This is a genomic window from Pseudomonas sp. JV245A, from assembly GCF_032424515.1.
Taxonomy (GTDB): Bacteria; Pseudomonadota; Gammaproteobacteria; order Pseudomonadales; family Pseudomonadaceae; genus Aquipseudomonas; species Aquipseudomonas protegens.
Genome location: NZ_VYKE01000039.1, coordinates 1 through 44946 on the forward strand (window position 1 = coordinate 1; position 44946 = coordinate 44946).

Annotated in this window: 40 protein-coding genes; 22 read left to right on the forward strand and 18 right to left on the reverse strand. The window is 64.2% G+C overall.

The window, feature by feature from the left end; all coding sequences use genetic code 11:
* Positions 1-168 precede the first annotated feature (168 nt).
* The 9 genes from F6S12_RS13500 to F6S12_RS13540 all read left to right on the forward strand — a co-directional run bounded on the left by F6S12_RS13500 (position 169) and on the right by F6S12_RS13540 (position 10593).
* Entirely contained in the window at positions 169-1152 is a 984-nt protein-coding gene (locus tag F6S12_RS13500) for a phosphate ABC transporter substrate-binding protein PstS (protein ID WP_011064285.1), read from the forward strand.
* Between the two features lie 474 nt (positions 1153-1626).
* Positions 1627-3660: an ABC transporter permease subunit gene (locus F6S12_RS13505; protein WP_176876769.1), complete on the forward strand. Its 2034-nt coding sequence runs from the start codon at positions 1627-1629 to the stop codon at positions 3658-3660.
* Positions 3661-3675: 15 nt separating this feature from the next.
* Positions 3676-5346: a phosphate ABC transporter permease PstA gene (gene pstA / locus F6S12_RS13510; RefSeq protein WP_011064283.1), complete on the forward strand. Its 1671-nt coding sequence runs from the start codon at positions 3676-3678 to the stop codon at positions 5344-5346.
* A 249-nt stretch (positions 5347-5595) separates the two neighbouring features.
* Complete coding sequence (pstB, locus tag F6S12_RS13515) at positions 5596-6429, forward strand: phosphate ABC transporter ATP-binding protein PstB (protein WP_011064282.1); 834 nt, start codon at positions 5596-5598, stop codon at positions 6427-6429.
* A gap of 121 nt (positions 6430-6550) precedes the next feature.
* The gene (gene phoU / locus F6S12_RS13520; protein ID WP_011064281.1) at positions 6551-7312 is read left to right on the forward strand and encodes a phosphate signaling complex protein PhoU; all 762 of its coding nucleotides are present in this window, start codon (positions 6551-6553) and stop codon (positions 7310-7312) included.
* 166 nt (positions 7313-7478) lie between these two features.
* Positions 7479-8432, forward strand: coding sequence for a response regulator (locus F6S12_RS13525; protein ID WP_011064280.1), 954 nt, complete (start codon positions 7479-7481; stop codon positions 8430-8432).
* A gap of 560 nt (positions 8433-8992) precedes the next feature.
* Entirely contained in the window at positions 8993-9328 is a 336-nt protein-coding gene (locus F6S12_RS13530) for a type II toxin-antitoxin system RelE/ParE family toxin (protein WP_210671418.1), read from the forward strand.
* The gene (locus tag F6S12_RS13535) at positions 9321-9635 is read left to right on the forward strand and encodes a helix-turn-helix domain-containing protein (protein WP_019093930.1); all 315 of its coding nucleotides are present in this window, start codon (positions 9321-9323) and stop codon (positions 9633-9635) included. Before F6S12_RS13530 ends, F6S12_RS13535 begins: the two co-directional genes overlap by 8 nt.
* Before the next feature lie 61 nt (positions 9636-9696).
* Positions 9697-10593, forward strand: a complete 897-nt coding sequence (locus F6S12_RS13540; protein WP_015637495.1) for a peptidoglycan DD-metalloendopeptidase family protein — start codon at positions 9697-9699, stop codon at positions 10591-10593.
* Positions 10594-10630: 37 nt separating this feature from the next.
* Here F6S12_RS13540 and F6S12_RS13545 read toward each other — a convergent pair whose 3' ends face one another.
* The 3 genes from F6S12_RS13545 to phoB form a co-directional block, all read right to left on the reverse strand.
* Positions 10631-11971 carry a hemolysin family protein gene (locus F6S12_RS13545; protein WP_011064276.1) on the reverse strand — a complete coding sequence of 447 codons (1341 nt, stop codon included), beginning with the start codon at positions 11969-11971 and terminating at the stop codon, positions 10631-10633.
* A gap of 117 nt (positions 11972-12088) precedes the next feature.
* Entirely contained in the window at positions 12089-13381 is a 1293-nt protein-coding gene (gene phoR, locus F6S12_RS13550; protein ID WP_217438475.1) for a phosphate regulon sensor histidine kinase PhoR, read from the reverse strand.
* Positions 13382-13509: 128 nt separating this feature from the next.
* On the reverse strand, positions 13510-14199 hold the full coding sequence (gene phoB, locus F6S12_RS13555; RefSeq protein ID WP_003177195.1) for a phosphate regulon transcriptional regulator PhoB: 690 nt from the start codon (positions 14197-14199) through the stop codon (positions 13510-13512).
* Between the two features lie 151 nt (positions 14200-14350).
* Here phoB and F6S12_RS13560 point away from each other — a divergent pair, with 151 nt between their 5' ends.
* Positions 14351-14734, forward strand: a complete 384-nt coding sequence (locus tag F6S12_RS13560; RefSeq protein WP_011064274.1) for a hypothetical protein — start codon at positions 14351-14353, stop codon at positions 14732-14734.
* A 116-nt stretch (positions 14735-14850) separates the two neighbouring features.
* On the opposite strand, the gene ubiA is transcribed toward F6S12_RS13560, so the two are convergent.
* The gene (gene ubiA / locus F6S12_RS13565) at positions 14851-15741 is read right to left on the reverse strand and encodes a 4-hydroxybenzoate octaprenyltransferase (RefSeq protein WP_011064273.1); all 891 of its coding nucleotides are present in this window, start codon (positions 15739-15741) and stop codon (positions 14851-14853) included.
* The gene (locus tag F6S12_RS13570; protein WP_123431120.1) at positions 15741-16304 is read right to left on the reverse strand and encodes a chorismate--pyruvate lyase family protein; all 564 of its coding nucleotides are present in this window, start codon (positions 16302-16304) and stop codon (positions 15741-15743) included. The genes ubiA and F6S12_RS13570 overlap by 1 nt, the downstream gene beginning before the upstream one ends.
* Before the next feature lie 215 nt (positions 16305-16519).
* Between F6S12_RS13570 and F6S12_RS13575 the strand changes: the two genes are divergently transcribed.
* The 7 genes from F6S12_RS13575 to F6S12_RS13605 all read left to right on the forward strand — a co-directional run bounded on the left by F6S12_RS13575 (position 16520) and on the right by F6S12_RS13605 (position 20254).
* Positions 16520-16687, forward strand: a complete 168-nt coding sequence (locus F6S12_RS13575; protein WP_011064271.1) for a rubredoxin — start codon at positions 16520-16522, stop codon at positions 16685-16687.
* A 42-nt stretch (positions 16688-16729) separates the two neighbouring features.
* Entirely contained in the window at positions 16730-17878 is a 1149-nt protein-coding gene (locus F6S12_RS13580; protein WP_053154601.1) for an NAD(P)/FAD-dependent oxidoreductase, read from the forward strand.
* A gap of 189 nt (positions 17879-18067) precedes the next feature.
* The gene (locus tag F6S12_RS13585; protein ID WP_011064269.1) at positions 18068-18343 is read left to right on the forward strand and encodes an HU family DNA-binding protein; all 276 of its coding nucleotides are present in this window, start codon (positions 18068-18070) and stop codon (positions 18341-18343) included.
* A gap of 164 nt (positions 18344-18507) precedes the next feature.
* Positions 18508-19032: a hypothetical protein gene (locus F6S12_RS13590; protein WP_041752690.1), complete on the forward strand. Its 525-nt coding sequence runs from the start codon at positions 18508-18510 to the stop codon at positions 19030-19032.
* A complete protein-coding gene (locus F6S12_RS13595; RefSeq protein WP_123472611.1) occupies positions 19020-19391 on the forward strand; it encodes a hypothetical protein in 372 nt (123 codons plus the stop codon). The genes F6S12_RS13590 and F6S12_RS13595 overlap by 13 nt, the downstream gene beginning before the upstream one ends.
* A 111-nt stretch (positions 19392-19502) precedes the next feature.
* Complete coding sequence (locus F6S12_RS13600; RefSeq protein ID WP_011064267.1) at positions 19503-19937, forward strand: DcrB-related protein; 435 nt, start codon at positions 19503-19505, stop codon at positions 19935-19937.
* Between the two features lie 53 nt (positions 19938-19990).
* On the forward strand, positions 19991-20254 hold the full coding sequence (locus tag F6S12_RS13605) for a hypothetical protein (RefSeq protein WP_041120412.1): 264 nt from the start codon (positions 19991-19993) through the stop codon (positions 20252-20254).
* Positions 20255-20273: 19 nt separating this feature from the next.
* Here F6S12_RS13605 and F6S12_RS13610 read toward each other — a convergent pair whose 3' ends face one another.
* The 13 genes from F6S12_RS13610 to tssA all read right to left on the reverse strand — a co-directional run bounded on the left by F6S12_RS13610 (position 20274) and on the right by tssA (position 38269).
* The gene (locus tag F6S12_RS13610) at positions 20274-20645 is read right to left on the reverse strand and encodes a hypothetical protein (protein WP_210457867.1); all 372 of its coding nucleotides are present in this window, start codon (positions 20643-20645) and stop codon (positions 20274-20276) included.
* Between the two features lie 46 nt (positions 20646-20691).
* Positions 20692-21336, reverse strand: a complete 645-nt coding sequence (locus F6S12_RS13615; protein ID WP_315868979.1) for a hypothetical protein — start codon at positions 21334-21336, stop codon at positions 20692-20694.
* A gap of 4 nt (positions 21337-21340) precedes the next feature.
* Entirely contained in the window at positions 21341-25798 is a 4458-nt protein-coding gene (locus tag F6S12_RS13620; protein WP_315868980.1) for an RHS repeat-associated core domain-containing protein, read from the reverse strand.
* A 9-nt stretch (positions 25799-25807) separates the two neighbouring features.
* Positions 25808-26233, reverse strand: coding sequence for a DcrB-related protein (locus tag F6S12_RS13625; RefSeq protein WP_053154590.1), 426 nt, complete (start codon positions 26231-26233; stop codon positions 25808-25810).
* 18 nt (positions 26234-26251) lie between these two features.
* Complete coding sequence (locus F6S12_RS13630) at positions 26252-28189, reverse strand: type VI secretion system Vgr family protein (protein ID WP_123472613.1); 1938 nt, start codon at positions 28187-28189, stop codon at positions 26252-26254.
* Between the two features lie 130 nt (positions 28190-28319).
* Positions 28320-30995, reverse strand: coding sequence for a type VI secretion system ATPase TssH (tssH, locus tag F6S12_RS13635; protein ID WP_011064261.1), 2676 nt, complete (start codon positions 30993-30995; stop codon positions 28320-28322).
* Positions 30988-32040, reverse strand: coding sequence for a type VI secretion system baseplate subunit TssG (tssG, locus tag F6S12_RS13640; RefSeq protein WP_011064260.1), 1053 nt, complete (start codon positions 32038-32040; stop codon positions 30988-30990). Before tssG ends, tssH begins: the two co-directional genes overlap by 8 nt.
* Positions 32004-33863, reverse strand: a complete 1860-nt coding sequence (gene tssF / locus F6S12_RS13645) for a type VI secretion system baseplate subunit TssF (RefSeq protein ID WP_161466437.1) — start codon at positions 33861-33863, stop codon at positions 32004-32006. Before tssF ends, tssG begins: the two co-directional genes overlap by 37 nt.
* A complete protein-coding gene (gene tssE / locus F6S12_RS13650) occupies positions 33860-34375 on the reverse strand; it encodes a type VI secretion system baseplate subunit TssE (RefSeq protein WP_011064258.1) in 516 nt (171 codons plus the stop codon). The genes tssF and tssE overlap by 4 nt, the downstream gene beginning before the upstream one ends.
* 160 nt (positions 34376-34535) lie before the next feature.
* Entirely contained in the window at positions 34536-35024 is a 489-nt protein-coding gene (locus F6S12_RS13655; protein ID WP_011064257.1) for an Hcp family type VI secretion system effector, read from the reverse strand.
* A gap of 118 nt (positions 35025-35142) precedes the next feature.
* Positions 35143-36636 (reverse strand): type VI secretion system contractile sheath large subunit, encoded by a 1494-nt coding sequence (gene tssC / locus F6S12_RS13660; protein ID WP_011064256.1) that lies wholly within the window; start codon positions 36634-36636, stop codon positions 35143-35145.
* 16 nt (positions 36637-36652) lie between these two features.
* Complete coding sequence (gene tssB / locus F6S12_RS13665; RefSeq protein WP_011064255.1) at positions 36653-37168, reverse strand: type VI secretion system contractile sheath small subunit; 516 nt, start codon at positions 37166-37168, stop codon at positions 36653-36655.
* Between the two features lie 81 nt (positions 37169-37249).
* The gene (gene tssA / locus F6S12_RS13670; RefSeq protein WP_315868981.1) at positions 37250-38269 is read right to left on the reverse strand and encodes a type VI secretion system protein TssA; all 1020 of its coding nucleotides are present in this window, start codon (positions 38267-38269) and stop codon (positions 37250-37252) included.
* A gap of 392 nt (positions 38270-38661) precedes the next feature.
* Here tssA and tagH point away from each other — a divergent pair, with 392 nt between their 5' ends.
* The 5 genes from tagH to tssM all read left to right on the forward strand — a co-directional run.
* Entirely contained in the window at positions 38662-40134 is a 1473-nt protein-coding gene (tagH, locus tag F6S12_RS13675; protein WP_315868982.1) for a type VI secretion system-associated FHA domain protein TagH, read from the forward strand.
* A 64-nt stretch (positions 40135-40198) separates the two neighbouring features.
* Positions 40199-40705 (forward strand): type VI secretion system lipoprotein TssJ, encoded by a 507-nt coding sequence (gene tssJ / locus F6S12_RS13680; protein WP_011064252.1) that lies wholly within the window; start codon positions 40199-40201, stop codon positions 40703-40705.
* A 15-nt stretch (positions 40706-40720) separates the two neighbouring features.
* The gene (tssK, locus tag F6S12_RS13685) at positions 40721-42055 is read left to right on the forward strand and encodes a type VI secretion system baseplate subunit TssK (RefSeq protein ID WP_011064251.1); all 1335 of its coding nucleotides are present in this window, start codon (positions 40721-40723) and stop codon (positions 42053-42055) included.
* 6 nt (positions 42056-42061) lie between these two features.
* Positions 42062-43387 (forward strand): DotU family type VI secretion system protein, encoded by a 1326-nt coding sequence (locus F6S12_RS13690; RefSeq protein ID WP_011064250.1) that lies wholly within the window; start codon positions 42062-42064, stop codon positions 43385-43387.
* Positions 43384-44946: type VI secretion system membrane subunit TssM (tssM, locus tag F6S12_RS13695; RefSeq protein ID WP_315868983.1), on the forward strand; the 1563-nt coding region annotated here is incomplete at its 3' end. The genes F6S12_RS13690 and tssM, both read left to right, overlap by 4 nt.

Consider the following 44946-nt stretch of genomic DNA (forward strand, 5'->3'; position numbering starts at 1 on the left):
GCCTGCGGCAGCGGCTACAGAGGTTTTTATCGCCGAACAAAGAAAGGCCAGCTTCCGTTCAGGAATGCTGGCCTTTCATCTAATTGTCATATTCCGGACATAGAGTGTTCACACGGCCTACAGATACTTGGCCCCGACTTAACACACCCTATCTGCTAGGAGTAAGGCATGAAACTGAAGCGTTTGATGGCGGCAATGACCTTTGTCGCCGCTGGCGTTGCGACTGCCCACGCGGTTGCCGCTGTTGACCCTGCTATCCCGAGCTACACCAAGACCACTGGTGTGTCGGGCAACCTGTCCAGCGTCGGTTCCGATACCTTGGCGAACCTGATGACCCTGTGGGCCGAGAACTACAAAAAGGAATACCCGAACGTCAACATTCAGATTCAGGCCGCCGGCTCCGCCACCGCGCCACCCGCGCTGACCGAAGGCACCTCCAACCTGGGCCCAATGAGCCGCAAGATGAAGGACACCGAACTGGCGGCCTTCGAGCAGAAGTACGGCTACAAGCCAACCGCTATCCCGGTGGCCGTGGACGCCCTGGCGGTGTTCGTGCACAAGGACAACCCGATCCAGCACCTGACCATGGAACAGGTCGACGCGATCTTCTCCTCGACTCGTCTGTGCGGCGCCAAGGAAGAAGTGAAGACCTGGGGCGACCTGGGCGTGAAGGGCGACCTGGCCAACAAGCCGGTTCAGCTGTTCGGTCGCAACTCGGTATCCGGCACCTACGGCTACTTCAAGGAAGAAGCCCTGTGCAAAGGCGACTACAAGCCTAACGTCAACGAACAGCCTGGTTCGGCGTCGGTGGTGCAGTCCATCAGCTCCTCGCTGAACGGCATCGGCTACTCGGGCATCGGCTACAAGACCGCCAGCGTGAAGACCGTGGCCCTGGCCAAGAAAGGCAGCACCGACTTCATCGAAGACACCGAAGAAAACGCCCTGAACGGTAAGTACCCGCTGTCGCGCTTCCTCTACGTCTACGTCAACAAGGCCCCGAACAAGCCTCTGGCCCCGCTGGAAGCCGAGTTCGTGAAACTGGTCCTGTCCAAACAAGGCCAGGAAGTGGTCGTCAAAGACGGCTACATCCCACTGCCAGCCAAGGTGGCCGCCAAGGCACTGGCTGACCTGGGCCTGAAAGAAGGCGCATAAGCCGCCTCCGAAGGTCCGGGCTCCCCGGACCTTCTCGTTTTCGTAGGAGTTGGCCGGGCGGCGTAAGCGCCCGAAAGGGCGACCCAGGCTCAAGGCCGGTGCGCCGGCCAGCCGGCTCCTGCAACCTCATTTTTCTGTCCGCTGCCAGCCCTGCTATGCGGCGGATTTGTTGCGTCACTGCATTGTCATCTTTCTGTCATACAGGATCGCTAGGGTGTGCGCATGAATGATCTGGCCAACTCCACCATGACTACGACTTCTCCCCCCAAGCGCATTGACTTCAATACGCCTGAACTGCAACGCAAGCGCCGCATCCGCGCGCTCAAAGACCGCCTGACCCGCTGGTACGTCCTTGTCGGCGGCCTCGCGGTACTGGGTGCTATCACCCTGATCTTCTTCTTCCTCGCCTATGTCGTCGCGCCGCTGTTCCAGGGTGCCGAACTGACCGCCAAGGACCCTCTGACTCCCGCCTGGATGCAGGACGCCGGCAAGCCGCTGATGTTCTCCCTGGAAGAGCAGAACCAGGTTGGCATGCGTGTCTCCGACAAGGGCCAGGCGCTGTTCTTCGACATCGACAGTGGCGCCGAGCTGCGCAAGGTCGACCTGCCGATCCCGGCGGGCGCCAGCGTCACCTCCATCGGCAAGGACCAGCCTGGCAACCCGCTGGTGGTGGTCGGCCTGTCCAACGGCCAGGCCCTGGTGTTCCGTCATACCTACAAGGTCAGCTACCCGGACGGCAAGAAGACCATCTCGCCGGCCATCGAGTACCCCTACGGCGAGACCCCCATCACCCTGAACGAGCAGGGCGGTGCGCTGGAGCACGTCAACCTCAATGCCACCGATTCGTCGCTGATCGTTGCCGGTTCTACCGCTTCGCAGTTGCAAGTGCTGAAGCTGACCCGCGAAGAAAACATGATGACCGGCGAGGTCACCAGCGAGCAGAGCCGCATCGAGCTGCCGCAGATGACCGAGCCGGTCAAGGCCATGTACATCGACCCGCGCCAGCAGTGGCTGTACGTGATCAACGGGCGCGCTCAGGCCGACGTCTTCAGCCTGCGGGACAAGAGCCTCAACGGTCGCTACAAACTGCTGGAAGACGCCGATACCGAAGTCACCGCCAGCACCCAGCTGGTGGGCGGCATCTCGCTGATCATCGGGACCTCCAAGGGCGGCCTGGCCCAGTGGTTCATGGCCCGCGACCCGGACGGCGAGCTGCGCCTGAAGCAGATCCGCACCTTCCAGATGGGCACTGCGCCCATTGTTGAAATCACTGCCGAAGAGCGTCGCAAGGGCTTTGTTGCCCTGGACGCCGCCGGCAAGCTCGGGGTGTTCCACAGTACCGCCCACCGCACCCTGCTGGTGGACCAGGTGGTAGACGGCCAGGGCCTGTTCGGTCTGTCGCCACGGGCCAACCGGGTAATCGTCGAGGCCGGCGGCAAGCTGCAGCCCCTGGTGCTCGACAACCCGCACCCGGAAGTGTCGTGGAGCGCGCTGTGGAGCAAGGTCTGGTACGAGAACTACGACGAGCCTAAATACGTCTGGCAATCCACCGCGGCCAACACCGATTTCGAACCCAAGCTGAGCCTCTCGCCCCTGACCTTCGGCACCCTGAAGGCGGCGTTCTACGCCATGCTGCTGGCGGCGCCATTGGCGGTGGCGGCGGCGATCTACACCGCCTACTTCATGGCCCCGGGCATGCGCCGCAAGGTCAAGCCGGTGATCGAGCTGATGGAAGCGATGCCGACGGTGATCCTCGGCTTCTTCGCCGGCCTGTTCCTCGCGCCTTATGTCGAGGGCCACTTGCCGGGCATCTTCAGCCTGCTGCTCCTGCTGCCGATCGGCATCCTGGTGGCCGGTTTCGCCTGGAGCCGCCTGCCCGAGTCGCTGCGCCTGAAAGTGCCGGAAGGCTGGGAAAGCGCGATCCTGATCCCGGTGATCATCTTCGTCGGCTTCCTCTCGCTGTACATGAGCCCGTTCATGGAGAACTGGTTCTTCGGGGGCGACATGCGCATGTGGATCTCCCACGACCTGGGGATTACCTACGACCAGCGCAACGCCCTGGTAGTGGGCCTGGCTATGGGCTTTGCGGTGATCCCGAATATCTACTCGATCGCCGAAGACGCCGTGTTCAGCGTGCCGCGGGGCCTGACCCTGGGCTCCCTGGCCCTGGGCGCCACGCCGTGGCAGACCATGACGCGGGTGGTGATCCTCACCGCCAGCCCGGGGATCTTCTCGGCGCTGATGATCGGCATGGGCCGCGCCGTGGGCGAGACCATGATCGTGCTGATGGCCACCGGCAACACCCCGGTCATGGAAATGAACCTGTTCGAAGGCCTGCGCACCCTGGCCGCCAACGTCGCGGTGGAAATGCCCGAATCGGAAGTCGGCGGCAGCCACTACCGTGTGCTGTTCCTCTCGGCGCTGGTGCTGCTGCTGTTCACCTTCGTCATGAACACCCTCGCCGAGCTGATCCGTCAGCGTCTGCGCAAGAAATACTCGTCGCTTTAAGAAAGGTAGAAGTCTGTGAAACAGAACTCCCTAAAAGACTGGTTCAAGAGCGGCGCCCCCGGCGTCTGGATCAGCGGTGGCGCGGTGTCCATCGCGGTCATCATGACCATCGGCCTGCTGGCGGTGATCGCCGTGCGCGGCCTCGGCCACTTCTGGCCAGCCGACCTGGTGCACGCCAACTACGACGTTCCGGGCCAGGCCAACCACCTGGTCATCGGTGAAGTGGTGCAGAAGGAAGAAGTGCCCCGGGCGCGCCTGAAGAGTGCCGGCCTGCCGGTGCCCGACCAGGGCCCGGAGTTCATGACCCGCGAGCTGATAAAGGTCGGCAACCGTGACCTGAACGGCAACGACTTCACCTGGATCGTCGGCGAGTGGCTGACCAACCAGAGCTACCCCAAAGAGCTGATGGCCATCGAGCGCCGTGAGTGGGGCAACTTCTACGGCTACCTGGTCAACGTCAAGGAAAGCGGCAAGGTGATCGCCGAAGGCGAAGCCGCCTGGCCCGAGCTGCAAGCGCGGATCGACCGGGTGAACAAGCTGGCCGCCCAGCTCAAGACCCTGGAGAAATCCGACATCGGCGCCATCAACGCCGGCCTGGAACGCATCCGCCTGCACGGCCGCAAGCTGGAGCTGGACGGCAAGCTGGATGCCGCGGCCCAGGCCGACATGGATGCCGAGCGCGCCGAACTCAATGCCCGCTACCAGGACATCGAGGCGCGCCTGAGCGACCTGCACGCCCAGTTCAACCGCGACAGCCTGACCGCCCGTGATGCCAACGGCAAGGAAGTGGAGATCGGCCTGGGCAAGGTGGTACACGCCTACCAGCCGAACGCCATGGGCACTTTTACCAAGATCGGTTTCTACTTCAGCAAGGTCTGGGAGTTCCTCAGCGATGACCCGCGCGAAGCCAACACCGAGGGCGGTATTTTCCCGGCCATTTTCGGCACCGTGATGATGACCCTGATCATGGCCATGATCGTCACCCCGTTCGGCGTGCTGGCAGCGGTCTACCTGCGTGAATATGCCAAGCAGAACACCCTGACCCGGGTGATCCGCATTGCGGTGAACAACCTGGCGGGGGTTCCGGCCATCGTCTACGGTGTGTTCGGCCTGGGCTTCTTCGTCTACGTGCTGGGCGGCTCCGTGGACCGTCTGTTCTTCCCCGAAGCCCTGCCGGCGCCGACCTTCGGCACCCCGGGCCTGCTCTGGGCTTCCCTGACCCTGGCGCTGCTGGCGGTGCCAGTGGTGATCGTGGCCACCGAAGAAGGCCTGGCGCGGATTCCCCGCACCGTGCGCGAAGGTTCCCTGGCGCTGGGTGCGACCAAGGCCGAGACCCTGTGGAAGATCGTTCTGCCCATGGCCAGCCCGGCGATGATGACCGGGATGATCCTCGCGGTCGCCCGCGCTGCCGGTGAAGTGGCGCCGCTGATGCTGGTGGGTGTGGTGAAGCTGGCGCCGTCGCTGCCGCTGGACGGCAACTACCCGTACCTGCACCTGGACCAGAAGATCATGCACCTGGGCTTCCACATCTACGACGTCGGCTTCCAGAGCCCCAACGTCGAGGCGGCGCGGCCGCTGGTGTACGCCACCGCGCTGCTGCTGGTGCTGGTGATCGCCACCCTGAACCTGTCGGCGGTGTGGATCCGTAACCACCTGCGTGAAAAATACAAGGCACTGGACAGCTGATCGGCTGGCTTGTGTGGACGCTGGCTTGCGTAGGAGCTGGCTTGTGTAGGAGCTGGCTTGCGTAGGAGCTGGCTTGTGTAGGAGCTGGCTTGTGTAGGAGCTGGCTTGCCAGCGAAGGCGTCCGCAAGGGCGACACAAGGCCCGCAGGCCTCTTCGCCGGCAAGCCGGCTCCTACAAACAGAATGATGTCGCCGCTGGCCTGATGCCTGCGGTTCACGACAAACGAATTGGTAGCACAGGGAGCATCCCATGCAACACGAAGCACACACTCATGGCATCAACATGTCCGCCCTGGGCCGCGACAAGCAGAGCCTGAGCCTGGAACAGGAAACCGTGGCCATCGAAGTGCCCGGCCTGAGCCTGTACTACGGCGAGAAACAGGCGCTGTTCGACGTCAGCATGAACATCCCCAAGCAGCGCGTGACCGCCTTCATCGGCCCGTCCGGTTGCGGCAAGTCGACCCTGCTGCGGACCTTCAACCGCATGAACGACCTGGTGGACGGCTGCCGCGTAGAGGGTGCGATCAACCTCTACGGCAACAACATCTATCGCAAGGGCGAAGACGTGGCCGAGCTGCGTCGCCGGGTCGGCATGGTGTTCCAGAAGCCCAACCCGTTCCCCAAGACCATCTATGAAAACGTGGTCTACGGCCTGCGTATCCAGGGCATCAACAAGAAGCGCGTGCTCGACGAAGCCGTGGAATGGGCCCTCAAGGGCGCGGCGCTGTGGGACGAGGTCAAGGACCGCCTGCATGATTCGGCCCTGGGCCTGTCCGGCGGCCAGCAGCAACGTCTGGTGATCGCCCGGACCATCGCCGTGGAGCCGGAAGTGCTGCTGCTGGACGAACCCTGCTCGGCCCTGGACCCGATCTCGACCCTGAAGGTCGAGGAGCTGATCTATGAACTCAAGTCCAAGTTCACCATCGTCATCGTGACCCACAACATGCAGCAGGCGGCGCGGGTTTCCGACTACACCGCCTTCATGTACATGGGCAAACTGGTGGAGTTCGGCGATACCGACACGCTGTTCACCAACCCGGCGAAGAAGCAGACCGAAGACTACATTACCGGGCGCTATGGCTAGAAAGCAGCTGCCAGCCGCAGGTTTCACGCGGCGCAACAGAGGCGGTGCGCGACATCCGGATCACTATTTAACTGCTTGAAGCTTGCGGCTTGAAGCTTGCAACTTTCGCGGAGCGAACACGATGATTTCGAAGGAAGGCTTAACCCATCACATCTCCCAGCAGTTCAATGCCGAGCTGGAAGAAGTACGCAGCCACCTCCTGGCCATGGGCGGGCTGGTGGAGAAGCAAGTCAATGACGCGGTCACAGCGCTGATCGAGGCCGACTCCGGCCTGGCCCAGCAGGTGCGCGAGATCGACGACCAGATCAACCAGATGGAACGCAATATCGACGAGGAATGCCTGCGCATTCTCGCCCGTCGCCAACCGGCGGCCTCGGACCTGCGTTTGATCATCAGCATCTCCAAGTCGGTGATCGACCTGGAGCGCATCGGCGACGAAGCCACCAAGATCGCCCGCCGGGCCATCCAGCTCTGCGAAGAGGGCGAGGCCCCGCGTGGCTACGTGGAAGTGCGGCATATCGGCGACCAGGTGCGCAACATGGTGCGCGATGCCCTGGACGCCTTTGCCCGCTTCGATGCCGACCTGGCACTTTCGGTGGCCCAGTACGACAAGATTATCGACCGCGAATACAAGACCGCGCTGCGTGAGCTGGCCACCTACATGATGGAAGACCCACGCTCTATCTCGCGGGTTCTGAGCATTATCTGGGTGCTGCGCTCGCTGGAGCGGATCGGCGACCACGCGCGCAACATTTCCGAGCTGGTGATTTATCTGGTGCGCGGCACCGATGTTCGTCACCTTGGGCTCAAGCGCATGAAGCAGGAAGTTGAAGGTACCAGTGGCGAATCCGCTAATGTTCCGGATGAAACTGACGATAAGTAAGAGTGCCCGAGAAGAGCGCCCGGCCTTTTGGCCGGGCGTTTTTGTTTGTGCTCCTGGAAATTGAAAAGCAGCACCCGCGAACGAAAAGTCCCGGCGTGACTGAAGAGTTTTGGCAAAGTGCCATCAGCCAGCGTTATGCTTGCCGGGATTTTTAAAGGGGTGGTCGATGAGTAAGGTAAGTGTGTTGGTGGTGGATGACGCTTCGTTCATTCGTGACCTGGTGAAGAAGTGCCTGCGCAACTACTTCCCTGGCATCAAGATCGAAGACGCGATCAATGGCAAGAAGGCCCAGGCGATGCTCGCCCGTGAAGCCTTCGACCTGGTCCTGTGCGACTGGGAAATGCCGGAAATGTCCGGCCTTGAGCTGCTGACCTGGTGCCGCGAGCAAGATGCGCTGAAGGCCATGCCGTTCATCATGGTCACCAGCCGGGGCGACAAGGAAAACGTGGTGCAGGCGATCCAGGCCGGGGTTTCCGGTTATGTGAGCAAGCCTTTTACCAACGAACAGCTGCTGACCAAGGTCAAGCAGGCGCTGAACAAGGTCGGCAAGCTCGACACCTTGATGAACAGCGCGCCGACCAAGATGAACTCGGCCTTTGGCAACGACTCCCTGAGCGCCCTGACTGGCGGCAAGCCGGCGGTGGTGGGGGCGGCTTCCGCTCCGGTCAATCCGTTCGCCAAACCGGCGGCTGCCGCCCCGGCTCCAGCTCCAGCAGCGCCGGCCCGCGGTTTGCTCAACAGCCCTCCGGTCAAGGCCCCGGCGCCTGCGGCAGCGGCCGGTGGTGGTCGTGGCCAGGGCCAGTTGCGGCTGTCCAGCGGCAACCAGCAGTGTGTGATCAAGGCCCTGAGCATCAAGGAAGCCTTGCTGGTGGTGAAGCGCACCGACAGCCTGCCCCAGGTGCTGGAGAGCGCGGTGCTGGACCTGGAGCAGGGCGACAACGCCGAAGTGGCGCGGCTCAATGGCTACCTGCATGCGGTGGTGGCCTTTGAACCCAAGCCGGACAGCGAGTGGCTGCAGCTGACTTTCCGCTTCGTGGACCAGGATGCCCAGAAGCTCGACTACATCTCCCGCCTGATCGCCCGCGGCACCGCCCAGAAGCACTTCGTTCCCGGCGCCTGATCCTTGCCGGCCGCCTCGCTGTAGGAGCTGGCTTGCCAGCGAGTGCGCCCGCAAGGGCAGCACAAGGCTTGATGGCCTCTTCGCCGGCAAGCCGGCTCCTACGGTGGCAGGTGCGTAAGCCGCGAGAACACCCTCTTGCTATGTAGGAGCTGGCTTGCCAGCGAAGGCGCCCACAAGGGCAGCACAAGGCTTGAAGGCCTCTTCGCCGGCAAGCCGGTTCCTACGGTGATGGGAGGCAGCGGAAATCTGCTGAAAACACTTTCCCGCTACGGGCTTTTGCCGGCCGCCGAGGTGGGCTGCTGCGTCATCCCGCTATCGAGCGAGCAACTCGCAACATAGGCCGTAACCCTCAAGCCACAAGGCGTGCTCCGCCCCCCTCGGTACTTTCCGCCGTACGTCAGATTAATTTTTTTGCGCTTGATTTATATCTGTTTGGATATAGATTTCAAGTGGCGCTCTTTGTTGTTCATCCCTTGCAGCCATGCCTTGAAACAACCCGGCGCAGCGGGTCCTGGCCGTGTTGATTAGCCTTGTTCCTGGTCATTAACAGGAGAGGTTCGATGCCCAGGCACAAGGATGTGGTGTTTGTCGGGAGCGCGCTGCGGGATCTCAGGGCGTTCCCTGAAGATGCCCGTCGGGCCGCCGGTTTCCAGCTGGATCTGCTGCAGCAGGGTGAACAGCCCTACGATTGCAGGTCGGTGAAAACCATTGGCCCGGGCGTTTTCGAGATCAGGATCCATGAGGATTCAGGGGCGTTTCGGTTGTTCTATGTGGTCCGGCGGGCCGCGGCCATTTATGTGTTGCACGCGGTGCGCAAGACCACCCGCAAGACCGAAGCGCGGGATATCGAGCTGGCTCGTGCCAGATTTCAGCAAGCAGGTTCACGCCATGACTGACCAACCGATCAACCAGCGCTTTGCCAGTGTCTGGGATGCCCTTGAAGCCACTCCCCAGGAGGCCGCCAACATGCGCCTGCGGGCCAAGCTGATGCTGGAACTGGGCAAGACCGTGCAGGCCTGGGGGGTGTCGCAGAAGGAGGCGGCCAGGCGCCTCAATATCACCCAGCCCCGGCTCAACGATGTGCTCAGCGGCAAGATCAACAAGTTCTCCCTCGATGCGCTGGTCAACCTCTGCGAGGCGGCGCAACTGGGGGTGGACATCCACTTCGGCGCTGGCGGCATTGAACCCCTGGCGCCCGCCTGATTCATACAAGCTCCATATCAGGCTGCTAGCGTGATTCCACCCTCTGCCAAGAAGCTGCCGAATGTTTGTGCGCCTGCTGTTTTTCTGTGGATTGTCTTTAGCCGCCACGTCGCTGGCGGCGATGACTGTGTACAAGTCCATCGACGCCCATGGCGTGGTCTCCTACAGCGACCGGCCTTCGCCGGGGGCCCAGGAGTTCGTGTTCCGCGACCGCATGGTGGAGCACCTTGAGCGCCAGGTGCGCCTGGATATCCAGAAGCACAGGGGGGTGGATGCGGTGTATGTGCGCAATGACCTGTATGCCCCGGTGGAAGTGGAATTGAGCTTTGCCGGGTTGAACAATGTCAGCGGCGCTCCGGGGCAGCCGATCCGCCAGGTGCTGCCGGCCCGCAGCAGGCAGCGCCTGGCGCTGCTCACGGCGATTCGCGCCGACCAGCCTCTGAGCTATGCCCCCAGGTTCCGTTATTCCCTGGGGGATCCGGCAGGCGCCACCCAGGCCTATCGCTACCCGCTGCCCTGGCGTGGCGGGCCGTTTCGCCTGACCCAGGGCGCCAATGGCCAATACAGCCATTTCAGCCCCAAGAGCCGCTATGCGATGGATATCGCCATGCCGGTGGGGACGCCGATCATTGCCGCCCGGGGCGGGGTGGTGGTGAAGACCGAGAACGCCCAGAACGGGCGGGGCAATAACCCGGCGGGCAATTTCGTCCGGGTGCTGCACGACGACGGCACCATGGGCGTGTACCTGCACCTCAAGCAGGGTTCGGTCAGCGTGCGGGAGGGCCAGCGAGTGGCGGTGGGCAGCGCCCTGGGGCTGTCGGGCAACACCGGCAACAGCAGTGGGCCGCACCTGCATTTCGTGGTGCAGCGCAATACCGGGTTGGGGCTGGTGTCGATTCCCTATCAGTTCAACCAGCCCCTGGGGGATCTGCCGAATTTTGCCCTGGGCAACCAATAACCTGCCCGTAGGAGCCGGCTTGGCGGCGAAAGGGCCGTCAATCCAGCATCAGCACCTTGGCCAGGATGATCTTCGGTCCCTTCATCTTCTTGATGATGATGCGCAGGCCCTCGACCTCCAGTACTTCTTCCTCTTCCGGCACCCGTTTCAGGGTTTCGTACACCAGGCCGGCGAGGGTTTCGGCCTCGATATGGTCCAGGTCGATGCCCAGCAGGCGTTCCACCTTGAACAGCGGGGTGTCACCGCGCACCAGCAGCTTGCCCGGCTGGTAGGCCAGGATTCCGCGCTCGGTCTTGCGGTGTTCGTCCTGGATATCGCCCACCAGCACTTCAAGCACGTCTTCCATGGTCAGGTAGCCAATGACCTTGCCGTCGGCTTCTTCCACCAGGGCGAAGTGCGAGCCGCCCTTGCGGAACTGCTCCAGCAACTGCGACAGCGGCATGTGCCGGGATACGCGCTCCAGCGGGCGGGTCAGCTCGGCCAGGTTGAACGACTCGGGAATGTGGTCCAGGGCCGCCAGTTCCAGCAGCAGGTCCTTGATGTGCAGCAGGCCGACGAATTCGTTGCGCTCGCTGTCGTAGACCGGGTAGCGGCTGAACTTGTGGCGGCGGAACAGGGCGAGGATTTCCTTGAGCGGCGCGTTGAACTCGACGCTGATCAGGTCTTCCCGGGAATTGGCCCAGTCCACCACTTCCAGTTCGCCCATTTCCACCGCCGAGGCCAGTACGCGCATGCCCTGGTCGCTGGGGTCCTGGCCGCGGCTGGAGTGCAGGATCAGTTTGAGTTCTTCTCGGCTGTAGTGGTGTTCATGGTGCGGGCCGGGCTCGCCCTGCCCGGCGATGCGCAAGATGGTGTTGGCGCTGGCGTTGAGCAGGTAGATGGCCGGGTACATCAGCCAGTAGAACAGGTACAGCGGCACCGCCGTCCACAGCGACAGCAGCTCCGGCTTGCGGATCGCCCAGGATTTGGGCGCCAGCTCGCCGACCACGATGTGCAGGTAGGAAATGATGAAGAACGCGGTGAAGAACGACACGCCGCGGATCACTTCCGGAGAGCTCACGCCCAGGGCGCCCAGCAGCGGCTCCAGCAGATGGGCGAAGGCCGGCTCACCGACCCAGCCCAGGCCCAGGGAGGCCAGGGTGATGCCCAGTTGGCAGGCCGAGAGGTAGGCGTCGAGCTGGCTGTGCACGGTGCGCAGGATCTGCCCGCGCCAGCCGTTCTTGTGGGCAATGGCCTCGACCCGGGTCGAGCGCAGCTTGACCATGGCGAACTCCGCCGCAACGAAGAAGCCGTTGAGCAGGACCAGGATCAGAGCAAAAAGAATCATGCCGAAGTCGGCGAAAAGAGACGCGAGGGTAAAACCAGGGGAAGGGTCCATGATGGAGTTTTGCGGGTTCCGTGTATTCGAAAAGGAAGGAAATGCGGTGCCTGAAAGGCAGGCACAAGTTACGCAATGTAGCGGCTGACAGGGCAATTGCCTAGGGGCGAGTGGCTGTCAGCGCTGGTCGGTCAGGCTCTGGGTGCGGTTTTTCTTCACTTGGGCCGGAACGAAATGGCAGGTGAAGGTGCTGCCATGGCCCAGCACGCTGCTGATCTCCAGGCGCGCACGGTGGCGCAGCAGCACATGCTTGACGATGGCCAGGCCCAGGCCGGTGCCGCCGGTGTTGGAGTTGCGGCTCGAATCCACCCGGTAGAAGCGTTCGGTGAGGCGCGGCAGGTGCTTGTTGTCGATGCCGATCCCCGAGTCCTGCACGCTCAGGTGCGCGCCCTGTTCGTCGCCCCACCAGCGAATGCGGATATTGCCTTCGGCCGGGGTGTATTTCACTGCGTTGAACACCAGGTTGGAGAAGGCGCTGCGCAGCTCCGCCTCGCTGCCCTTGAGTTGTACCGAGGCATCGGCTTCCAGGGTGATGCGCTGGTTGCGTTCCCCGGACAGCGCCTGGGCGTCGCTCTTGATCGATTGCAGCAGCACGTCGATGGGCACTGGCTGGTTGTCCGACGGGTAGTCCGTAGCCTCCAGCTTGGCCAGCAACAGCAGGTCGTTGAGCAAGGTCTGCATGCGTCCGCCTTGCTGCTGCATCTGCTGCAGGGCGCGGCTCCAGCGCGGGTTCACTTCCTCGACGTTGTCCAGCAGGGTCTCCAGGTAGCCGCAGATCACCGTCAGCGGTGTGCGCAGCTCGTGGGAGACGTTGGCGATGAAGTCCTTGCGCATCTGTTCCAGCTGGTGGATGCGGGTTACGTCGCGCACCAGCATCAGGTGCTCGTTGTTGCCGTAGCGGGTGATATAGAGCTGGATGCGTACCCGGTCGTTGGCCGGGGAGGGGATTTCCAGCGGCTCGGCGTAGTTGTCCTGCTCGAAGTATTCCTTGAAGCGCGGATGGCGCACTAGGTTGGTCACCGGCTGGCCGCTGTCCTGGGGCGTCTTGAGCCCCAGCAGGGTCTCGGCGGCGCGGTTCCACCATTCCAGGTTGCCGTCGCTGTCGAGCATGATCACCGCGTCCTTAAGGGCCGCGGTGGACTCCTGGACCCGATCGATCACCGCCTGCAGGCGCCCGCGTACCCGCTGATCGCGGCGTTGCAGGTGGTAGATGCTGTCGAACACCTCGCCCCACAGGCCATAACCGTCGGGGGGCGCTTCGTCGGGTTGATGCAGGCGCAGCCATTCGTGCAGGCGCAGCAACTGCTTGAGGGTCCAGGCCAGGTAGATGCCCAGGCCAGCGGCCAGGCTCCAGCCGTAGTAGCCGCTGATCAGGCCCACCAGCAGGCAGCCGGTGATCAACAGCAACATGTGGCGAATCAGGGTGCCATGCCAGTTTTGATTCACTTGAAACACGTCCGTGGAGGGTGGCGCAGCTCCAAGCTGCAAGTGTTGAAGCGGTCACTCATCGGCGTGCCGCTTGTCGCTTGCCGCTGCCGTCAGGCCTTGGTGGAAAAACGATAGCCGGTGCCGCGCACGGTTTGTACCAGATTCTCGTAGGCATCGCCCAGGGCCTTGCGCAGCCGGCGGATATGCACGTCCACGGTGCGTTCCTCGACGTACACATTGCCACCCCAGACCTGGTCCAGCAGCTGGCCACGGGTGTAGGCACGCTCCTGGTGGGTCATGAAGAACTGCAGCAGGCGATATTCGGTAGGGCCCATTTCCGCGGGCTTGCCGTCGATGGTCACCCGGTGGCTGATGGGGTCCAGCAGCAGGCCGCCGACTTCGATTGGCGCCTCGCCATCGGTAGGGCCGGCACGGCGCAGCACGGCCTTTAGGCGGGCCACCAGTTCGCGGGGGGAGAACGGCTTGGTGATGTAGTCGTCGGCGCCGACTTCCAGGCCCTGGATCTTGTTGTCCTCTTCACCCTTGGCGGTGAGCATGATGATCGGGATGTCCCCGGTCAGCTCGTCGCGCTTGAGGCGCCGCGCCAGCTCGATGCCGGAAGTGCCGGGCAGCATCCAGTCCAGCAGGATCAGGTCCGGCTTGCGGTCGACGATGATGGCATGGGCCTGCTGAGAGTTCTCTGCCTCCATGCAGTCATAGCCGGCCATTTCCAACGCAACGGCGATCATTTCGCGAATAGGCGCTTCGTCGTCAACGATCAGAATGCTTCTGCCAACCATGCTTGAACCTCTTGTCATTTAACTGTCTTGCGCCGCATTAGATAACGGAATTATTGCAGTCGTGTGACAGTATTTCAGGTCGCGGGGCGGGGTGCTGCTTCGTGGACTAAGCTTTGAGTCCGATTCCTGACAACCACAAAAGAAGGTTTCCATGACTCTGTTCAAGCAATCGTTGAAAGTCCTGCTGGTAGGCGCTGTCCTGGCCCTGCCGACATTCGCCATGGCCGCCGACCCGGCAATGAGCAAGGACGGCGTGCTGGTGGACCACAAGGGCATGACCCTCTACACCTTTGCCAAGGATGCCGACGGCAAGTCCATGTGCAATGACAAATGCGCTGCCAACTGGCCGCCGCTGATGGCCGAGGGCAGTGACAAGGCCATGGGCAAGTGGACGGTGATCAAGCGTGACGACGGCAAGATGCAGTGGGCCTACGACGGCAAGCCGCTGTACGGCTTCGTGATGGACAAGAAGGCCGGTGACATGACCGGCGAAGGCAAGATGGACGGCGCCTGGAAGGTCGCGAAATCCGACTGACCTCCCGCCGCCCTCCGGGCCATTGGCAGCTTGCGGCAGCGGCTACACCGATCTCTGTAGCCGCTGCCGAGCCATCGTGAAGCTGCGAAAAGGCCCATAGGGCCTTGCTTGACGGTCTAGCGCAACGCGTAGTCCAGCACCACCCCGACAAAGATCGCCAGGCCCGCCCAGTGGTTATGCAGGAAGGCCTTGAAGCACTTCATCCGGTCGCGATCGCGGGTGTACCAGAACTCCCAGGCGAAACACGCCGCCGCCACCGCCAGCCCCAGGTGGAACCAGCCCCCCAGATTGAACCGTGCCCCGGCCAGCAGCAGGCAGCCCAGGGACAAGCCCTGCAGGGTGAGAATGATCACCCGGTCGGCATCGCCGAACAGGATCGCCGTGGACTTGACCCCGATTTTCAGGTCATCGTCACGGTCGGTCATGGCGTAGTAAGTGTCGTAGCCCACGGTCCACAGCAGGTTGGCGATGTACAGCAGCCACGCGGTGGCCGGCAGTTCGCCGTTCTGCGCGGTGAAGGTCATCAGGATGCCCCAGGAATACGCCGCCCCCAGTACCACCTGCGGGTAATAGGTGTAGCGCTTCATGAAGGGGTAGCAGGCGGCCAGGGCCAGGGCGCCGAACGACAGCCAGACCGTGGTGGCGTTGGTGCACAGCACCAGCAGGAAGGCGGCGCCCATCAGCACCGCGAACAGTATCAGGGCCTCCTTGGCGCTGACTTTGCCGGTGGCCAGGGGCCGCTGGTCGGTGCGCTTGACCTGGCCGTCCACCTTGCGGTCGGCGAAGTCGTTGATGGCGCAGCCGCCGGCGCGGGTCAGCACCACCCCGAAGGTGAAGATCAGCACATGGCTCAGGGACGGCTGGCCCTCGGCGGCGATCCACAGCGCCACCAGGGTTGGCCATAGCAGCAGATAGATGCCGATGGGCTTGTCCATGCGCGCCAGTTGCAGGAAGTCCCAGGCCCGCGGGTGCAGGCGATTGAGGGATTTGAGCAGGCTCAGGTACATCAGCAGGCCTCCGGTCGGGCGTCTATGGCGGTCCACAGGCTGGGCAGGAAGATTTCCGCCACCAGCAGGCTCAGGGGGCCGCGGTCAAAGCGTGAGCGACGGCCCCACAGGCCGTTGTCGGCAACGGCAGCGGGCAGCCAGTGCCGGGGGTAGCGGCAGACTTCGATGGGCTGGCGGGTAAAGGCCTGGTCGCAGAACAGCAACTCGCCCAGGGAGCGGCTGCCCAGTTCGTCGATATTCAGGCCGCCTTCGAGCAGGGCGCTGCGGGCGGCGACGCTACGGGCGAACACCCAGGCCTGGCCGTGCCCGCGCAAGTACACCTCGCGCACCCAGCCTTCGCTCTGTTCGGGCAGGCCCAGGGCGGCGCATTCGTCGTTGCGCAGGGTTTGCCACTCTTGCACCAGCGGGGTGACGCTGAAGGCGTTGTGGGACAGCCGGGTCAGGCGCCGGGTCAGCGACCCTTCATCGAACAGCCAGTTGGCAACGGCTGTGCCGGGGAAGGGGGACAAACGGCTTTGCACCAGCCAGGTGGGGGCCGGGGCGGGGGGCATTGAGTGCGGCACAGTGGGTCAGTATTGGCAGCAAATGAGGCGGCGAGCTTAGCATGGCGATCGCCGGTTTTGATTGATCCAGGACGCCCGGCGGCACGAACGTGCTTGCATCTGCCGGTAGTGATCAGTAAAAAACCCCAGTGCCGGACGCTGATCAGCGTGGCCTTCTAGAGTCGATCCATCGACCGACCCACCGGCGAAGCCTGAACCCTTGAGGAAATGCATCAATGAAAAAGTGGCAATGTGTGGTCTGCGGCCTGATTTACAACGAAGCGGAAGGCTGGCCGGACGACGGTATTTTGCCGGGTACCCGTTGGGAAGATGTACCCGCGGACTGGCTCTGCCCGGACTGCGGCGTGGGCAAGATGGATTTCGAAATGATCGAGATCGCTTGATCGACTTTTGTGGCTTGAACAACCAATAACAAGGAGCAGGGAATGAGCGCACCGGTAGTGATCGTGGGGACGGGCCTGGCGGGTTACAACCTGGCCCGGGAGTTTCGCAAGCTCGACAGCGAGACGCCGCTGCTGTTGATCACTGCCGACGATGGCCGTTCCTACTCCAAGCCGATGCTGTCCACCGGCTTCGGCAAGAACAAGGACGCCGACGGCCTGAGCATGGCCGAGCCCGGCGCCATGGCCGAGCAGCTCAAGGCCGAGGTCCGCACCCACACCCGCATCAGCGGCATCGACCCGGGCCACAAGCGTCTGTGGATCGGCGAGGAAGCGGTGGCCTATCGCGACCTGATCCTGGCCTGGGGCGCGGAAACCGTGCGGGTGCCGGTGCAGGGCGACGCATCCGAACTGATTTTCCCCATCAATGACCTGGAAGACTACGCGCGCTTTCGCAGCGCCGCGGCCGGCAAGCGTCGGGTGCTGCTGCTGGGCGCCGGGCTGATCGGCTGCGAGTTCGCCAATGACCTGATCCTCGGCGGCTACAGCGTGGACCTGGTGGCACCTTGCGAGCAGGTGATGCCGACCCTGCTGCACCCGGCCGCAGCGGCGGCGGTCCAGGCCGGGCTGGAGAGCCTGGGCGCGCGCTTCCACCTGGGCCCGGTGCTCAACCGCCTGCAGCGCAGCGCCGACGGTCTGGAAGCCCACCTGTCCGATGGCCAGGTGATCGCCTGCGACCTGGTGGTCTCGGCCATCGGCCTGCGCCCGCGCATCGACCTGGCGGCTGCCGCCGGGCTGGTGGTCAATCGCGGAGTGGTGGTGGACCGCGAGCTGAAAACCTCCCACGCCAATATCTATGCCCTGGGCGATTGCGCCGAGGTCGACGGTCTCAACCTGCTGTACGTGATGCCGCTGATGAGCTGCGCCCGGGCGCTGGCGCAGACCCTGGCGGGCAAGCCGACGGCGGTCAGCTACGGGCCGATGCCGATCACCGTCAAGACTCCGGTCTGCCCCCTGGTGGTGTCGCCGCCGCCCCGTGGCGCCGAAGGCGTATGGACTGCAGAAGGGCAGGGGGCCGACATCAAGGTCCTGTGCCGCAACGCCGAAGGCCAGTTGCTGGGCTACGCCCTGACCGGGGCCGCGGTGATGGAAAAACTGGCCCTGAACAAGGAACTTCCTGCGTTGCTGGCTTAAATACCGGTCGTTCTGTCGGAATAACCCGGTTCTTGCCCTCACAAAGGTCGCGGGGAGACTGGCGCCACTCTCAAGCGCGTGCCATCCTCACACCCGTCTGCCGCAGCGTAGAGCCTGCGGCGCCTTGGGCGCTGTTCCCGTGAACAGCACGGACATAACAACAAAAAACCGTCAAAGAGGCTTCACACTATGCGTAAACCAGAACTCGCCGCAGCCATTGCTGAAAAAGCGGACCTGACCAAAGAGCAGGCCAATCGCGTGCTCAACGCCATTCTTGAAGAGATCACCGGGGCTCTGCACCGCAAAGACAGCGTCACCCTGGTTGGTTTTGGCACCTTCCTGCAACGCCACCGTGGCGCCCGCACCGGCAAGAACCCGCAGACCGGCGAGCCGGTAAAGATCAAGGCCAGCAACACCGTGGCATTCAAACCGGGCAAGTCGCTGAAAGACAGCGTCAACCCATAAGCATTGAGCGGGCTCCCGGCAGCGGGAGCACGCAGGGGAAATAGGCACGCCGAGCGCATCGGGTGCCTATTTTTTTGCCTGCCGTTTGCCCGCAGATGTTCTTGCGAAGCCGCTTTGGCGTGGCTAGGATGCGCGATCGTTCGATTTTTGATCTAAGGCCAAGGATGACCCGCCCCACTGACAGCCCCCTTTCATGGGCCGCCCTGCTGCACGGCCTGGCAAGCCCCGGTTTAGTTGCCCTGGTCGTGGGCTGCCTGTTCAGCCTTGGCCTGTCATCGGCCGCTGCCGGCAACGACTCGCGACTGGAGCAGATCGGCTATCGCGAGGCCCTCAGCTGGTTCCACAGCCAGAAATACGACAGTTCCGGCGCCTGGCTCTGCGGCTATTCCCTGGCCCGCGAGGACTACAGCGTGGCGCCCAGGGCTCCGCGCCTGCTGGTGGAAGTGGACCAGCGCTTTCTTTACCTCAAGACCGCCGGCCAGCTGGTGGAACTCACCGGCGCCGCCCAGGGCCCGGAACGCAGCGAGTACCAGAACACCGGCGCTCATATCCGGGTCACCCTGAACATCCTCAAGCGCAACAATTTCAGCGAGTACCAGGAGTCTCACGACCGCCAGGTGCTGGCGCGCATCGAGATGAACGACCAGGTCGAAACCCTCACCCTCAAGGGGCAATCATGCGGTACCTGAACCTGGCAGGCCTGGGCCTGCTGATCGCCTGCGCGGCCCCGCCCGCCCTGGCGGATGAATCGAACCCGGGCAAGGGTTGCTACGGCTACCTCACCGAACTGGTGCGCAGCAGCGATTTTCCCTACCGCGACTTCACCACCCCGGAGCACCTCAAGCTGCTGATCGACCGCGACGATGGCGACCAACTGAGCCTGCAGCTGTTCTACGAAACCTCCGGCAGCGGGATCATCGGCTGGGTCCGCTACGACGTGCCGCAGCAGGCCCTGTGGAACGTCAGCATCGATCCCGAAGAGCCCCAGGCCCTCAAGTTCGATCAAGGCTTCGCCCGTGCCTACGCGTCCTGCCTGGAAGCGCGTTGAGGGGCCACGGCCGCTGCGCAGAGTTGCCGAGTGGTTCCTTGATTGTTGCCGGCCGTTGCCTGAATATTTGCCACTCTCCGAATCACCCTTTCAGCATGGAACGCCAAACTCTTGTCCACCTACCGCATTCAAGAAGCCGATCTCGATATTCCTGACGCCTGGCAGGACCAGAGCATCAATATCTTCAAGCTGCCAGCCGTTGGCGGTGCCCAGGAAGCCAGCTTCGTCATCAGCCGCGACCCGAGCCAGGGCGACGCCGCCTTTGCCGATTATGTCGCCGCGCAGCTGAATGCTGCCGAGCAGCAACTGCCAGGTTTCAACCTGATCAAGCGCTGGGACTTCGACATGCAGGGCCATGCCGCCGTGCTGCTGGACTACAGCTGGAAACGCGAAGGGCGCGAGCTGATGCTGCGCCAGGTCTTCATCGAGCGTAAGCCGGCCGTGCTGATCACCACCCTGACCACCACGGTCAACGACCTGGTGCATCATGAGCCGGCCTGGAAACAGGCCATGCAGAGCCTCAAGCCGCAGCCTTCGAAAGCCTGATCGGTCAACCTGCCCTGAGGCGCATTGCCCGGTAGCCGAACTCTAGGAACCGCATGAAGTTCAACGATCTGTTCGTCAGTCGCGAGGAGATGTTCTCGATGGGCATCGAGGAATCCACCGGCCAGTACTACCTGACCTTTCCGGTGAGCCTTGGGGTGGTCGACTACGAGGAGTACTACGCCATCGAGCGCGCGACCTTCGAACTGTTCGAACAGGATCTGCAGGCCGCGCTGGCGTTCGTCAGCCGCGCCAGAAAGCGCGAGCTGGACGCGTTGCTGATCATCAAGCCGGGCAAGAATCGCGGCTCGGCGATTTGATCGGATTGCCCGCATGGGCTCAGGCATTGTTCCGATAAGGCCCGAAACGCCGTTCGGCGCTGTACAGCCCTAGCCCCTTGTCACCCTTGAAGCCCGCGTCGATCAAGCGGTCGGCCAGCGTTGCGCTGATCAACAAGTCCCCGGACTCCGGTTCCCGGGTGATCTGGCCCATGCCCGGGGCGTTCTCAAGAAACCAGGTCCTGTTGAAATAGAGCAGGGTGCCGTCATCGTCGCGCTCCGCTTCGGAACGCGCGTGGTCGATGGCGCTGACGGCTTGAATGGCGTTGACGATGTAGTACGGCTGGTTGATCTCCTGCTGGTCGGCCACCAGGCGCAAGGGCCGGATCAGCTTCGGGTTGGATTGGATCGGGGGCTTCCAGCTCAAGATCATCATCTGTTCCTACTGGTAATAGACTCCCGGCCAGCCTTGAACCCTGTCAGCTGCCGCGCTGCCAATGCAGGTGCTCACCGATCATGACCGTCGACAGGGTCTGATCTGGGTCATAGGCGAGGTCATAGTCGAGCTGCTTGAACCAACTGGTGGCGAAGGACGAGGCCCTGGCGACGCGCCCGGCTTGCAACTGGTCGACGCGGACGTACCAGTTACTGGGTGGCGTGACGGACAGGTAGTAGTTCAGGTTGTCGGCGCTATAGGTCCAGCACAGGGACATCAGGCGCGACTCCTCCGGTCGTGCTTCATAAATGTGCGCGTTGACGATCAGGGCCTTGCCATCGAACAGATGGCGATAGCGGATGTTTTCACCGTAGGTGGTCACGTCCTTGTCAAAGCGGCTGATGCTCAGGATCAGTTGTCCGTCGGCATCGAAACCATAGGCCTGCAGATTCTTCGACTCACGGTTGGCCTTGCTCAGCGACGCCAGGGGCTTTCCCTCCTTGCTGACGCTGGGGATCAAGCGTTCAAAGGGGATGAACTCCAGGGTCGGGCCTAGGGAATACTCCCAGCGGACCACGGCTTGCCTGATCGCCTGATAGTGCTGGTGAATTTGCGGTCCATAACGCTTGAACAGCTCGCCGAGGGTGTTGCGCCGGCTTTCAAGCTCCGGGTTGTGCATGACATTCATTGGGTTATTTCCCCCCGCAGGCGTTGAAGGATTTTTTCCACGAGCCGTTTTCCATTCTTCCCGTGATGTTGGCAAGCACGTTTCTCATGTTCAGATTCTTGCGCTTGGCGGATTTTAGGATCTTGTACAGCAGCTTGTCGTTTTCCTTGCCGTGAATATGAGTTCCACCGTGATAGTTGCCTGCCGCCTTCGCCGCGTCCTTGCCTGGGTGCCCAGGCTGGGCCAGTTGGTTGGGGTGCGTGCCCCAGAGTCTTGCACCGTTCTCTGGGATATCCGGGTGCAGCTTGGCGTCTTCGAGGATCTTGCGTGAGTTCTTGGCGTAGATATTGGTCGCATTCTCCTTGATCGCATGGTGCGGGGTTTGTCCCGGTGCCAGCGGTCGCCCGGCATTGGCCATGTTCTTGCCGAGTTCCTCGGCGGTCAGGCCCAGGGGATCGATCCAGATGGCCGTGCTGGGCCCATAGAGATAGAGGTTGAAACCACCTTCCAGTCCAATCGGGTCAGGTGTGGTAAAGCGGCCTATATCCGGGTCATAGAAACGCAAGGTGTTGTAGTGCAACCCGGTTTCCCGATCCAGGTACTGTCCCTGGAATCTCAGGTTCTGCTCTTCGAGGAAATGGGCTTCGCGCTGTTCTTCGAGACAGTTGCCCCAGACCTGATAGCGAGCCTGCCACAGCACATGCCCATCGGCTTCCGTCAACTGCTCGGGCAGGCCGTTGAGGTCATTGTGGTAATAGCGGATCTTTTGTTGTGCGCCGATACCATCGACTCGCGCCAGCACTTCATAGCCCTCGTCGGCATACAGATAGAGGCTGCTCAGGCCGTTTTTCTGCTCCTGCAGCAGTCGTAAGCCGTTCCAGGTGAAGCGGGTTTCGTTCAGTACCTGACCCTGAAGGTCGAGTTCGATCTTTTCGGTCCGCCGCCCCAGTGGGTCATAGCCCATGCGCACCAGGGTTTCCCGGGCTCCATCCTGGGTACGTACTTCCACCAGTCGATGTTCCGCGTCATAGCGCAGGTGCTGGATGCGTCGGCTGCCGCTGCGCTTTTCCACCACCCGGCCAAAGGCGTCGTAGCGATAGCGTTTGTCCTGGTAGGTCAGCAGCTTGTTATGGACCACCAGCCCGGCCCCGGCTTGCGGTCCGTCCAGCAGGTTGGCCGCGGCATCGTAGGCAAAGGTTTCGCTGGTGCCTTGAGGGCTGTCCTGGCTGGCCATGATCCGGCCAGTGGCATCGTAGTGCAGCAACTGCCGGTGCTCGCCCTGGGGTAGGCGATCGAGGCGCCCCACCAGCTGATTGGCGGGATCGTAGGCGAACTGCCGTTCCCGGGAGGCCGACAACCGTGGCTGCTGGCCCGTGGGGCGCCGCATACGCGAGCGCAAGCGGCCGGTGCGGTCATATTCGCTGTGGGTGCTGATCCGCCCCTGGGTGCGCAGGACTTCGCGGTGTAGGCGATCACGCTCGAAGTCGCTGATGAGCTGGCCGTCGAGGTTGATCTGATGCAGATGACCGCTGCCGTAATACAGCCGGTTGATCCAGCGCCCATCGGCCAGTTGGGTCTGGGTCAAGTTGCCCAGTTCGTCGTAATGGTGGCGCAACTCACCCGCCGCGCTTTGCTCCGTCAGAAGCTGGCCCAGGGCATCGTAGGTAAAGCCCAATGCGCGGCTCTGGCCATGCCGGTCGGTAAAGGTGGCGCCGAGCAGTTGATTCAGCGGGTCGTAGAGGTACTCGCTGCGGCCATCGTCGGTGACCTTGGCGACCATGCGCCCCACCGCATCCCGCTCGAACAGGTGGACGATAGAGGGGCTGGGGGGCGAGGCTGAATTGCCGTCCTGGGGCGCCGGGGTGAACTCCATCCTGACGGCGTTATCCATCGGGTCGTAGGCAAAACGCCGGGCACTGCCGTCGAGGTCGCGCTGCTCCAGCAGTCGATCGGCGGCGTCCCAGGTGAAGCGGTAGCTCTCGGCGTTCTCGTTGGTCAGCGTCTGCAGGCGCCCGTAAGTGTCGTAGTTGAAGTGGACACGCCGGCCATGGGCATCGATGCGCACCTGGAGCTTGCCGCGCCGATCGTATTCGTAGCGGCTGCTGTGTCCCGCCGGATCGGTGTAGCAAAGCAATTGACCGGCGGTGTTGCGCTGGTACTGCTCGATGCGGCCGTCGGCCAGTTGAATGCTCAGCAGACGCCCCTGTGGGTCGTGCTCGAAGGTCTGGCGCTCACCGAGGGCATCGGTCGCCACCTGAAGATAGCCGTGGCGGTCATAACTGAAGCGGGTGGGGTAGCCCGAGCAGTCGACGTATTTGAGCAACTGGCCCAGGTCATTCCAGGTCAGTTGCTTACGCTTGCCACCGGCATCGATGATTTCCACCACCCGACCATGATGGTCGTAGCGATAGCGGGTGCTATTACCCAGTGGGTCGGTTTCGCCAATGCAATTGCCACGCTTGTCGTACTGGTAGCTCCAGCTGTTGCCGGCGGCATCGGTTTCTGTCAGAGGCAGCGACCAATGCTCAAGCCACAGGGTCGATTCGTTGCGGCCCAGGGGATCGACATGGCTACACAGGTTGCCGGTTTCGTCGTAGCTGTACTGATACTGGCCGCCCTGCGGGTCCGTGGCGCCGAGTAACTGGCGCTCTTCGTTCCACTGGAACCGCCAGACCTGGCCAAGCTTGTCCTGGTATTCGGTGATCTGGTGCTGAGGGTTCCACTTGCGCAGGCTCTGACGCTGCAAACCATCGGTGATGCGGGTAATACCGGCTTGCAGGTCGTAGTCGAAATGGTACTCGTCACCGGCGTCGGTCCAGTGCCGGACCACGCGCCATTCGCGCTCATCGACCCGGGCCCAGGCGTAAAAACAACGCAAGCCGGTGGGCAGTTGATGCTCCACCATGCGCTGCTGCGGGTCATAGGCAAAGCGTCGGCTGACTTGGCCACTGGCATCGCGCACCTGGGCGAGATTGCCCTGGGTATCGTAGTCATAACTGGCCAGGACCTCGCGCTGCTGGTCGGCGTGCAGCCGCTCGATCCGCGCCAGCCGTCCTGGCCATTGGTTGCTGGGAATCAGCTCCACCTGGAGCAGGTCGAAGCTGTCCCGCAGGCGGGTGATGCGTCCACTCGGGTCGTAGTCGAGATGGATCCGGTTGTCGTTGCGATCCCCCAGCAGGCTCAGGCGCAGTCGCAGCGGGTTGCCGGGGCTGGGCTCGAACAGCCGATACACACCATCGCTGCTTTCGATCAGCAAGCGGCCATCGGTATTGCGCCTTACGCTCAGGCCGGTTCCGGGGCTGAACGTGGCGCCACCCGGAGCAATCGAGCCCATGTCGATCTGGCGTCCCTGCTCATCGGTGTAAAGCAGCCGTTCGCCTCCTTCGGGATGCGTCTCGATCTGCACGCTGACTTCGAAGTGCACGCTCCATCCGGTCCCGAACAGGCCGTCCTGGCGTTCATCGCGACTGTTGTAGAAGCGCTGCCAGGCGATCGGCAGCATGCCAGGGAGGACGAAGTCCAGGTCATCCTCGCCACCCAGCACCTTGGCCCCAGTCGCGGCATGCACCGGATTGGGCGAGCCGGCGATGGCCTGGGTCAGGGCCCCCGAAGCCTGGCTGACAACAAACGAATTGACCCCGGCCATCAGCATGCACGGCAGGTTGGCCTTGAACTTGCCCTTGCCGCCCTTGAGCATCATCAGCACGGTCACCGCCAGGCCCACCCCCGGGGTCTTGCCGCTACGGATCTCGCGCACCACCACCGAGCCACCGCCGATGGTCACGTTCGGGGAGATAGGCCCGGCCGACACTACCTTGGCATCGCAGGTGCTGCGGTCGCCGCTGCGTACTGCCGGCTGGCCGTCGATGCTGACCTTTTCCGAGCCTTCAGCCAGATACTGCACCGGCATCGGCGGGTGCTTGGTGCAGGTCACCAGGTCCAGTTCCTTGGTCTGGGAGCCTGGCGCCGGGGAGGCCACGGTGGGCCGCCACATCTGCGAGAAAAACTCCTTGGCCATGTCGAGGAAACCGGGCCCTTCCTCGGGCGTTGCCGACGGGGTGTCGGTGGCTTCGCCTTCTTCGGCGCCGTCGCCGCTGATCTGTGTCGGCGGTGCGATGCCGGCCGCGCGGGCCGCCGGCTTGTTGTTGGTCAGGACCTTTTTCGAGCCGCTGGCGATGGTGGCCTGGATCGAGGGCGGGAACAGGGCGTTGGCGATACCCTCGCATAAATTGCTCAGGCCCTTGTCGGCTCCGGTCTTGCTCATGACCACACCGACGACGACGCCCACCACCAGCCCCAGCACACAGGCGCCGAGGCCGCCGGTGGCCACGGTGATGCCTGCCGCCGCGGCTACTGCCATGGTCGCCAGGGCGCCGATGGCAACGTTGGCCGCCACCTCCAGCACACCGCCGAGAATGTCGGCCATCATCGAGGTGTGTTCCAGCCCGTCACCCAGGCGGGCGGCCCACAGTGCGTCAGACATGGCCCTGCCTCAGCCCAGCACCAGGGTGTTCTTGATCTGCGCCCAATGGGCGGCTTCCGCGTCGCCGAGCTTCTGTGCCTTGACGTAGCTCATGGCGAGCATCTGTCGGGTGCCGGGCAGCACCAGGGCCAGCTGGAACTGGAACACCTGTTCTTTGCCCTTGTTGAACTGGCTGCGCAGCTCCAGGCCCTGGATGTCCTGGGCCGGGCCCAGCAGCACCGGTTGCGGAGCCTGGCAGCGCAGGTCCTGGACTTGCTGCTCCAGCCGCTGCAGCTGGCTGGCCAGGTTGCTCTCCAGGGTTTCGCCGTCCCCCAGCAGGCTGCGGCTGACGATCAGCGAAGTGCCCAGGGCCGGGAACTTGAGGATATTGATCGAGGCGTCCTGCAGTTCGCCGGCAGGCAGCTGGAACTGCAATTCATTGAGGCGATAGGTCATGGCATGGGCGTCCGTTCATTAGCCTTTGGGGGCGGAAAAGGGGGCTTTGGCCTTGGCGCTGATGGCGCCCTGCACACCCTGGCCCTCGGTGGTGGTGCCCGGGCCGCCGCCGTTGTTCAGGTGCAGCACGCCACCGGTATTGATCTCGGCATCGGCCGAGGCATGCACGCTGATGTTGACCCCGCACAGGTTGATCTGGCCGCTGGCGTTGAGCTCCAGGATGCTGGCCCCGCATACCAGGCGCAGGCGCTCGCCGACCTCGATCACATAGCTCTGGCCGACGCTGTCGAGCTTCTTCTCGCCCACCCGCAGCTCATCCACGTGCTGGACGATGCGCGTGCGCTTGTTGCCGATGGTCACGTACTCGTCGTGGCCGATGCTCTTGTTGCGGTTGTTGCCCACCGAATGGCTTTCGTTGACCTCGACCACGATGTCCTGGTTGCGCTCGGCGTGGATGTACAGCTGCTCCGCACCCTTTTTGTCTTCCATGCGGATTTCATTGAAGTTGGCCGGGCTGCCGCCCTTGCTCGAACGGCTCTTCATGCCGCTCTGGGTGGCGTTGGCGGGCAGGTCGTAGGGCACGGTCTGTTCGGCGTTGTAGACCCGGCCGGTGATGATCGGGCGGTCGGGATCGCCTTCCAGGAAGCTGACGATGACTTCCTGGCCGATGCGCGGGATCTGCATCGAGCCCCAGTTCTTCCCGGCCCAGGCCTGGGACACGCGAATCCAGCACGAGCTGTTTTCGTTGGACTGGTCGTGGCGGTCCCAGTGGAAGTGCACCTTGACCCGGCCGTACTGGTCGGTCCAGATCTCTTCCCCGGCCGGGCCCACCACTCGCGCGGTCTGCGGGCCCTGGACCATGGGCTTGTGGGTGGTGGCCAGGGGGCGGAAGCTCTGCTGGGCGTCGATGCAGGTCAGGTGGCTCTCGAACTGCGCCGAGCCGCCGCCAGCGCCGCTCTCCAGGCTTTCCTGGACCAGGTAGTAGCGGATGCTGACGATCAGGTATTCGCGGTTCTGGTCCTGGCGGCTGAAGCCGGTGAGGCTGAACAGGTTGCCCACCCCCAACCCCCGGGCGTTGCCGCTGAGCTCGATGCGCTCATGCAGGCTTTGCAGGGCCTCGATACGGGTCTGGGCATAGTGCTCGCCGTCGCTGCTCTGCACGTAGGTGCCGGGGTAGTCGTAGAGCGGGTAGTCGCCGGCGCTGTGGGGCCGCGGCATGGCCGAGCGCACGTCGATCCGGGCGCTGGGGCGCTGGAAATCATAGTCGTTGAGCTCCAGCGAGCCGGGCTGCACCTCCTGGGCCAGGTGCCAGTCGAACATGTGGTCGCGCTCGCGCTGCTGCTCGTCTCGCGGGTAGTAGGGCACCGAGGCGTAGCCGGGCACGCTGCTGTGAGCGCCATAGGCGTCGGCCAGCACCACCACGTGGCGGTCCTTCTCGTGGCGGAAGAAGTAGTAGATACCTTCCTGTTCCATCAGCCGGCTGACGAAATCGAAGCTGGTCTCGCGGTACTGCACGCAGTACTCCCACTCCCGGTAGGGGCGGCTCAGGGCGTCTTCGAAATCGGAAAAGCCCAGGTCGCGGAACACCTGCTTGATGATCTGCGGGATGCTCAGGTTCTGGAAAATCCGGCAGTCGGAGGTGCGACTCAGCAGCCACAGCCAGGGGCGCAGCGTCACCTCGTAGCTGGCGAACTGGCCGGTGTCGATGTTCTGGCTGCAGCGCGCGACGATGCCGTGGAAGTACCGCTGGCCGCCGCCGTCCAGCTGTACGCTGAGGCCCATGGGCTTGCCCAGCAACTGGTTGAGGTCGATGTTGGCGTCACTGGAGGCCAGTTGCAGCTGGTAGTCGAACAGCCGCCCCAGCTCCTCGCCGCCGCCCAGGCTCTTGAGCAGCAGGACGTCCGGGCCCAGGGGGCAGTTGACCTGTGCCAGTCGTGTGGATTGCTGAAATAACATCGTCAGTCTCGTTGAATGCGTGGTGTGCCAGGTCAGCCCCCTGCAGGAGCGAGCGTGCTCGCGAAGGCGCCAGGTCCATCACCGTGGCGGTCGCTTCGCTGGCAAGCCGGCTCCTGCGCAGGGCGTGGGGTCAGGCCGGCTCGCTGAAGTCGTAGTGCAGTTCGTTGTCGCGCTGGCTGATGCGCACCCCGGCCAGGGCGCGGCCTTCGAGCATGCGGTTGAGGAACTCGCGGCTCATGTCCGGCAGCAGGCTGTTGGTCAGGATGGCGTCGATCATCCGCCCGCCGCTTTCGGTCTCGGTGCAGCGCGAGACGATCAGGTCGATGACCTCGTCGTCGAAATCGAAATCCACCTTGTGGGTGCTTTCCACGCGCTTCTTGATCCGCCCCAGTTGCAGGCGGGTGATGGCCTTGAGCATCTCGTCGCTCAGCGGGTAGTAGGGAATGGTCACCAGGCGCCCCAGCAGTGCCGGCGGGAAGATCTCCAGCAGTGGCTGGCGCAGGGCCTTGGCGATTTCCTCCGGCTCGGGCACCGCCTGCGGGTTCTTGCAGACGTTGGCGATCAGCTCGGTGCCGGCGTTGGTGGTGAGCAGGATCAGGGTGTTCTTGAAGTCGATCATGCGGCCTTCGCCGTCTTCCATGACGCCCTTGTCGAATACCTGGAAGAAGATCTCGTGCACGTCCGGGTGGGCCTTTTCCACTTCGTCCAGCAGCACCACGCTGTAGGGCTTGCGCCGTACCGCTTCGGTGAGCACGCCACCTTCGCCGTAGCCGACATAGCCCGGCGGGGCGCCCTTGAGGGTGGACACGGTGTGGGCTTCCTGGAACTCGCTCATGTTGATGGTGATGACGTTCTGCTCACCGCCATACATGGCTTCGGCCAGGGCCAGGGCGGTTTCGGTCTTGCCCACCCCGGAAGTGCCGGCCAGCATGAACACGCCGATCGGCTTGTTGGGGTTGTCGAGGCCGGCGCGGGAGGTCTGGATGCGCTTGGCGATCATCTGCAGGGCGTGGTCCTGGCCGATGATGCGTTTCTTCAGGTGCTGGTCCAGGTTGAGCACGGTTTCCAGCTCGTTGCGGGCCATGCGCCCCACTGGAATGCCGGTCCAGTCGGCGACCACCGAGGCCACGGCCTGGTAGTCCACGGTCGGCAGGATCAGCGGGGTCTCGCCTTGCAGAGTGCTGAGGCGCTGTTGCAGGTCCACCAGTTTTTCCCGCAGGCCGTGGCTGTCGTCGCCGACGTCGCTGTCCACTAGGCCGACGTTTTCCCGCAATTGGGCGCGGGTTGCCAGCAGTTCGTCCACCAGGGTCTTCTCTTGTGCCCAGCGACTTTCCAGCTCGGCCAGGCGCTCGCGCTCGGCAGTCAGGAGGTTCTCGCTGTTGACCTGGCGGTTGCCAATGGCAACGCCGATCGCCTGTTCCCGGGCGATGATCTGCAGCTCGGTTTCCAGGGCCTCGATGCGCCGGCGGCTATCGTCCACCTCGGCCGGCACGGCGTGCAGGCTGATGGCGACGCGGGCGCAAGCGGTATCCAGCAGGCTGACGGATTTGTCCGGCAACTGGCGCGCGGGAATGTAGCGATGGGACAGTTTGACCGAGGCCTCCAGGGCTTCGTCGAGGATCTGCACCTGATGGTGCTGTTCCATGGTCGAGGCCACGCCGCGCATCATCAGCAGCGCCTTGTCTTCCGAAGGTTCGGCTACTTGCACCACCTGGAAGCGCCGGGTCAGGGCCGGGTCTTTCTCGATGTGCTTCTTGTACTCGGCCCAGGTGGTGGCGGCCACGGTGCGCAGGGTGCCACGGGCCAGGGCCGGCTTGAGCAGGTTGGCCGCGTCGCCGGTGCCGGCGGCGCCACCGGCGCCCACCAGGGTGTGGGCTTCGTCGATGAACAGGATGATCGGCTTGGGCGAGGCCTGGACGTCCTCGATGACCTGGCGCAGGCGCTGTTCGAACTCGCCCTTCATGCTGGCGCCGGCCTGCAGCAGGCCGACGTCGAGGCTGCGCAGTTCAACGTCCTTGAGCGCCGGCGGCACGTCGCCGGCGACGATGCGCAGGGCGAAACCTTCCACCACCGCGGTCTTGCCCACCCCGGCTTCACCGGTGAGGATCGGGTTGTTCTGCCGGCGGCGCATGAGGATGTCCACCAGTTGGCGGATCTCTTCGTCACGGCCGACGATGGGGTCGAGCTTGCCGCTGCGGGCCTGTTCGGTGAGGTCGACGGTGAAGCGCTTGAGGGCTTCCTGCTTGCCCAGGGCGCTGGGGGCCATGGCGCCGCTGGCTTCGCCGGGCACCGCACCGGCACTGAAGCCGTCGCTGGCGCTCAGGGCGTTTTCCGGCGAGTCGCCGATGTATTCGTCAAAGCGCTCGCACAGGGTCTCGACCTTGATCTTGTCGAACTCGCGGGACAGCCCCAGCAATGCATGGCGCAGGCTCGGGGTCTTGAGGATGCCGATCACCAGGTAGCCGGTGCGCACCTGGCTTTCGCCGAACATCAGGCTGCCGTAGACCCAACCGCGCTCCACCGCCTCCTCGACGTGGGACGACAGGTCGGTGATCGAGGTCGAGCCCCGGGGCAGGCGGTCCAGGGCCTCGGTCAGGTCCTTGGCCAGGCGCGCCGGCTCCAGGTTGAACTGGCGGATGATGCGGTGCAGGTCCGAGTCCGTAAGTTGCAGCAACTGGTGAAACCAGTGGGCCAGTTCCACATAGGGGTTGCCCCGCAATTTGCAGAAGACCGTGGCGGCTTCGATGGCTTTGTAGGCAACGCTGTTGAGTTTGCCGAACAGCGCCGCGCGACTGATTTCACCCATGCTCTGTGCTCCTTGGTGTACGTGAGGTAGTGGCCAGGTCGGCGTAGTGCCGGGCCAGTATTAGATCCTTGGCATCGCTGCCGGGTTGGCCGAGCCAGGTGTTGAAACCCAGGCGCTGGCGGCCGTTGAGTTGCAGCTTGGGCACTTCGTCCTTGAGCAGGACCAGGTTCAGGTCCCAGTCCAGCTCGAAGCCCAGGTATTCGGCGGCCCAGGCCACCAGTTCCTGGAATTGCTGGCCGTCGGGCAGCATCCCCAGGTAGTCGTCCAGTTTCATCGGGCCGAGGCGGATGCGGAACTTGTGCTGGCGGTCCCAGACGTGGCTGCCCAGGCAGAAATCCACCCCCAGTTGATGGGATTGCACCCCGACCCGGCTGCGTTCGGGCAACTCCAGCCACTGGCCGACATATTCCTCGATCTGCACCGGCAGGCCGAAATACTCGCTGATGATCGCCCGCAAGCCGTCCGGGTAGCGGGTCTGGGCCGCCAGGTGGCCGCTGTAATGCAGCTTGGCGGTGTCGGCTATCAGACCCTGCTTGAGCAGGCTGGGCATGCCCCGGCCCGACAGCGCCGCCAGCCGCGCCGACCAGTAGTCGTCGTCCGGGCGATCGTGGCTCACCGTCGGCCGGGCTTCGGCCCAGGCCCGATAGAACAGGCTCAGCAGGCGGTGGTGGAACACATCGAGAAAGCGCTTGCTGGTGCTGTCGGCGTTGTTGCGCTGGCGCTCGCGCACGTATTCGGTGATGTGCAGCGGCAGCGGCCCGTTGGGCCCGCCGAGGCCGAAGAAGAACTGCTCCAGGCGGGTCGCGGCGCCGTCGCTGCCGGGGGTGACCGAGGCCAGGGTGGCCGGGGCGAAGCTGCAGTCGGCCTGCTGTCCCAGGCGCAGCGGATCGTCCGCCAGGCGCACGGAGTGACCGAAGCGCGGCAGTTGCGGCGACAGGCATTCGATACGCCGCAGGGCCTGGAAGAAGTCGTACTCCCAGGGCTCGGCGTGCATCGCCGTCAGCGTATTCAAAGAGTCGGACGACGTCCGGGCTTGGCTTTCCATCGCATGATCTCGCCGCGTTCGGTGGTACGGATCACCGTCTCGGTAAAACTGTTGATCGACACATAACGTGCCAGGAAGCGCTCGAATACCGCGCCGAGCAGAAACACCCCGGTGCCGCGGAACGCGTTTTCATCGAACTCCAGGGTGATCTCCAGGCCCCGGCCGAAGACGATCGGCCCGGGCATCGGCAGGCGCCGGGTCACCGCCTTGCTGCTGACTTCCCGCAGGCCCTCGATCTGCAACTGCAGGGCCGCGTCGTTGCTGTCGCCGTACAGCCGCAGCAGTTCGCGCAGGGCCGCCGCGCCCTGGCCCTGTTCGCTCAGGGACAGGTAGTTCAGCGACAGCTGGCTGATCAGGCGCCAGGCCTTGCCGTCGTGGGCATGGCTGGGGCGCGGCCGGCTCGGGCCCGCCAGGCAGCGGATGGCCTGTACCGGGGCGCTGTCGGCCAGGGTGAAGTCGGTCTTGCCGTTGCCGGTGTTCATGAACAGTGGCAGGTCGCGGTTGGTGCACAGCGCGCTGACCCCGAGCTGGCGCAGGTCGTGGCGATAGGGCGCCTGCTGGCTGTCCACCAGGCTGACGAAGGATTCGCTGCCGATGTAGGTGGAGCGCGGGCCGTTGCGACGCTGGTCGCTGGACAGCACCCGCGGCTCGCGCCGGACGATGTAGTAGGACTGGTCGCGGCCGTAGCGGGATGGATCGCGCACGGCGTAGAACGGCAGGAACGGCTGTTCCGGGCCGGTGCCGTGGCCGCTGATGGCGGTCAGCGAGTGGACCTCGAAATCCATCGGTCGGGTGCGGTCGGCGATCACATGGTGCTCGTTGACCCGGTCGGACAGGTGGATACGGTCCAGGCGCTTGGGAAACAGGTTGATCGCCGGGGTGCAGAAGGGCACGAACTGAGCGGTGCCGACGCTGCCTTCCAGGCTCTGGTCGAAGCGCTCGAAGAGCACGATCAGCTCCAGCTCCTGGCCGGCGCAGCGCTGGACCGCGCGCCCCAGCTGGGCGAATTCGACGAACAGAAAGCGGTTGGACAGGGCGAAGTATTCCTGCAGCAGGCGGTAGCCCTGGAAGGCCTGGGGCACCACCGGCAGCGCCGCGTCGCGGTCGTCGAAACCGCGCGAGCGCAGGGCGTCCGGGGGCAGGCGCTCGACCCAGTCGCCGCCCGGGGCCCGGGCGAACACCGCGCAGACGTTGCCCAGCAGTTGTTCGTAGAGGCGGAACGGCTGTTCGTCATTGCCGTTCAGGTACAGCGGCAACTCGTCCAGGGCCAGGCTGTTGAACGGCAGTTCGGCGCCGGTGCGCAGGGTCAGGCGCAGCCCGGCCTTGGCCCTGGGCTCGCTGGCGGCCAGGCGCCCGAGCACTGCCGACGGGTTGCCGAAGTATTCGGCCTGGGCCACTTGCAGTGGCCACAGGGTCACCGAGTGCGCGGTGCGGTATTCGCAGCAGGTCTGGGTATCGCGGCCCAGGGCGGCGCGCAGGCTGGTGTCGCGCTCCAGGGTGAAGCCGCTGCTCAGGGAACCTTCGTCGGGATCGGCCTGCAACTGCACCACGGTCATCGATGGGGTCGGTGCCAGGTAGTGCGGGTAGGCGATCTCCAGCAGGTTGTGGGTGAAGGTCGGGTACTCGGCGTCGAGCTTGAGCTGCACCCGGGCAGTCAGGTAGGCGAAGCCCTCCAGCAGGCGCTCGACATAGGGGTCGGCGCAGTCCATGCCCGACAGGGTCAGGCGGCTGGCGATCTTCGGGAATTCCTTGGCGAACTCCGCGGCGCTTTCGCGCACGTGGTGCAGTTCCTGGTTGTACAGCTCCAGCAGGCGCGGGTTCATGAGCGCCTCCGGGAGTCGGCGTGCACCACTCGTACGTGGCCCGATTCCAGGTCCATGTCGGTTTGCAGCAGCAGGCGCAGGGGCATCGGCTGGGCCCAGAGGTCGCCTTCGATCTCGAAGCTCAGGGCGTTGTGGTTCATTTCCCCGGGCGCGGTGCGTGCGCGTACCCGCAGGGTGCTGCGCAGGATGCGCGGCTCAAAGGTGGCGATGGCCTGGTGGATCAGCGCCTCCAGGGCCGGGATATCGATGCTCGAAGCGCTGTACCCGGCCAGGGCCGGCAGGCCGTAGTTGACCACCGAAGTACCGGCGGGGGTGTGCAGGGTGGCGTCGGCTTCCAGCAGGGAAGTGGTGTTGAGCAGCCAGGCCAGGTCGCGCAGTACCGAGGCCTTGAGCTGGCTCAGGGACAGCACGCGTTTGTCCGGGCTTTCTTTCAGGTTGCCGGGTTCATCGTCGGTCAGACGATCCAGCAGGGAGGGTTGCAAGCGATCGCGGGCGGCGATGTCGGTTACCAAGGGGTTCGCTCCAGGATCGGATTGCGCAGGCATGACGTCACGAAAAGGGGCATAACCAAAGACTCACGAGGACGCGGTCCTGGCCAACCGTCCCCGCGTTGCGCCAGGCGCAACGCGAGGGCCGGGCCGGTCGCCGCCACGGGGCGGCGACCGAAGCGGATCAGCGCTTGGTGTTGGAGCGGATGTTCCAGCCGTACTTGATCGGGCCGCCGTCCTTGGTGCCGTCGGCTTTCTGCGGCTGGTACTCGACCATCACCTGAGCGAAGTTCAGGGTGATGTTTTCGGTCAGGCGGTCATCGCTGCCCGAACCGCCGGTGCTCAGGGAAGTGATCAGCACTTCTTCCAGGTCGATGATCATGTACTCGACCTGGCTTTCGCCGCCGGCCTTGCGCACGGTCAGGCGCACCTTGTCGATGTGCTTGCCGCTGGAGCAATGCATCATCAGGTTCGGCGATGCCTTGTCCACGTACTTGGTCAGCGACAGGTCCTGGATGTTCACCTTGCCCGCGCCGCCGCCACCGCCAACGTGCATGTTGCCGGACTGGGACATGCCCCAGCTCCAGTTCAACACGTCGATTTCGTCCTTGTGGGCTTTGTCCATGGACTCGCCCTTGATGTCACCGATCTTGATGAAAATATCAACAGCCATGTTTTCTCCCTGTGTGGCACTTGCCACGATGTTGATTCAGCTTCTGTCGCCGCTGCGCGAGGCCCTGGGGACCTCGCGCGGCCTGTGGCTGCGGCCGCAGGTTTGAGTCGGTTATGGGTTAGGCGCCCTTGGCGGACGGCAGTTTGGATACCAGGCGCAACGACACGGTCAGCCCTTCGAGCTGGTAGTGCGGGCGCAGGAAGAACTTCGAGTTGTAGTAGCCGGGGTTGCCTTCGACTTCCTCGACCACCACCTCTGCCGCGGCCAGTGGGTGCTGGGCCTTGGTGGTTTCGGTGGAGTGCGCCGGGTCACCGTCGACGTAGTTGAGGATCCAGTCCTGCAGCCAGCGCTGCATCTCGTCCTTCTCTTTGAAGGAGCCGATCTTGTCGCGCACGATGCACTTCAAGTAGTGAGCGAAGCGGCAAGTGGCGAACAGGTACGGCAGGCGCGCGGCCAGGTTGGCGTTGGCGGTGGCGTCCGGGTCGTCGTATTCGGCCGGCTTCTGCAGCGACTGGGCGCCGATGAAGGCGGCGAAGTCGGTGTTCTTCTTGTGCAGCAGGGGCATGAAGCCGTTCTTCGCCAGTTCCGCTTCACGACGGTCGGAGATGGCGATCTCGGTCGGGCACTTCATGTCCACGCCACCGTCGTCGGTGGGGAAGGTGTGGGCCGGGAGGTTTTCCACCTCGCCACCGGACTCCACGCCGCGGATCCGCGAGCACCAGCCGAAATGCTTGAACGAACGGTTGATGTTCACGGCCATGGCGTAGGCGGCGTTGGCCCAGGTGTACTTGGAGCTGTCGGCGCCGTCGGTGTTTTCCTCGAAGGCGAAAGCTTCCACCGGGTCGGTCTTGGCGCCGTATGGCAGGCGCGCCAGGAAGCGCGGCATGGTCAGGCCGATGTAGCGCGAGTCTTCCGATTCACGCAGCGAGCGCCAGCCGGCGTATTCCGGGGTGGTGAAGATCTTGGTCAGGTCGCGCGGGTTCGACAGTTCCTGCCACGAGCCCATGCCCATCACGGTCGGCGAAGCCGCGGCGATGAACGGCGAGTGCATGGCGGCGCAAACCTTGGACAGCTCGCCCAGCAGCTCGACATCCGGTGGCGACTGGTCGAAGTAGTAGTCGCCCACCAGGCAGCCGTAGGGCTCGCCGCCGAACTGGCCGTATTCCTCTTCGTACATCTTCTTGAAGAGCGGGCTCTGGTCCCAGGCCGTGCCCTTGAATTTCTTCAGGGTCTTGTGCAGCTCCGGCTTGGAGATGTTGAGCACGCGGATCTTGAGCTGCTCGTCGGTCTCGGTGTTGTTCACCAGGTAGTGCAGGCCGCGCCAGGCGCTTTCCAGCTTCTGGAATTCCGGGTGATGGATCACCTGGTTGACCTGGGCGGTGAGCTTGGCGTCGATGGCGGCGATGATCGACTCGATCGACTTGATGGCGTCGTTGGACACCAGGTCGGTCTGCGCCAGGGCCTGTTCGGCCAGGGTCCGCACCGCGGTTTCCACGGCTTCGCGAGCACGCTCGGTCTTGGGCTTGAATTCCTGCAGCAGCAGCGATGCGAATTCGCTGGCCTGCTCGGTGGCGCCGGGTTGCGCCTGATTGTCACGCATCAATTCGGTCATGATCGTTGGTCCTGATTTACGCGTTCGGCTCGGAGTCAGCAGGCTTTGGCGCACTGGCCAGGGCCTGGAGCAACGCCGGATCCTTGATGGCTTTCATGATGATTTCTTCGGCGCCGGTCTTGCCGTCCATGTAGGTCAGCAGGTTGGCCAGCTGGGTGCGGGCTTCCAGCAACTGGTTCAACGAATCGACCTTGCGCGCCACGGCCGCCGGGCTGAAGTCGTCCATGCTCTCGAAGGTGATGTCCAGGCTCAGGTTGCCTTCGCCGGTCAGTTCGTTGGGCACGTGGAAGGCCACCCGAGGCTGCATGGCCTTGAGGCGCGAGTCGAAGTTATCGACGTCGATTTCCAGGAACTTGCGATCGGCCACGGCCGCCAGGGGCTCCACGGGCTTGCCGGCGAGGTCGGCCATCACGCCCATGACGAAGGGCAGCTGGACCTTTTTCTCGGCGCCGTAGAGTTCGACGTCGTACTCGATCTGCACCCGGGGCGCGCGGTTGCGCGCGATGAACTTTTGAGAACTTTGCTTCGCCACGTTGTGCTCCTGGTCGCTGCTGCGACGGTGTTGGCGTCGGTCGGTGGTTGCCGCTGACGATACTGCTCGGTTGTTCCGGGGTTAGTCGGATTCAGGGCCGCGCAGGTTTTCAAATTGGGACATGCCGTCGGGAATCAGATTGCGCACGATGGCCGCGAAGTCGGCGTTGACCAGGTTCTTGGCCCGGTTGAGCAGCACCGGCAACGGGCTCGAAGGCTCGTGGCGGCTGTAGTAGGCCAGCAGCCGGTCAAGGCTGCGCAGCACGTCTTCGCGGCTGCTGATCTCGCCGGAAATCCGTACCGGGGCTGGCGCTGCGGGCGCACCGGGCTCTTCGGTGGACGGCCCATCGGCGTGTTCCTCGACCGCGTTCTGCGCGCCTTGCGGGGCGTGCTGGCCCAGCACCTGCAGCGCCAGGCGCAGGGGTTGCTTGAGGGCCGTGAGGTCTACACCGCTGGCCGAGCCTACTTGTTCGCTGACCTGTTTCTCGATGCTTTCGGCCGCCGAGCGGGCTGCGTTCAAGGCGCTGCGAATCGCATCCAGGTGCTCGGGGTCGCTGTCTTGCAGGGCGCCGGCCAGGTGGTCGGAGCCCAGGCTCTCGCCGGAAAAGTGCTGCAGGCCGGCGGCGTTCAGCGCGGCTCGCAGGCTCACCGGGCCGAAGGTCCGGGAACGGGTCAGGATGGCTTCGCGGAGCAGGCCGATGGTGGTGTCGGACGCCAGGCCGGCCAGGGCGTTGATACGCACCGTGGGGTCGTTGTCGTCGTCGGCGTCCAGGTGCGGATGCAGGTCCGCCCAGTAATCCCGGAGCAGGCCGTCGATCAGTTCGAGGCTGGTGGCCAGGCCCGGCAGGCCTTCGAGGGCCAGGGTGCTCTGCAGGAGGAAGTGGGTGATGCGCAGGTCTTTGCTGCGCGCCAGCAGGTCCAGGCTCTGTTGCTGGATGCTGCGCCAGTCCGGCGGCTCGGCCGGCAGGATCGAGTCGCCCATGCTGCGCTCGGGCTGGCCCTGTGCGGCCCGCTCCAAGTGCAAGAAATCCGCGTCATATTCCAGGTCTTCGCCACAAGGCGAAGTTGCTGAAACCGCGGCGAGCAACATCGGTACATCCACCTGGTTTGATCTCCCTATCAGCCTGCAGGACAGTCAGGCAATTAATGCACTAGTTTGTTTGTGAACTCGCGCACATTTCTTGGTTTATATGGACTCGTTGATACTAGTGAGCCATCATCCGTGTTCAAGAAGTTGTGCATTTTTGGTGTAGTAGTTGTGCCTTGTCAAGGTAAGCTATTCGCCCCGCATGACAGTGTTATGTCGCCTTATAGCTCCTTGACCGGCGAGTCAGATCGGGGCGGTACGAAAAGCTTTTGTCATGCGTGTAGTTTAAGTTAAGCGATCATGCTGTGAACGGCGCTGTTTAAAGGATTTTTTGCGGACTTTTCATTTTTTCACGGAACTTTTTTCCCTTCGCCGGTTCGCACGCGGAAGTACAGCAAGGAGGCGCGATGTCGCTGTGTTTGACTATCACTAGTTATCACAAGATTACCCCTGGTCAATGCCCTGAAAAACTAATGGACCAGGGAATGATGGCAATTGGCCGCAGTTCCGATAATGACTGGGTACTTCCTGATCCCGAACGCTTAGTTTCCGCGCGGCACTGTGTCATCCAATACAAGGATGGCCGTTATTATTTGACCGATAACAGTACTAATGGTGTGGAGTTAGTCCGTGCCGGTATTCGTATGCGCCGGGGTAGCAGCGAGCCTCTGGAAGATGGCGAGGTTATTCGCATTGGCGATTATGAAATCAGTGCGCGCATCGATTTCAGTCTGAACCGCCCGGGGGCTGAACCCTTTTCCGGGGACAGCTCCAATAGTTTCGAGGCGCTGATGGGGCGTCAGGCGGCTTCGCCGACCCCCATCGAACCGATTTCCATGGCCCCGGTGGCGCACTTCCAGGGTGCCTCGGCCCAGGACACCTTTCCCGATCTGTTCGACTTTCTCGCCCCCAGCGCGACCCCGCCGGCCACCCAGCCGGACCACGTGCCGGCCGAGCAGCACGATTTTCGCCCGCCGACCCCCACCGCGGTGCCCCAGCCCGTGGCACCACCTGAGCCATCGGCGCCCCAGGGCGGGGCGATGATTCCGGAGGACTGGGACCTGTTCGGCTCGACGCCCGCAAGCCCTGCGCCAGTGCCCAGTGCGCCGCCGGTGGTTGCCCCGCCGGTGGTTGCTGCCGCGCCGATTGCCCACCAGGCCTCGTTCGCGGCAGAACCCGCGCAGCCGCAGCCGCAGCCGCAGCCGATCGCCCAGGCGCCCGTGGCACCGGTGGTTTCCGAAGTGGAGCTGGCTCCTGTTGTCACGCCCGCGCCGGCCCCGGTCGCCCCCCAGGGGGATCTGCTCCAGGCCTTCCTGCGCGGGGCCGGGCTCGATCAACTGCGTATCGAGCCGCAGCAGGCCCAGGCCCAGATGGAAAGCCTGGGTCGCAGCTACCGGTTGATGGTCGAGGGCCTGATCGATGTGTTGCGTGCCCGCAGCAGCCTCAAGGGCGAGTTCCGCATGCAGCAGACGATGATCCGCCCGGTGGAAAACAACCCGCTGAAGTTCGCCCCCAATGTGGACGAGGCCATGCTCCTGCTGCTGCGCCACAGCAACCAGGCATTCATGGCTCCGGATCAGGCCGTGCAGGACAGTTTCGATGACCTGCGGGCGCACCAGCTGGCGGTCATGGCCGGTGTGGAAGCGGCCATCAAGCACCTGCTGGGGCGCTTCGAGCCCACTGAACTGGAAGCTCGCATGGCTCGCCCCGGCGGCCTGGGCAACCTGTTCAGCGGCTCGCGCCAGGCGCAGAACTGGCAGCAGTTCACTGCACTCTACAAACAGATTTCCCAAGAGGCCCAGGACGATTTCCAGGACCTCTTCGGTCGTGAGTTCAGCCGCGCCTATGAAGAACACACCCACCGGCTGCGCCGTTCCTGAGCGCGCCTGGAACACCCGAAAAACACGGATACACGGACAGCTGATACGTCATTGAGGACGCAGGATGATTCAACGATTGCTGACATTGGTTGCCATGCTGGTACTGGCGGCCTGTGCCAAGGACACACCACCTCCCGGCGAACCGGCCAAGGAAGCGCCCGGCGCCACGACTGTGGAGCTGCATTTCCAGGCGGTCAGCGGGCTCAACCCCGGGCCTGATGGCCAGAGCACGCCGGTGCGGGTACGGATCTTCGAGCTGAAGAATCCGGCCACCTTCATGCGCGCCGACTACTTCGCCCTGGCGGAGCGGGCGCCGGCTACCCTCGGCCCGGACCTGATCGACCAGGATGAAGTGCTGGTCAAGCCCGGCGACCAGTTCACCCTCAAGCGCACCCTGGACCCGGCCACCCGTCAGGTCGGCCTGCTGGTGGGCTATCGCGAAGTGGACCAGGCCCTGTGGCGGGTCGGGGTCAACACCGCGCAGCGCCTGAGCAACCAATATCAGATCGTCCTCGACGTCCGCGCGGTCAGCGCCGAGCTCGTGGCATCCCCATCCAGCCCTGCCCAATAGGCAATCGGAGCAACCATGTCCTGGAACAATCGCGTGGTCTGGTCGGAAGGCATGTTCATTGGAACCCAGCACTTCCAGCAGCATGACCGTTACCTGGAAAACCTCATCGACGCCCGCAGCCGCCCGCTGTCGACGGGAGCCTGGGGGTTCTCCGAGCTGCGTATCGATCAGGGCCTGCTGGCCCAGGGCAAGCTGGCCATCGTCAGCGCCCGTGGCCTGCTGCCCGACGGCACGCCGTTCAACATTCCCCATGACGACCTGGCGCCCAGCCCGCTGTGCATCGACGACAACCTGCGTGACGGCCTGGTGTACCTGGCGCTGCCCCTCAAGCGCGCCGGCGCCCGGGACACCGTGGACGAAGGCGAAGAGCTGGGCGGTGCCCGCTACCTGAGCCAGGTGCGCGAGGTGCGTGACGACAACGCACCGTTCGAGAACCGCGCGCCGGTGGCCGTGGGCTCTCGGGCCCTGCGCCTGCTCACCGCCCAGGACGGCCTCAGCGACTACGCCGCCATTGGCGTGGTGCGGGTCAAGGAGAAACGCGCCGACCGTGCTCTGGTGCTGGACGACAGCTACATTCCGCCGGTGCTGGACGTGGCCGCGTCCAAGCCGTTGAGCGCCTTTCGCAGCGAGCTGCTGGGCCTGCTGCACCAGCGCGGCGAAGCCCTGGCCGGGCGCGTGGTGGCATCGGGCGCGGGGGGCGCTTCGGAAATCGCCGACTTCATGCTCCTGCAACTGGTGAACCGCGCCCAGCCCCTGGTCAACCACCTGAGCCAGATCAGCCCGCTGCACCCCGAGCGCCTGTTCAGCGAGCTGGTGAGCCTGGCCGGCGAGTTCTCGACCTTCACCCACAGCGCCCGGCGCCCTGAGCAATACCCGCAGTACCAGCACGATGAGCTGGCCATGAGTTTCGCCCCGGTGATGCAGGCCCTGCGTGAAGCGCTGTCGATGCTGATCGACAGCAAGGCAACGCCGATCCCCATCGTCGAGAAAGCCTACGGCGTACACGTGGCGATGCTGGCCGACCGCACCCTGCTGGAGAACGCCAGCTTCATCCTGGTGGTGCGTGCCGACGTGCCGGGCGAAACCCTGCGCGGGCGCTTCGCCCAGCAGAGCAAGGTGGGTTCGGTGGAGCACATCCGCGACCTGGTCAACCTGCAGCTGCCGGGCATCGGCCTGCTGCCGCTGCCGGTGGCGCCGCGGCAACTGCCGTACCACGCAGGCTCGACCTACTACGAGCTGGACCGTGGCAGCGAGCACTGGAAACAACTGGTTCACTCCGGCGGCTTCGCGTTCCACGTCGCGGGAGAATTCCCGGGCTTGAACCTGGCCTTCTGGGCCATTCGAGGATAAGTCGCGATGCATCCTTTCGACGATTCGCCAGGGCAGCCGTCCCCGCCCAACGACCGTACCCAATTCATGCCGCGCCCCGGTGGCCGTGCTCCCGAGCCCGGGCGCCCAGCTGCTGCGCCCGCGCCGTCGCTGGCCATGCCGGCGGCGCCGCTGCCGGCCGGCCAGGCCCGTGGCCTGAACCCCCTGGAAAGCGCCGCGGGCCCACTGCTGGCCTTGCTCACAAGGCTGCGCAGCACCCTGGCGCACCCGGCGCCGGCCAGCCTGCGGGCGCAACTGCTGGCCTACCTGCGCCAGTTCGAGGAGCGCGCGGAAGCGGCCGGCGTGCCGCGCAACGACGTGCTGCTGGCGCGCTATGCGCTCTGTACTGCCCTGGATGAAGCCGTGCTGAGCACGCCCTGGGGCAGCACCAGCGACTGGGGCAAGCAGAGCCTGCTGATCACCGTGCACAACGAGGCCTGGGGCGGCGAGAAGGTCTTCCAGCTGCTGGAGCACTGCCTGCAAAGCCCGCGCGAGCGCCTGTACCTGCTGGAGCTGTTGTACCTGTGCATGTGCCTGGGTTTCGAAGGCCGCTACCGGGTGATGATCGATGGTCGCAGCCAGCTCGAGGCCCTGCGCGAGCGCACCGCGGCCACCATCCGCAGCGCCCGTGGCGAGCACGAGCGCGAGCTGTCGCCACACTGGCGCGGGGTCACCGTGGCCCGTGACCGGCTGGCCCAGTTCATGCCGCCCTGGGTCGGCATCGCCATCGGCGTGGCCTTGCTCCTGGCGCTGCTGTTCGGCCTGCGCCTGAAACTGGCGGCGGACGCCGAGCCGGTGTTCAAGAACATCCATGCCCTGGGCGAGATCCCGGTGCAGACCCTGGACCGCCCGGTGATCCAGCCGAAGATTGTCGAGCGTCCGCGCCTGGCGGGCTTCCTCGCCGAGGACATCAAGGCCGGGCGGGTGGCGGTGGAAGATGCCGTCGACCGTTCGGTGGTGACCATCCGTGGCGACGAGCTGTTCGCCTCGGCCAGCGCCAGCATCCTCGACGACTACCAGCCGCTGATGCTGCGCATCGCCGACGCCGTGCGCAAGGTCAAGGGCCAGGTGCGGATCACCGGCCACAGCGACAACCGACCGATCGCCACCTTGCGCTTCCCGTCCAACTGGAAGCTGTCCCAGGCGCGCGCCGAATCGGTGTTGCAGATCCTCGCGGCGAAGACTGGCCAGCCGGAGCGCTTCAGCGCCGAAGGCCGCAGCGACACCGAGCCACTGGCAACCAATGCCACCGCCGAAGGGCGGGCACGTAATCGTCGGGTAGAAATCAGCGTATTGGCGGAGGGGGTCGAGTGAAGGCGTTTTTCAGTTTTGTGATTCGCTGGGTGATCCCGCTGCTGGGGCTGATCGCCCTGAGCCTGATCATCTGGTTCATTGGCCCGTTGCTGGAGTTCCTGGTACCGGAAGGCCGGCGTTGGGCGCTGATCATTTTCATCTTCGCGCTATGGATCGGCTACCGGGTGTTTTGCATCATCCAGGCCCGTCGGAATGCGGCCAAGGTCTTGCAGAGCCTGGCCGCCGACACCCCGCCGGACCCGGACAGCGTGGCCACTGCCGAGGAACTGGCCGCCCTGCGCCAGCGCATGGACGAAGCCCTGGCGCTGCTGAAGAAGGCCAAGCTCGGCGGTGACGAGCGACGCAATCTCTACGAGCTGCCGTGGTACGTGATCATCGGTCCGCCGGGTTCCGGCAAGACCACCGCACTGGTCAATTCCGGCCTGCATTTCCCCCTGGCCGCCCAGTTGGGCGCCGGTGCCGTACGCGGCGTGGGCGGCACCCGCAACTGCGACTGGTGGTTCACCGACCAGGCCGTGCTGCTCGATACCGCCGGCCGCTACACCACTCAGGACAGCCATGCCACGGTGGACAAGGCAGCCTGGCTGGGCTTTCTCGACCTGCTGAAAACCCAGCGCTCGCGGCGGCCGATCGATGGCGCCTTCGTTGCCATCAGCCTCTCCGACCTGCTGCTCGGCAGCGAAGCGGAGCGCGCTGCCCACGCCGCAGCGATCCGCCTGCGGATCCAGGAGCTGTACACCCAGCTGGGAGTGCGCTTCCCGATCTACCTGATGCTCACCAAGCTCGATCTGGTGCCGGGTTTCATGGAGTTCTTCGACTCCCTGAGCAAGGAAGAGCGGGCCCAGGTCTGGGGCATGACCTTCGCCCTGGACGACGGCAAGAGCGGTGACAGCCCCCTGGCCCACCTGCCGGCGGAACTGGCGGCCCTGGAGCAGCGGCTCAACGAGCGCCTGGTGGAACGCCTGCAGCAGGAACGCGACCCGGCGCGGCGCGACCTGATCTACGGCTTCCCGCAGCAGTTCGCAGCGCTCAAGGAATCCTTGCAGAGCTTCCTGGAAGGGGTGTTCAAGCCCAATGCCTTCGAAGAGCGGGTACTGCTGCGCGGGGTGTACTTCACCAGCGGCACCCAGGAAGGCAGCCCGATCGACCGCCTGATCGGCGCCATGGCCCAGAGCATGAACCTGGACCGCCAGCACCTGGCGCGGCAGACCGGCACCGGGCGCAGCTACTTCATCGAGAAGCTGTTCAGTGCCGTGGCCTTTGCCGAGCGCGGGCTGGTGGGGGTCAACCCCAAGGTCGAGCGCCGGCGCAAATGGATCGCCCGTGGCGCCCTGGCTGGCACCGTAGCCCTGGTGCTGGTGGTCAGCACCTTGTGGATCATCAGCTACAGGGCCAACCAGGCCTACATTGCCCAGGTCGACCAGCGCGTCGGCCCGGTGCGCCAGGACGTGCAGAACCTCAGCCCGGCCCAGCGCGATGTGCTGGCGGTGCTGCCGCTGCTCAACGCCACCCGCCACCTGGCCGGCGACGCCCCGGGCTGGGCCGAAGGCCTGGGCCTG

Excerpts from the sequence above, each read along its gene's own strand:
- F6S12_RS13610 (WP_210457867.1), bottom strand. The coding sequence starts at position 20,645 with ATGATCTTGAGCTGGAAGCCCCCGATCCAATCCAACCCGAAGCTGATC.
- F6S12_RS13575 (WP_011064271.1), top strand. The coding sequence starts at position 16,520 with ATGAAAAAGTGGCAATGTGTGGTCTGCGGCCTGATTTACAACGAAGCG.
- F6S12_RS13605 (WP_041120412.1), top strand. The coding sequence starts at position 19,991 with ATGAAGTTCAACGATCTGTTCGTCAGTCGCGAGGAGATGTTCTCGATG.
- F6S12_RS13505 (WP_176876769.1), top strand. The coding sequence starts at position 1,627 with ATGCAGGACGCCGGCAAGCCGCTGATGTTCTCCCTGGAAGAGCAGAAC.
- tssC (WP_011064256.1), bottom strand. The coding sequence starts at position 36,636 with ATGACCGAATTGATGCGTGACAATCAGGCGCAACCCGGCGCCACCGAG.
- F6S12_RS13690 (WP_011064250.1), top strand. The coding sequence starts at position 42,062 with ATGCATCCTTTCGACGATTCGCCAGGGCAGCCGTCCCCGCCCAACGAC.
- pstB (WP_011064282.1), top strand. The coding sequence starts at position 5,596 with ATGCAACACGAAGCACACACTCATGGCATCAACATGTCCGCCCTGGGC.
- F6S12_RS13560 (WP_011064274.1), top strand. The coding sequence starts at position 14,351 with ATGACTCTGTTCAAGCAATCGTTGAAAGTCCTGCTGGTAGGCGCTGTC.
- F6S12_RS13530 (WP_210671418.1), top strand. The coding sequence starts at position 8,993 with ATGCCCAGGCACAAGGATGTGGTGTTTGTCGGGAGCGCGCTGCGGGAT.
- phoU (WP_011064281.1), top strand. The coding sequence starts at position 6,551 with ATGATTTCGAAGGAAGGCTTAACCCATCACATCTCCCAGCAGTTCAAT.
- ubiA (WP_011064273.1), bottom strand. The coding sequence starts at position 15,741 with ATGTACCTGAGCCTGCTCAAATCCCTCAATCGCCTGCACCCGCGGGCC.
- tssJ (WP_011064252.1), top strand. The coding sequence starts at position 40,199 with ATGATTCAACGATTGCTGACATTGGTTGCCATGCTGGTACTGGCGGCC.
- phoR (WP_217438475.1), bottom strand. The coding sequence starts at position 13,381 with ATGTTGCTGTTGATCACCGGCTGCCTGCTGGTGGGCCTGATCAGCGGC.
- F6S12_RS13580 (WP_053154601.1), top strand. The coding sequence starts at position 16,730 with ATGAGCGCACCGGTAGTGATCGTGGGGACGGGCCTGGCGGGTTACAAC.
- tssH (WP_011064261.1), bottom strand. The coding sequence starts at position 30,995 with ATGGGTGAAATCAGTCGCGCGGCGCTGTTCGGCAAACTCAACAGCGTT.
- F6S12_RS13630 (WP_123472613.1), bottom strand. The coding sequence starts at position 28,189 with ATGTTATTTCAGCAATCCACACGACTGGCACAGGTCAACTGCCCCCTG.
- F6S12_RS13655 (WP_011064257.1), bottom strand. The coding sequence starts at position 35,024 with ATGGCTGTTGATATTTTCATCAAGATCGGTGACATCAAGGGCGAGTCC.
- F6S12_RS13585 (WP_011064269.1), top strand. The coding sequence starts at position 18,068 with ATGCGTAAACCAGAACTCGCCGCAGCCATTGCTGAAAAAGCGGACCTG.
- F6S12_RS13545 (WP_011064276.1), bottom strand. The coding sequence starts at position 11,971 with ATGGACCCTTCCCCTGGTTTTACCCTCGCGTCTCTTTTCGCCGACTTC.
- tagH (WP_315868982.1), top strand. The coding sequence starts at position 38,662 with ATGTCGCTGTGTTTGACTATCACTAGTTATCACAAGATTACCCCTGGT.
- F6S12_RS13525 (WP_011064280.1), top strand. The coding sequence starts at position 7,479 with ATGAGTAAGGTAAGTGTGTTGGTGGTGGATGACGCTTCGTTCATTCGT.
- F6S12_RS13500 (WP_011064285.1), top strand. The coding sequence starts at position 169 with ATGAAACTGAAGCGTTTGATGGCGGCAATGACCTTTGTCGCCGCTGGC.
- F6S12_RS13590 (WP_041752690.1), top strand. The coding sequence starts at position 18,508 with ATGACCCGCCCCACTGACAGCCCCCTTTCATGGGCCGCCCTGCTGCAC.
- F6S12_RS13615 (WP_315868979.1), bottom strand. The coding sequence starts at position 21,336 with ATGAATGTCATGCACAACCCGGAGCTTGAAAGCCGGCGCAACACCCTC.
- F6S12_RS13540 (WP_015637495.1), top strand. The coding sequence starts at position 9,697 with ATGTTTGTGCGCCTGCTGTTTTTCTGTGGATTGTCTTTAGCCGCCACG.
- tssF (WP_161466437.1), bottom strand. The coding sequence starts at position 33,863 with ATGAACCCGCGCCTGCTGGAGCTGTACAACCAGGAACTGCACCACGTG.
- F6S12_RS13535 (WP_019093930.1), top strand. The coding sequence starts at position 9,321 with ATGACTGACCAACCGATCAACCAGCGCTTTGCCAGTGTCTGGGATGCC.
- phoB (WP_003177195.1), bottom strand. The coding sequence starts at position 14,199 with ATGGTTGGCAGAAGCATTCTGATCGTTGACGACGAAGCGCCTATTCGC.
- F6S12_RS13625 (WP_053154590.1), bottom strand. The coding sequence starts at position 26,233 with ATGACCTATCGCCTCAATGAATTGCAGTTCCAGCTGCCTGCCGGCGAA.
- tssK (WP_011064251.1), top strand. The coding sequence starts at position 40,721 with ATGTCCTGGAACAATCGCGTGGTCTGGTCGGAAGGCATGTTCATTGGA.
- F6S12_RS13595 (WP_123472611.1), top strand. The coding sequence starts at position 19,020 with ATGCGGTACCTGAACCTGGCAGGCCTGGGCCTGCTGATCGCCTGCGCG.
- F6S12_RS13620 (WP_315868980.1), bottom strand. The coding sequence starts at position 25,798 with ATGTCTGACGCACTGTGGGCCGCCCGCCTGGGTGACGGGCTGGAACAC.
- tssG (WP_011064260.1), bottom strand. The coding sequence starts at position 32,040 with ATGGAAAGCCAAGCCCGGACGTCGTCCGACTCTTTGAATACGCTGACG.